This is a genomic window from Polaromonas sp. P1_H6, assembly GCF_056405195.1.
In genome coordinates, this window is record NZ_JBFUCN010000029.1 from 56,866 (window position 1) to 98,454 (window position 41,589).

General features: G+C 58.8%; 36 protein-coding genes (1 of these 36 only partly in view). 19 read left to right on the forward strand and 17 right to left on the reverse strand.

The features are described from left to right. The 3 genes from AC1D1F_RS20935 to AC1D1F_RS20945 form a co-directional block, all read left to right on the forward strand. Positions 1 to 425: the 3' end of an SDR family oxidoreductase gene (locus tag AC1D1F_RS20935; protein WP_477696608.1), read on the forward strand. It extends 622 nt beyond the left edge of the window; only the last 425 of its 1,047 coding nucleotides appear in the window; its start codon lies beyond the left edge, outside the window; the stop codon is at positions 423 to 425. Positions 426 to 553: 128 nt separating this feature from the next. Beyond that, on the forward strand, positions 554 to 793 hold the full coding sequence (locus AC1D1F_RS20940; protein WP_411885120.1) for an acyl carrier protein: 240 nt from the start codon (positions 554 to 556) through the stop codon (positions 791 to 793). A gap of 28 nt (positions 794 to 821) precedes the next feature. Continuing rightward, a complete protein-coding gene (locus tag AC1D1F_RS20945) occupies positions 822 to 2,066 on the forward strand; it encodes a beta-ketoacyl-[acyl-carrier-protein] synthase family protein (protein ID WP_477679049.1) in 1,245 nt (414 codons plus the stop codon). Here the strand turns inward: AC1D1F_RS20945 and rfaE2 are convergent, their stop codons facing one another. Genes rfaE2 through AC1D1F_RS20960 form a run of 3 tightly spaced genes read right to left on the reverse strand, consistent with a single transcriptional unit; the run spans position 2,067 to position 3,802 of the window. Further along, complete coding sequence (rfaE2, locus tag AC1D1F_RS20950; RefSeq protein ID WP_477679050.1) at positions 2,067 to 2,573, reverse strand: D-glycero-beta-D-manno-heptose 1-phosphate adenylyltransferase; 507 nt, start codon at positions 2,571 to 2,573, stop codon at positions 2,067 to 2,069. A gap of 9 nt (positions 2,574 to 2,582) precedes the next feature. Further along, positions 2,583 to 2,888, reverse strand: coding sequence for a Rid family hydrolase (locus AC1D1F_RS20955; RefSeq protein WP_477679051.1), 306 nt, complete (start codon positions 2,886 to 2,888; stop codon positions 2,583 to 2,585). 44 nt (positions 2,889 to 2,932) lie between these two features. Next, positions 2,933 to 3,802 carry a ferritin family protein gene (locus AC1D1F_RS20960; RefSeq protein ID WP_477696609.1) on the reverse strand — a complete coding sequence of 290 codons (870 nt, stop codon included), beginning with the start codon at positions 3,800 to 3,802 and terminating at the stop codon, positions 2,933 to 2,935. 317 nt (positions 3,803 to 4,119) lie between these two features. Between AC1D1F_RS20960 and AC1D1F_RS20965 the strand changes: the two genes are divergently transcribed. After that, positions 4,120 to 4,710 (forward strand): glutathione peroxidase, encoded by a 591-nt coding sequence (locus AC1D1F_RS20965; RefSeq protein WP_477677936.1) that lies wholly within the window; start codon positions 4,120 to 4,122, stop codon positions 4,708 to 4,710. A gap of 435 nt (positions 4,711 to 5,145) precedes the next feature. Here AC1D1F_RS20965 and AC1D1F_RS20970 read toward each other — a convergent pair whose 3' ends face one another. After that, positions 5,146 to 5,763 carry a glutathione S-transferase N-terminal domain-containing protein gene (locus AC1D1F_RS20970; protein ID WP_477677935.1) on the reverse strand — a complete coding sequence of 206 codons (618 nt, stop codon included), beginning with the start codon at positions 5,761 to 5,763 and terminating at the stop codon, positions 5,146 to 5,148. Positions 5,764 to 5,897: 134 nt separating this feature from the next. On the opposite strand from AC1D1F_RS20970, the gene purB reads away from it, so the two are divergent. Beyond that, the gene (gene purB, locus AC1D1F_RS20975; RefSeq protein ID WP_477696610.1) at positions 5,898 to 7,289 is read left to right on the forward strand and encodes an adenylosuccinate lyase; all 1,392 of its coding nucleotides are present in this window, start codon (positions 5,898 to 5,900) and stop codon (positions 7,287 to 7,289) included. Here purB and AC1D1F_RS20980 read toward each other — a convergent pair. Both AC1D1F_RS20980 and AC1D1F_RS20985 read right to left on the reverse strand, forming a co-directional pair. Beyond that, a complete protein-coding gene (locus tag AC1D1F_RS20980; protein WP_477677933.1) occupies positions 7,286 to 7,606 on the reverse strand; it encodes a DUF2007 domain-containing protein in 321 nt (106 codons plus the stop codon). The genes purB and AC1D1F_RS20980 overlap by 4 nt on opposite strands. A 55-nt stretch (positions 7,607 to 7,661) precedes the next feature. Then, complete coding sequence (locus AC1D1F_RS20985) at positions 7,662 to 8,099, reverse strand: DUF3717 domain-containing protein (protein ID WP_477677932.1); 438 nt, start codon at positions 8,097 to 8,099, stop codon at positions 7,662 to 7,664. A gap of 470 nt (positions 8,100 to 8,569) precedes the next feature. On the opposite strand from AC1D1F_RS20985, the gene AC1D1F_RS20990 reads away from it, so the two are divergent. The 3 genes from AC1D1F_RS20990 to AC1D1F_RS21000 all read left to right on the forward strand — a co-directional run bounded on the left by AC1D1F_RS20990 (position 8,570) and on the right by AC1D1F_RS21000 (position 10,238). Next, positions 8,570 to 9,298, forward strand: a complete 729-nt coding sequence (locus AC1D1F_RS20990; RefSeq protein WP_477677931.1) for a TerC family protein — start codon at positions 8,570 to 8,572, stop codon at positions 9,296 to 9,298. Between the two features lie 58 nt (positions 9,299 to 9,356). Continuing rightward, positions 9,357 to 9,806 (forward strand): hypothetical protein, encoded by a 450-nt coding sequence (locus tag AC1D1F_RS20995; RefSeq protein WP_477677930.1) that lies wholly within the window; start codon positions 9,357 to 9,359, stop codon positions 9,804 to 9,806. 75 nt (positions 9,807 to 9,881) lie between these two features. Continuing rightward, complete coding sequence (locus tag AC1D1F_RS21000; RefSeq protein WP_477677929.1) at positions 9,882 to 10,238, forward strand: phage holin family protein; 357 nt, start codon at positions 9,882 to 9,884, stop codon at positions 10,236 to 10,238. Here AC1D1F_RS21000 and AC1D1F_RS21005 read toward each other — a convergent pair. Then, on the reverse strand, positions 10,194 to 11,780 hold the full coding sequence (locus AC1D1F_RS21005; protein WP_477696611.1) for a M48 family metalloprotease: 1,587 nt from the start codon (positions 11,778 to 11,780) through the stop codon (positions 10,194 to 10,196). The two genes, AC1D1F_RS21000 and AC1D1F_RS21005, sit on opposite strands and share 45 nt — an antisense overlap. A gap of 28 nt (positions 11,781 to 11,808) precedes the next feature. After that, the gene (tfpZ, locus tag AC1D1F_RS21010) at positions 11,809 to 12,588 is read right to left on the reverse strand and encodes a TfpX/TfpZ family type IV pilin accessory protein (protein ID WP_477700820.1); all 780 of its coding nucleotides are present in this window, start codon (positions 12,586 to 12,588) and stop codon (positions 11,809 to 11,811) included. A 41-nt stretch (positions 12,589 to 12,629) separates the two neighbouring features. Between tfpZ and moaC the strand changes: the two genes are divergently transcribed. Then, a complete protein-coding gene (gene moaC, locus AC1D1F_RS21015; protein WP_477679038.1) occupies positions 12,630 to 13,115 on the forward strand; it encodes a cyclic pyranopterin monophosphate synthase MoaC in 486 nt (161 codons plus the stop codon). 6 nt (positions 13,116 to 13,121) lie between these two features. Here the strand turns inward: moaC and AC1D1F_RS21020 are convergent, their stop codons facing one another. Further along, the gene (locus AC1D1F_RS21020; RefSeq protein ID WP_477679039.1) at positions 13,122 to 14,639 is read right to left on the reverse strand and encodes a PglL family O-oligosaccharyltransferase; all 1,518 of its coding nucleotides are present in this window, start codon (positions 14,637 to 14,639) and stop codon (positions 13,122 to 13,124) included. Positions 14,640 to 14,905: 266 nt separating this feature from the next. Here AC1D1F_RS21020 and AC1D1F_RS21025 point away from each other — a divergent pair, with 266 nt between their 5' ends. The 7 genes from AC1D1F_RS21025 (at position 14,906) to AC1D1F_RS21055 (ending at position 25,462) form a co-directional block, all read left to right on the forward strand. Next, a complete protein-coding gene (locus tag AC1D1F_RS21025) occupies positions 14,906 to 16,186 on the forward strand; it encodes a nucleotide sugar dehydrogenase (RefSeq protein ID WP_477700821.1) in 1,281 nt (426 codons plus the stop codon). 103 nt (positions 16,187 to 16,289) lie between these two features. After that, entirely contained in the window at positions 16,290 to 17,099 is an 810-nt protein-coding gene (locus tag AC1D1F_RS21030; protein WP_477679238.1) for an ABC transporter permease, read from the forward strand. Next, positions 17,089 to 18,342 carry an ABC transporter ATP-binding protein gene (locus tag AC1D1F_RS21035; RefSeq protein ID WP_477697339.1) on the forward strand — a complete coding sequence of 418 codons (1,254 nt, stop codon included), beginning with the start codon at positions 17,089 to 17,091 and terminating at the stop codon, positions 18,340 to 18,342. Before AC1D1F_RS21030 ends, AC1D1F_RS21035 begins: the two co-directional genes overlap by 11 nt. Positions 18,343 to 18,465: 123 nt before the next feature. Continuing rightward, a complete protein-coding gene (locus tag AC1D1F_RS21040) occupies positions 18,466 to 20,028 on the forward strand; it encodes a hypothetical protein (RefSeq protein ID WP_477700822.1) in 1,563 nt (520 codons plus the stop codon). 33 nt (positions 20,029 to 20,061) lie between these two features. Next, positions 20,062 to 21,876, forward strand: coding sequence for a class I SAM-dependent methyltransferase (locus AC1D1F_RS21045; RefSeq protein WP_477700823.1), 1,815 nt, complete (start codon positions 20,062 to 20,064; stop codon positions 21,874 to 21,876). A 113-nt stretch (positions 21,877 to 21,989) separates the two neighbouring features. Further along, on the forward strand, positions 21,990 to 24,083 hold the full coding sequence (locus AC1D1F_RS21050) for a glycoside hydrolase family 99-like domain-containing protein (protein ID WP_477700824.1): 2,094 nt from the start codon (positions 21,990 to 21,992) through the stop codon (positions 24,081 to 24,083). Positions 24,084 to 24,088: 5 nt separating this feature from the next. Then, positions 24,089 to 25,462 (forward strand): glycosyltransferase, encoded by a 1,374-nt coding sequence (locus tag AC1D1F_RS21055; RefSeq protein ID WP_477697410.1) that lies wholly within the window; start codon positions 24,089 to 24,091, stop codon positions 25,460 to 25,462. 89 nt (positions 25,463 to 25,551) lie between these two features. On the opposite strand, the gene AC1D1F_RS21060 is transcribed toward AC1D1F_RS21055, so the two are convergent. The 8 genes from AC1D1F_RS21060 to AC1D1F_RS21095 form a co-directional block, all read right to left on the reverse strand. Beyond that, on the reverse strand, positions 25,552 to 26,565 hold the full coding sequence (locus tag AC1D1F_RS21060; RefSeq protein WP_477679299.1) for a glycosyltransferase family 2 protein: 1,014 nt from the start codon (positions 26,563 to 26,565) through the stop codon (positions 25,552 to 25,554). A 36-nt stretch (positions 26,566 to 26,601) separates the two neighbouring features. After that, complete coding sequence (locus AC1D1F_RS21065) at positions 26,602 to 27,348, reverse strand: class I SAM-dependent methyltransferase (protein ID WP_477697409.1); 747 nt, start codon at positions 27,346 to 27,348, stop codon at positions 26,602 to 26,604. A 60-nt stretch (positions 27,349 to 27,408) separates the two neighbouring features. Continuing rightward, positions 27,409 to 28,626: a glycosyltransferase gene (locus tag AC1D1F_RS21070; RefSeq protein ID WP_477697408.1), complete on the reverse strand. Its 1,218-nt coding sequence runs from the start codon at positions 28,624 to 28,626 to the stop codon at positions 27,409 to 27,411. A 10-nt stretch (positions 28,627 to 28,636) separates the two neighbouring features. Continuing rightward, complete coding sequence (locus AC1D1F_RS21075) at positions 28,637 to 30,193, reverse strand: hypothetical protein (RefSeq protein WP_477678035.1); 1,557 nt, start codon at positions 30,191 to 30,193, stop codon at positions 28,637 to 28,639. 52 nt (positions 30,194 to 30,245) lie between these two features. Further along, a complete protein-coding gene (locus tag AC1D1F_RS21080; protein ID WP_477678036.1) occupies positions 30,246 to 31,133 on the reverse strand; it encodes a glycosyltransferase family 2 protein in 888 nt (295 codons plus the stop codon). Positions 31,134 to 31,170: 37 nt separating this feature from the next. Further along, on the reverse strand, positions 31,171 to 33,120 hold the full coding sequence (locus AC1D1F_RS21085; RefSeq protein WP_477678037.1) for a tetratricopeptide repeat protein: 1,950 nt from the start codon (positions 33,118 to 33,120) through the stop codon (positions 31,171 to 31,173). A 25-nt stretch (positions 33,121 to 33,145) separates the two neighbouring features. Then, the gene (locus tag AC1D1F_RS21090) at positions 33,146 to 33,607 is read right to left on the reverse strand and encodes a pilin (RefSeq protein ID WP_477678038.1); all 462 of its coding nucleotides are present in this window, start codon (positions 33,605 to 33,607) and stop codon (positions 33,146 to 33,148) included. 202 nt (positions 33,608 to 33,809) lie between these two features. Further along, positions 33,810 to 34,109, reverse strand: coding sequence for a hypothetical protein (locus AC1D1F_RS21095; RefSeq protein ID WP_477678040.1), 300 nt, complete (start codon positions 34,107 to 34,109; stop codon positions 33,810 to 33,812). Positions 34,110 to 34,249: 140 nt separating this feature from the next. On the opposite strand from AC1D1F_RS21095, the gene AC1D1F_RS21100 reads away from it, so the two are divergent. From AC1D1F_RS21100 to AC1D1F_RS21110, 3 genes are all read left to right on the forward strand, one after another. Continuing rightward, on the forward strand, positions 34,250 to 36,982 hold the full coding sequence (locus AC1D1F_RS21100) for a tetratricopeptide repeat protein (protein WP_477700825.1): 2,733 nt from the start codon (positions 34,250 to 34,252) through the stop codon (positions 36,980 to 36,982). An 8-nt stretch (positions 36,983 to 36,990) separates the two neighbouring features. Further along, positions 36,991 to 39,468 carry a tetratricopeptide repeat protein gene (locus tag AC1D1F_RS21105; protein WP_477678478.1) on the forward strand — a complete coding sequence of 826 codons (2,478 nt, stop codon included), beginning with the start codon at positions 36,991 to 36,993 and terminating at the stop codon, positions 39,466 to 39,468. 6 nt (positions 39,469 to 39,474) lie between these two features. Further along, on the forward strand, positions 39,475 to 41,589 hold a 2,115-nt coding region (locus tag AC1D1F_RS21110; RefSeq protein WP_477700826.1), incomplete at its 3' end, for a tetratricopeptide repeat protein.

Below are 41,589 nucleotides of genomic sequence, written 5' to 3' on the forward strand. Positions count from 1 at the left end.
ACGTTCCCCTCGACCCGCTGGCCAGGCTCGATTTTGCGCCCGTGGACTACATTGCCGGCGCTTTCGCCGAGATGCTGCTCAAGGACGAACTGGCGCATGACTGCTATCACGTGTCAACCGGCGAAGACTCCATGACGTTCAAGGCACTGGCCGATGAACTGACGGCCACCATGCCGGGCATAGGCAAGCTGGTGATGCGGGGGCGCGATTATGTGCCGACACCCAAATTCGCCCGCCAACGCTGGATGTTCGATGCACTGCAACCCTACCTGCCTTTTTTGACAGCCGATGCGGTGTTCAGCAACGCCCGTTTGCGCGCCGAAATCGGCGCGGCGGCCATTGCGCCGGCGCCCGTCAGTTATTTAGGGGAGCTCCTGGGAACGTTCAGCCTGTCGGATGCAGTCCGGCAGATGTACACCCCCTGAAGCACAAAAACAACGCCACCGCTTTTGTAAAATAACCGTGGGGCTTGAACATTGGTCCTGAACAATGGTCAGCTGCTGCGGCGATGGTGGGACAATGACGCTTTGCATACATACGTACTGGTTGGGTGATGAATTCTGATTTGATCAATCTTTTTGCCGAGACATTTGGCATCAGCGAAGAAAAATTGCTGCCCGATGCCACGCTGGAAAGCCTCGGACTGGACTCCCTGGCGGTCATCGAATTCCTCTTCCAGATCGAAGACCAGTTCGGCATCCAGATTCCCGACCAGGCCAACCCGCCACGGACCCTGGCCGAAATGGTCCAACTGATCGAGCCTTTGCTGCCATCGGGCAAGCCCGCCGCTTAAGCCCCTGGCGGGCGCCCCCAGGACCACCATGCGTCGCGTTGCCATCACGGGTCTGGGCGTCATCTCCGCCGTGGGGACCGGCACCCAGGCGTTTTTTGATTCATTGCTGTCTGCCCACTCCGGCATCCGGACCGTCGACATTCCCTTTCCCACCGGCACCGAAAGCGTGCTGGCCGGCGCGATCGATTTTGATCCCGACCCCCACTTTCCCCGCGCCCGGCTACTGACCATGGACCGCGTCAGCCAGTTTGCGCTGGTGGCTGGCCGCGAAGCCATGGCCCAGGCCGGCCTGGGTGATTCCGCCTCCGTGCACAACAGCTTTGCCGCAGAGCGCTTTGGCGTGTCGCTGGGTACCGGAAGCGGCGGCGCCAGTTCCACCGATGTGGCCTACACGGCACTGCTGGAACAAAAGGTCGCGCGCCTGCGCCCCATGACCGTCGTGCTGGCGATGAACAACGCCATCGCGGCCCACGTCTCGATGGAGTTCGGTTTGAAGGGGCCGAGCAGCACCATCTCCAATGCCTGCGCCTCGTCGGCCACCTCCATCGGCGAGGCTTTTCGGCAAATACGCCACGGCTATGCCGACGCCATGCTGGCGGGCGGCTCGGAAGCGCTGCTCAATCGCGGCACCATCAAGGCCTGGCAAGCCATGCACACGCTGGCCAGGCCCCATGCCGACGGCCCTGAAACATCCTGCCGCCCATTTTCCGCCGACCGCAGCGGCCTGGTGCTCGCCGAAGGCGCCGCCATGCTGGTGCTGGAAGAGTGGGAAAGCGCCAAACGCCGCGGCGCCACCATCCTGGCCGAGCTCTGCGGCTACGCGTCCACCACCGACGCCCATCACCTGACGCAACCCGACGCCCAGGGCCAGGCGCGCGCCATGACGCTGGCGCTGGCGGATGCGCAGCTGCAGGCCTCCGACATCGGTTACCTCAATGCCCACGGCACCGCTACCGAGGTAGGCGACGTGGTGGAAACCAGCGCCATCAAACTGGCCTTTCAGGACCTGGCGGCTCGCCTGCCCATCAGCTCCAGCAAAGGCGTACATGGCCATGCCATGGGCGCGGCGGGCGCCATGGAATTCATTGCAAGCGTGATGGCCCTGCGCACGGGGCAACTGCCGCCCACGGCCTTCCTGCACCACCCCGATCCGCGCTGCGACCTGGACTATGTCCCGCTCACGCCGCGCGGCGCCAAGGGCCTGCGCGCGGTGATGTCCAACTCCTTTGCATTCGGCGGCTCCAACGCCGTGCTGATCGCCAAATCGGCCTGATCAGGGGCCGCTCGGCGCGGCCCTGATTTTCTTCACCAGCGCTGTGGTCGAATAGCCGTCCACAAACGGAATCGCCCGGGCATCGCCGCCATAGCTCCTGACCACCGCCGTTTCGGCGAGCTTGTCCATGTCATAGTCGCCGCCCTTGACCAGCAGGTCGGGCCGCAGCTCGGTAATCAGTTCCAGCGGCGTGTCCTCGCCGAACCAGGTGACCAGGCTCACGGATTCCAGCGCCGCCATCATGATGGCGCGGTCCTGCTCGTTGTTGAGCGGCCGGTCCGCCCCCTTGCCGAGCCGGCGGGCCGAAGCATCGGTATTCAGGGCCACCACCAGGCTGCCGCCCAGCGCACGCGCATGGGCCAGGTAGGTGGCATGCCCGCGGTGCAGCACGTCAAACACGCCGTTGGTGAAGACGACGGGGCGGGGCAGCGCGGCCAGGCGCTGCGGCGCCTCCTCGCGGGAGACGATTTTCTGTAGAAAGAGGGGGGGCTGGGGATCGCTGGGCATCCCGCGACTTTAACGGAAGGCCTGGGCCACGATCTCAACCAGCAGGCCGCCGTCCAACTGCGCGCCCACTACGGCGCGTTGCGGCCAGACGGTGCTGTCGTCGCCTATCCACTCGCGCCAGATAGGGTCCAACTGTTTTTTATGCAGCATGTCGACCAGAAATATCTGCACGCTGAGCAACGCCGTGCGCGAAGCGCCCACGTGCGCCAGGTGGGCGTCAAGCATCTCCAGAGTTTGCGAAAGCTGCCCGGCGAAATCCAGCGAGGCGTCGCTGGCGTTGGCCACCGCGAACACCTGGGCGCCGCGGGCAAGCACCCGACTTCTGCCGCCCGCTGAACTTGGCCAACGCAGGTCCTGCATCAGGCGCCGGCGGGCGCCGGCTTGGCGGCGATGGAATCGACGATTTCCTTGCCGATCTCTTTGCGATAGCGGTTCAGTTCCTGTACGGTCTTGAAGCTCTGGTTCATCAGCAGGCTCAGGTTGTGCAGGATGCGCTCGACCACCTTGCCCTCCCACACCGCGTCGAACTTGATCTGTGTGTCCAGCCAGTGCTCCAGCCATTCGGGATTGGGCAGGCGGCTCTGGATGGTGTCGCGCGGGAACAGGCTTTTGTTCACGTGCAGGTTGGTCGGGTGCAGCGCCTGCGCCGTGCGGCGGGCGCTGGCCATCAGCACGCCGACCTTGGTGAAGGCAGTCCTCGCCTCATTGCCGAAGTTGTTGATGGCGCGCTTCATATAGCGCAGGTAAGCGCCGCCGTGGCGCGCTTCGTCCTGGCTCAGCTGGGTGTAGATTTGCTTGATGACGGGCTCGGTGTGCCATTCGCTGGCACGGCGGTACCAGTGGTTCAGGCGGATCTCGCCGCAAAAATGCAACATCAGCGTTTCCAGGGCGGGCGCGGGCTCGAACTCGAAGCGCACTTCGTGCAGCTCTTTTTCCGTGGGGGCCAGGTCGGGGCGGAAACGCTTGAGGTATTCCATCAGCACCAGCGAGTGCTTTTGCTCTTCGAAGAACCAGATCGACATGAAGGCCGAGAAGTCGCTGTCGTCCTTGTTGTCGCGCAGGAACATTTCCGTGGCCGGCAGCGCGGACCATTCGGTGATGGCATTCATCTTGATGGTCTGGGCCTGCTCGTCGGTCAGCTTGGCGGGGTCGAAACTGGCCCATGGAATGTCTTTGTCCATGTCCCAACGGACAGACTCAAGCTGTTTGAACAGTTCGGGGTAAAGCATTGAGAACTCCTTCGCAATCGAATTCGCAGATAAATCTGCCTTGGACGCCTGCTGTCGCATCCTGGGTACTAGGGTGATTTTAGGCGGCTAATGTGACAACTTGCGATTTGTCGGCAATTTACCGGCAAATCGGGCAATTTCGTGGCCCATTCCGGCATGTTGGCCTACTCGAGCGCTCTTTCACCGCACGTTTTCATGCTCCGGCAAGCGCCGCAGCGCGTACCTTCAGAAGGCATGCCCCATGCCGGTACTTGTGCCGAAAACCGAACACCGCCAGAATGAAACGCGCCCTCCACCCAAAGCCCGAGAGTTTAACCATGCCAGCCTCCAAGCCCCGAATCCTCCTGCTGGGCGTGTTTTATTGCGGCGCCTTGCTGGCAGCCTCGCCAGCCGCGCAGGCGGCCCCGGCCAGCCCGGCACCTGCGGCCTGCACCGGTCTTTTGCAACAAACCTTTTTGCGCCTGCAGGACGAAAAGCCCCAATCTCTGTGCCAGTACAGCGGAAAAGTGGTGGTCGTGGTCAACACCGCCAGCTTCTGCGGCTTCACGCCGCAGTACCAGGGGCTGGAGGCGCTCCACGCCAAATACAAGGATCAAGGCCTGGTGGTGCTGGGCTTTCCCTCCAACGATTTTTCGCAGGAAACCGGCAGCAACAAGGAGATCGCGGACTTCTGCGAAAACACCTTCGGGGTGAAATTCCCCATGTTCACCAAAACCAGTGTGACCGGTAAAGACGCCAACCCGCTTTTTAAACAGTTGTCGGCCAAAACCGGCACCACGCCGCGCTGGAACTTCTACAAATACGTGATCGCCCGGGACGGCAGCAGCGTCACCAGCTTCAACTCCAGGGACGACCCATCCGGCCAGCCTTTTCTCAAAGAGATCGAAAAGCAGCTTGCAGTTCGCTGACGGGGCAGCAGAGCCGGCAGCCATTCGCAAGCGGCCGCGCCCCTATTCCGTTAACAAAAATTTACCTGGCAAACCTTTTGCCTGGGGAACTACCGGGCCTTCGTGCGCTCATACTTACGTATGCGCAATCTGCTCTCGCAAGAGATCAGCAGCGCAGGCAAAAAACAGTTTCATTGTTGCGAAGCCTTCTGAGCCGTCCAGGTTCAGCTGCAATCCCGGGGCGCTCCTCCTCCTCCCTCCCTCCCTCGTTCGCGCCGGGGCGCTTCGCAGCATTTTTATATTCCAGCCGGCAAGGCGCCGCCCCATGAGCGGCACCCCTTTGCCTTCCGCGGTTACCGGATTCCGGTATTGCCGGTTTACTGCGATACAGAACCTGCCCGGAGCCGGCTATTCGCCTCGGCTCGGGCCTCCGCATTGATCAACCGCCACGGGAACTCAGCCCGGCGGGATCGTTTCCGCGAAGCTGGTGCGCTGCATGAGCTTGTCCTGCAGGCGGGTCAGGTTGGGGTAGAGTTCGCGCCAGTTGACCTGCGTGAAACGCAGATCAAGGTAGCCCAGCGCACAGCCAACCGCCACGTCCGAGAGGCTGAAATGGATGCCGCTGCAGAAGGCCTTGTCGCCCAAGCCGGTGCTCATGGCCTTGAGGGTGGCGTCTATCTTGCCCATTTGCCGGTCAATCCAGGCGTCGCTGCGTTGCTTGGCACCGCGGCCGCTCCAGGTGGCCTCCAGGCGCGCCAGGATGGCGGCGTCGATCAGGCCATCAGCCAGGGCTTCCCAGGTCTTGACTTCGGCGCGCTCGCGGCCCTGGGAGGGAATCAGCTTGCCAACGGGCGACAAGGTGTCCAGGTATTCGACGATCACGCGAGAGTCGAACACGGCTTCGCCGCCTTCCATGACCAGGCAAGGCACCTTGCCCAGGGGATTGGACGCGGTGATGGTGGTGTTCGCCGCCCAGACATCTTCCAGGATGAACTGGAAGTCGAGTTTTTTCTCGGCCATCACTATGCGCACTTTGCGCACATAGGGGCTGGTGGCGGAGCCAATGAGTTTCATGATGGTGTGAGATCGTGGTCCGAGGGAAGTGCATTCTATCGAGTAAGCCCAGCCCCGGGCTGACAGGTTCCCCCAAACGTCGCAAATCTGGACAGTCCCGCGAGCCGGCCCGGGGCCCGCCCTACAATTGGAGGATGAGCTCTTCCACCCCGTTTTCCACCATCAACGCCCTGTCCCCGCTGGACGGCCGCTACGCCGGCAAACTCGCCCAATTACGTCCCCTGATGTCCGAGCAGGGCTATATGCACCGCCGCGTCCAGGTGGAAGTGGCGTGGTTCATCGCGCTGTCCGACGCCAAATTCGCCGAATTCAAGCCGCTGAGCCCAGGCGCCCGCACCTACTTGCTGGGCCTGGTCAAGAATTTCTCGGAAGCCGATGCCGCAGCCATCAAGGACATCGAAAAAACCACCAACCATGATGTGAAAGCCGTCGAATACTGGATCAAGTCCAAATTCGAGGCCAGGCCCGAGCTCAAGGGCGCCAGCGAATTTGTGCACTTCGCCTGCACCAGCGAAGACATCAACAACACCAGCCACGCGCTGCAGCTCAAAAGCGGCCGCGACCTGGTCGTGCTGCCGGCGCTCGACAAGGTGATTGCCCAGTTGCGCGACATGGCCCACCTGTTTGCCGGCGAGCCCATGCTCAGCCGCACGCACGGCCAGACCGCCAGCCCGACCACGGTCGGCAAGGAAATCGCCAACGTCGTGGTGCGCCTGGCCAATGCGCGCGAGAAAATCGCCGCCGTCAAGCTGATGGGCAAGATGAACGGCGCCGTGGGCAACTACAACGCCCACCTCTCGGCCTGGCCCGATTTTGACTGGGAAGCCTTCAGCCGCAGCGTGATCGAAACGCCCGAGCCGCTGGGCCTGGGCCTGACCTTCCAGCCCTACAGCATCCAGATCGAGCCGCACGATTACATGGCCGAACTGTTCGATGCCGTGGCCCGCGCCAACACCATCCTGATCGACCTGGCCCGCGATGTCTGGGGCTACGTCAGCGTGGGCTACTTCAAGCAGCGCTTGAAGGACGGCGAAATCGGTTCGTCCACCATGCCGCACAAAGTCAACCCCATCGACTTTGAAAATGCCGAAGGCAACCTGGGATTGGCCAATGCGCTGCTGCGCCACATGAGCGAGAAGCTGCCGATCTCACGCTGGCAGCGCGACCTGACCGACTCCACCGTGCTGCGCAACATGGGCGTGGCCCTGGGTTACGCCGTGCTGGCCTACAACTCGCTGAGCGTGGGCCTCAACAAGCTCGAACTGAACCGCGAAGCGCTCAGCGACGACCTCAACAGCTCCTGGGAAGTGCTGGCTGAACCGATACAGACCGTGATGCGCCGCTACGGCGTGCAGGGCGCGTATGAAAAACTCAAGGAAGTCACGCGCGGCAAAACCGTGAAAGCCGAAGACCTGCATGCGCTGATCCGCTCGCTGGAGATTCCCGAGGCCGAGAAAACCCGCTTGCTGGCCATGACGCCGGGCAGCTACGTCGGCCTGGCGGCCGAGTTGGCCAAGCGCGTCTAGGCGGACGCCGCAGGCGGCGTCGGCATGTCCGCGCCGCACTGCCAGCACTGCTCGAAACCGCCTTCCACTGTCTCGCCGCAGGCGCACAGCCAGCGCCGCTGCGGCATGTTCTGCAAGCTGTGCAACAGTTCCTTCGCCTGCATCTCTTCGTGGTCGTGCGTGAGCCAGACTTCGGGGAGGCATTGGTCGGGCGGCAGTTCGCCGGCCACGCTGCCCAGGAAGTAACGCTGGACGCTGGCCGAAAAACCGGCCTGCTGCAGGGCGCCCACCCACAGCGCGGCAATGGCGATATTGGGAGCGCGGGCCAGTCTGAGCATAGGGCCAGTGTAGCCCCGCATGCCGCTGATCGCTACCAAATTGATAGCTGAAAGTTCAGGACGTCTCGTCGGAGGAGGCCGGCGCCTTGCCTTCCAGCGCCCGGTCCGCATAGCGGCCAAAACGCCAAGCCGTCGCTTCCTGCGTGATGCGCCGCCAGGTGGTGCGCTTTTCACCGGGCGTCATTTCGGGCCAGCGCTGCACCTCGTCGAAAGTGCGGCCGCAGCCCTTGCACAGGGCGTCGCCCTGGCTGGTCGAACAGATCGCGATGCAGGGCGTGTCGGCTGTCGTGTCGTACCAGGCGCGCCAGGCCGCTAGCGCCTTTGGCGGGAAGGTTTTTTCGTCGGCCTCGTCCTCATGGTAAAAAACCAGGAGCGCATAGACCTCGGCCAGCGCGCGCAGTTCAGGCGCCAGCGTCACGCCGTCCGGCGACGGTTTTTTGTCGCGCCAGTAATTGATGGCGGCTTCGATATCGGTGATGTGGATGCCGGGCATGGGAATAAAGTACCAAATTAGGTGGCTGGCCGCGCCAAAAGAGAAGGATGCGCGAAGCCGCAGGGCCGGGCCGTTCATTATCGGGCAGACGGGAAATAGCTTCCCCCGACGCGGATTTAGCCGCGATCAGGGAAGATGCCGGCGACTTGCAAAAAATCCATTTTTATTGTCAAATATCCAGACGAAGGGGAGTAACTCCCTCGTTTTGCTGCAATATTCGATAACAGACACCACAGCAAAATCGCTAACAACAAGTCGTCATTACGAAGTTCACACTTCCGGCTTGTTGGGCATGCAGCGACACTGCATGTCGAGCCAGACCTTCGATTGAAACCTGAACAGGTTTGATCGAGGCGTTCGCGGCACCAGTTTCCCCTGACCCGAACCACCCACAGGCCTTTTCCGGTTTCACGAATCCGGAAATCCGTTCATTCGGATTTCCAAGTCGAAACTTGACATGGAGTGTGAGCTTGGAACTATTCACCGCCCCCTGGTGGTCCGCCCTTTTGGCGATCATCCTCATTGACCTGGTGCTCGCCGGCGACAACGCCATCGTGATCGCCCTGGCCGCGCGCAACCTGCCGTCCCACTTGCAGAAAAAAGCCATCGTCTGGGGCACCGTGGGCGCCATTGTGGTCCGCTCCGCCATGACCGTCGGCGTGGTGTGGCTGCTGAAAATCCCCGGCCTGATGCTGGTAGGCGGCCTGGGGCTGCTGTGGATCGCCTACAAGCTATTGGCCGACCAGGGCGACAAGGAACACGACGGGCCCGTCGCCAGCACTTTCTGGGGCGCCATGAAAACCATTGTGGTAGCCGACGCCCTGATGGGCATCGACAACGTGCTGGGCGTCGCCGGCGCCGCGCACGGCTCCTTCGACCTGGTCGTCATCGGCCTGCTGGTGAGCATCCCCATCGTTGTCTTCGGTAGCACCATGGTCCTCAAGCTGGTGGAGCGCTTCCCCATCATCATCAACCTGGGCGCCGCCGTGCTGGCCTTCACCGCCGCCAAGATGGTCGTAAGCGAGCAGTTACTGGACTCGATCTATGGAGGCCCGAATACGCTGCCTTCGGCCGAAAACCTGCACACGGCCGCCCAGTGGATTACCTACGCGGTGGCGGTGGCCGGCGTGCTGGGTGCGGGCTGGTGGGCCACCCGGCGCAACCGCTCGACCCGCGACGCGGACCTGATCCCTCATTGAAACCGGCAACCCGTCACCCGCAAGCTTTCTAAAACGACGACAACTCAAGGAGAACTTCATGGACAACATCATCGTGTACGTTGACGACGCCGCATATGCCTTGCAGATGCTGCAACCCATGCTGCCCGCCGGCGGCCCCCGCAACCCGACCCGCTGGATCGTGGTCGGTTGCGCACCCCGCGTGACGCACCGCGTCAGCAAATGGGTGACGCACAGCGCGCGCGAAAGCTGGCGCGGCAAGTGGGCGGAAAAAGTCTTCGCCCAACTGATGCCGGTGCTGGAAAAAGAGGGTGACACAGTGCTGACCCAGCTGGCGCAAACCACCTTGGTGACCCAGACCGAGTTCCTGATCAAGCAGCACGGCGCCGCGCGCGTGCTGGATGCGCGCCGGCCGAAGTTCGGCCAGGACATGCAGCCCGTGACAGCCTCCCAAGCCCAGGAAAGCCAGGGCGTGCTGGGCTATGCCACGGCGCTGGCCAGCGCCGGATTGCTAGTGGCGACGGACTGATTGGGTCCGCCACTCCTTGCCAATGCGCCCTCGGGGCGCATTTTTATTTGGGCGGCCCGATGGTATTCTTCAGCCATGAAACTCCTCCTCAAATGGCTTTTCAGTGCGGCCGCCCTGCTGGCGGTCGCGTACCTGTATTCGGGCGTGATGGTGAGCAGCTTCACGGGCGCGCTGATCGCGGCCGCCGTGCTGGGGGCGCTCAACATGGTGGTGCGCCCCATCCTCGTGCTGCTGACGCTGCCCGTGACGCTGGTGACGCTGGGGCTTTTCCTCTTCGTCGTCAACGCGCTCATGTTCTGGGCCGCGGCCGGCCTGACCAGCAGCCTGATGAACGTCACGGGCTTTGGCGCCGCGCTGATAGGCTCGCTGATCTATTCAGCGCTGCAGCTAGTGATCGACTTTGTCCTGGAGCGCCTGTTCCTTGATAAGTGATTCCGTCTGGCGCGTTCGCGTGTCGAGGATGGAACCTTCCACGTAATCCGCGCTGCCGGGGTTGCTGCGCATCAGGGCCTGCGCTGCCTTGAAGCGGTCCAGCGCCGCCGGATAGTCCAGTTGCGCCGCGCGGCTTTCCGCATCGGCGCGAATTGCCCGCACATTCTGGTTCTGGTTGCCATAAGCCACGGCAAGCAACTGCCAGGCCGTCGCATCCTTGGGATGCGCCGCCACCCAGGTCTGCAACCGGCCGGACACATCCTGGGCCCGCTGCGCCGCCAGCAGCGAACGGGCCTGGGTCAGGACTTCCGCGCGCGACGTGGCTTTTGAAATATCGACGCTTGCGGCCGTCGCCGGGACGACGCCAGCCAACAAGTCGATGTCGACGGCCAGCAAATCCGCCGCACTCGCCGCCTGCGGCACCTCCGCGACGAACGGCCGCAGTTTTGCCAGCAAGGTTCTTGAGGCGGCGAAATCGCGCAGCTGCGCCGCCGCATAAGCGCCTGCGTACACAACACCGACATCGCGCACGTTTTCCACCGAAGCCGGTGCCTGCATGACCAGTGGCGAAGTGCGGCGCTGGGCCTCCGTCACCATGGACCGCAGCGCATCCACGCCCGGCGCCGCCAGGATGCGCGCGCGCGAGGCCATCATGGCGTGCAGCACACGGGCCTTTGCGGCCTCGATCAGTTTTTCACGCGAAGGCTTTTCGGCCTCCATGGAGGCCAGTTGCACGCGTGCCTGCGCCGCGGCGATCCGTTCGGTCGTCAGCGGGTGGGAGCGCAAATAGGGGAAGGAGCCGTTATCGTTCAGGCGTGAGGCCTGCTGCAGCTTTTCGAACATGGCGGTCACGCCGCGGCTTTCAAAACCGGCGTCGGTCATGACGCCGAAACCGATACGGTCCGCCTCCCGTTCCATGTCCCTGGAAAAATTGAGCTGGTTTTGCACCGCGACCGCCTGGCCGCCCACGATGGCGGCGCTGGCGGCATCGCCGTTTTTCCCGGCCGCCAGCGCGCCCAGGACCATGGCGGCGATCATCCACGGCGTCTGGCGCGACTGCTGCGTCAGCATGCGCGAAATATGCCGCTGCGTGACATGGCTGATTTCATGGCCGAGCACGGCGGCCATTTCGTCCGCGCTGCCGACCGCGGCAACAAGGCCCAGGTGCACGCCGAAATAGCCGCCGGGCAGGGCGAAGGCATTGATGCTCCGGTCCCGGATCAGGAACACCTGCCAAGCAAAGCGCTCTTCAAGCTCCACATGCAATTCCCCGCGCGCGCGTGCTGCGGCTATCAGCGGCAGCCAGAGGCTTTGCACGTAGTCGACCAGCACCGGGTCGTCGATGTAGTCCGGGTCCCGGTAAATGCTGGCGGCGATGCGGTCGCCGATGCGGCGCTCCGCCGCGGCGGCCAACTCGGACGTTTCACCCAGCGAAGGCAGGGAGCCTGTCGTGACGCTGGGCGCGCTGGCGGGCGCCTGGGCTAGAGAGAAGTTGGCCAAGGCCACCCATGCGAAAACACCCAGCGCCAACCGGCCCAGCATCCGGCCTTGCCTTGGCGACCGCCCGTGTTCAGAACGAATCAATGGGTACAAAAGCAATGACCTCTGCGGTGTTGGTGTCCAGCAGGACCGTCCAGAATGCTTTCCGCCCCACCATGGGGATATAGCCTATAGGCCCGGCCTTGCCGCTACCGCCGGAGGCCGATTTCAGTGCGGCGTCAATTTCACCCACCTGGCCCGGAAACCGTTTTTTAAGCTCCTCCAGCGGCCGGGCACGTGCCAGAACCTGCGACTTGCCTTGATCGTAACGCTGCCAGAACCCGGGACGCGCGCCCAGCGGCAATCCCGCCAAAGCCGCCAGGGTCATGTCGGAGCGCTCCTTGTCGTCCTTGAATTCGCGCACGGAGAGCAGCGTCGGCCCGCTCAGCGGTAGCGCGCCCAACCCTGCCGGCACCCGTGCCAGCTCGTCCCTGGGCACCTCGATGGCATGAACGACCCTGAACCGGTCTATTTCAAACACCAGGTGCACAGGCCGCACCACAGCAACCGCCCATAAGCCGTAGGCCAGCGCGGCGAGTTGGAATAAACCGATCACCGTCAGGTCGCGGCGCAGTACCGCGGAGCCCTTTTTAACGTTGAACACCGCCAATGTCAGCAGGGGCCCCATGACCACGTCGACGGCCACCACGATCATGAACAATTCGCGGCCGCCCGAGATTTCCCGATAAGGATAGGGGTACCAGACCGCAAAAACCAGGGTGGCGGCAAGAGCCGCAATCGCTACGCTGATACCAAAATGCACACCCGCCGCCAACAGGCGGCTCTTGAGAGGACTCTGATTCGCAAACATGGTCTTATGATGAGGGCCCGTTGTAAAGGTTTCGTAAAAGCATGGCTTCCCCTCCCGTACTCACCCACTTTGACGGCCAAGGCCAGGCCCATATGGTTGACGTGGCGGGCAAGGCGGCTACACACCGTGTCGCCATTGCGCAGGGCCGTATCGTAATGAATCCGGCGACGCTGTCCATCATTCTCCAGGGTAACGCCAAAAAGGGGGACGTGTTGGGTATCGCGCGCGTCGCCGGCATCATGGCCGCCAAGAAAACCAGCGAACTGATCCCCTTGTGCCACCCGCTGGCACTGACCCGCGTGGCCATCGACTTCCTGCCGCAAGAGAGCGATTTCAGCATCGCCTGCCGCGCCACCGTGGAAACCGTCGGCCCGACGGGGGTGGAAATGGAGGCACTCACGGCGGTGCAGGTGGCGCTGTTGACAATTTACGACATGTGCAAGGCGGCCGATCGCGCGATGACTATCACCGACGTAAAGCTGCTCGAAAAGCACGGCGGTAAGTCCGGCAGTTTCACCAACCCCTGAGCCGGCCTAGGGCAAGCGTTCGATGCCCGGGGGCAAGCTGGCCTTGGCCGCGGCCCAGCGCGCGTGCTCCTTCGGGAAAGCCGCCCGGTAGCGCGCCAGGTGCGCCAATGCCTCATCGTCCAGGCCCAGCATGACGGCGCTTTCAATCACTTTTTCAATCACCACCGGCTCGGGCGAATAGTGCAGCAAAGCCGTCGCCGTATCGAAAGTCCAGCGGGCGTTATCCCGTGTCAGGGGAGTCAGCGCCAGTTCGGCAAAACGGACTTGGTTGCGAAACAGCCAGGAGTCCCCGATCTTGGCGAGGGTGCCCTCGCGATAGGCCGCGCTGCGGTCCTGCGGCGCCATGTAGATCTGGCTGACACGGTGGTAATCCCATGCGGCATAGGCGCAACACCCCACCACGACTGCGGCCAGCACCCTCCTCACCGCCGGCACCCTGGTCGCGCCAATCCCTGGCGTTTTATCGCCGGTGCGCCACAACAGGCCCACGCACAGGCCGAAAGCGATCTGAAATGGCCCGTACCACAGCGGATATTCCAGCAGGCTGTGCAGCAGGATCACCGCCAGCACGCCCCAGGCCAGCTGGCGCACGGGATCCGTTTCGCGCCAGGGCCGCTGCCGCGCCGCCCACCACGTCCCAAGGCCGCAAACCAGCAGCGCCACCGGGATGCCCAACTCAACTGCCAGATGCAGGGGCAGGTTATGGGCGTTGTCCAGAATGTCACAAAACCGCGGCCCGGCATACAGGGTGGCGTAGTGCGCATAGTCCAACTGCCCCCAGCCCCAGCCGAGCCATGGTTTCTCCGCGATCAGGTGTAACACGTTGGACCACAACACGATGCGGTTCGCGCATGCCAGTTCGCCGCCACGCAGCCGGGCCAGCATACCGTGCGCCGCCGGCTCGAATCCCAACAACCAGGGCAGCGCCAGTGTCGCCAAGGCATAGGCCAGCACCGCCGTGGCCAGAAGGCGCAGAACGCGAGGCTGGCGCCACGCCCCCCACACCCCAAACAGCACACAGAGCACAAGCAGTTGCAACAGGCCCGTGCGGGAAGAAGACGCGGCGTTGCCGACGGCGAGCAAAGCGGCCGCCGTGAGCACCATCCACTGCCGCCGCCCGGAAGCACCGCGCTGTGCACCCAGCCAGACCAAAGCCGCCAGGGCGATATTGGTGAGGCTGGCGAACTGGTTGCGCTGGCGAAGGTTGGCAAATGCCTCTCCCGGCATGGTTTGGCTCACCCAGCCTCCCAGCGCGGCCGCGGCACCGAAGTATTGGACCAAGCCTATCAGGCTGCTGACCAAGCCAGCCGCCAACCAGGCCCACGCCGCCGGCCCCGCCCAACGCTGGGCAAAAGAGGCATGCAATGGCAGTTCGCCCGGCATGGGGCGCAGCGAGGCATAAAAAACCAGGGCTGCCGTTACGGTGAACGTTACCAGCCAGGGCACGACGCCGGGGGAAGGCCCAAGCGCTAGCGGATTGAGCCAGGGCAGGGCTATGAAAAAGGGAAAAACCATTGATTGCATAAGCGGGGGGGTCGAGGTGCTCGGCATGCGGATGCCGCGTCAGGTGGCAGCGCCGCAAAAGCTGATGGCTGCGAGGTTACCTGATCCGGCGAGGATCCAGGGCGCATTGGCAGCAAACACACGTCCCCGGACCTGGTCGAGCGGCGCAACCAGCTCCAGGCACAACACAATCCGTCCCCCCTCTTCCTACATGCGTTAGCATCGTCCCGTTCCGCCCCGAAACCGCCGGCGGACGGGGCCCAATGTATGAACGGGAAACAAGAATCATGGAAGTAGTCGCAGTAATCGGCCTCGGATACGTCGGTCTTCCGTTGGCCGTTGCGTTCGGCCGGTTGATGCCGACCATCGGCTACGATCTTTCTGCGCAAAAAATCGAAAGCTATAACAAGCACCTGGACCCCAGCGGCACGGTCGCCGGGCCGGACATGCGTACCGCCACCCAGCTGACCTTCACCATCGACTCCGCCAAGCTGGCAGGCGCCGACGTCTTCATCATCGCGGTTCCAACACCGATCGACGCCGCCCGCAAGCCCGATTTCACGCCCCTTATACGCGCCAGTGAAACCGTCGGCGCGCAACTCAAACCGGGCGCAACGGTCATCTACGAATCCACCGTCTACCCAGGCGCCACCGAAGAAATCTGCATTCCTGTGCTCGAGCGGATATCGGGCCTCAAATGGCGGCAAGACTTCCACGTCGGTTACTCCCCGGAACGTATCAACCCCGGCGACAGGCAGCACACGCTCGCGAACACGGTCAAGGTGGTGGCCGGAGACGGCCCCGCTACCCTGGAGCGTGTTGCGGCGCTGTATGAAAAAGTCGTTAGCGCCGGCGTGCATAAAGTCTCGTCACTCAAGGTGGCGGAGGCCGCAAAGGTCATCGAGAACACGCAGCGGGATCTGAATATCGCCCTGATGAACGAACTCGCCGTCATCTTCAACATGCTGGGCCTGGACACGCTGGAGGTGCTGGAAGCGGCAGGGACAAAGTGGAACTTTCTGCCTTTCCGCCCAGGCCTGGTCGGCGGGCACTGCATCGGCGTCGACCCCTACTACCTGACGTACAAAGCCGAGATGCTGGGCTACCACCCCGAAGTGATCCTCGCGGGGCGTCGCATCAACGACAACATGGGCAAGTTCATTGCGGAGCAGACCGTCAAGCAGCTGATCCAGGCGGACAGGCACATCAAAGGCGCCAAGGTCAATGTGCTGGGGATCACCTTCAAGGAAGACGTGCCGGACCTGCGCAATTCCAAGGTATGGGACCTGATCACCGAACTGCGCGCCTACGGCGTAGAGGTGTTCGTGCATGACCCGGTCGCCGATGCGGCCGAGGCGCGGCTGGAGTATGGCGTCGAGTTGATTGCCTGGGATTCATTGCCGCAAGCGGACGCGGTGGTGGTTGCGGTGGCTCACGAACCATTTCTGTCCAAACCGCACGCGTCCTATGCCGACAAGCTGAAACATGGCGGATGTTTTATCGATGTCAAGGCGCGGTTTGATGGTGGCAGGCTCAATGCGGCGGGGTTCGCGGTCTGGCGCCTCTAAGCCACCGTCCAGTAAAAACAATGAAAACTCTGCCTCAGCACCCGCCACCAGGCACTGGCCCTGCCGGCCTTTCACTGCGGACATGCGCATCCGCTTTCCCGTCATGAGCACGGTCGTCGTGAACCCGGTGCGGATCGTTGCCGATATCTGGCGCCACCGCTACCTGCTCGGCCAGCTCATCAAGAGGGACGTGCTGCTGCGCTACAGGGGCGCGATGTTCGGCGTGTTGTGGATTTTCCTCAGCCCGCTGCTGATGCTGGCGATTTTCGCCTTCATCTTCGGCCAGGTCTTTCAGACGCGCTGGCCCCAGCAGGACAGCGGCCTGCCATTCTGGCTGCTGCTTTACAGCGGCCTGATTACTTTTAATGTCTTTGCCGAGACTGTGTCCCGCGCGCCGGCATCCGTACGCGGTTATCCCAGTTTTGTGAAGAAGATTATCTTTCCCGTGCATATCCTGCCCGTGGTTCCCTTAGGGGCCGCCTTGGTCCATGGCGCGTTCAACTTTCTCATACTGGTGGCGGCCCTGGCTTGGGCAGGCGGCCTGCACGGCCAGGTTGTGCTGTTCCCGATTTTGTTGCTTCCCGTCCTCCTGCTAGCCTTGGGCCTCTCGTGGTTTGTGGCGGCGTGGGGCGTGTTCATCAAGGACATGACCCAGATCCTGCCGGTGTTTGTGCAAATGCTGATGTTTCTGTCGCCCGTGTTTTATCCGATGAGCGCGGTACCGGCTGTTCTACGCCCGGCCTATCACTACAACCCACTGGGAATCGTCATCGAGGCCTCTCGCGCCGTCGTCACCGGACAAGCAATTGATTGGGGCACGTGGGGCTTGGCCCTGGTTTTCTGCCTGGTGGTGGCTGTGCTCGGTTATGCCTTCTTCCAGCACAGCCGGGAGGAGTTTGCCGATGCACTCTGACGTCGCCATTTCCGTCAGGAATCTGACCAAGACTTACCGCATCTTCGGCCACCCCGGCGACCGGATCAAACAGGCATTCACGCTCGGGCGAATGCGCTTCCATCGTGAATTCACCGCATTGAGCGATGTTTCTTTCGAGATCAAAAAAGGCGAGACTGTTGGCATCATCGGCCGCAATGGATCCGGCAAGAGCACGCTACTCCAGTTGATCTGCGGGATCCTTAAGCCGACCTCGGGTTCGGTACAGATCAATGGGCGGATTTCGGCATTGCTGGAACTGGGCGCTGGCTTCAATCCGGAGTTCACGGGCAGGGAGAACGTTTACTTCCAGGGGGCAGTGATGGGCATCTCGAAGGCAGAGATGGCGCGTCGCTTCGATGACATCGCTGCCTTCGCAGGTATTGGCGAATTCATCGACCAGCCAGTACGAACGTATTCAAGCGGGATGTTTGTAAGGTTGGCGTTTTCGGTGGCGGTCCACGTGGAGCCGCAAATCCTGGTCGTTGATGAAGCGCTGGCCGTTGGGGATGCCCAATTTCAGGCAAAGTGCTTTCAACGCATCAAGTCGATTCAGAAAAATGGCGGCTCAATTCTCTTGGTAAGTCATGCTCTCGAACAAGTCGGTCATTTCTGCGATCGCGTTCTACTTTTGAATGACGGCAATCTGCTTGCCGATGGCAAGACCGCCGAGACACTGACTCGATATACGAAAAATGCGTTAGAGGTCGAGAGGCCGTCTGAAGACAGGCGTCCTTCAGACGATCCGTTCGCGTCACATTCGTCGTACAACGCCAATGAGACCCGCTGGGGCGACCGGGCTGCAACGATCAAAGATGTCTGCTTGGTCCAAGATGGAGCCACCAATCCAAAAGCTTTTTCGCCAGGCCTGGAAATAGAGCTGAAGTTCGAGGTTGAATTTCACGCCATTGTCAATAAACCTGTTTACGGCCTGACGATCAAAGCCGACTCTGGGGCCGAGCTCTTCAGCATCAATTCGCTTCAGTCATGCGCCGAATGTTTCGTCTCAGCGCAGAAGGCCGGCGACAGTATCAAGGCCTGTTTCCGCCTCCGCCCGTTTCTGGATGCTGGTGACTATTCGATATCCGTCGGAGTAGCCGGGGAAACAGAGAGCGGCATCATCCCCCATGACAGGCGCTATAACTCAATCATTCTGCGAATCGCTCATCCAATTACGTCGTCAGGCAGCATTGCGATGCGGCCCTCTTTTTACATTTTGGATTGACTCTCCGACGGCATAACCAAATTAGCGAAGGAAGGGGGCCGATGTTGATTTTCGGCAGAAGCACTATGTGATCGTGTACGACTTAGATGGAAAATATTCCCCGACCATTTCACGGGCTACTCAATGCACCCAGTTTCCGCCGGCAATAGAAGCACCCTCCGAGTATCAGTTCTGGCCATCTCTGTCGTTCTTTCCCTTTTCTTTTGGCAAGGCAGGGCGGGGTTCAGCTTGTGGGATGAAGGTTATCTCTGGTACGGAGTGCAAAGAGTCATGCAGGGTGAAGTGCCTATCCGTGATTTCTCAGCTTACGATCCAGGCCGGTATTACTGGTCTGCGGCACTCATGCGGACCTGGGGTGACAATGGCATTATGGCCTTGCGGGGTGCGACGGCCATCTTCCAGGCGATAGGATTATTTGTCGGCTTGTTTTTGATATCTCGAACCGCCAAAGCAGCAGGCAAGCAGGCAGGCCTCTACTTGCTGCTATCAGCTGCCGTGTTGGTGGTATGGATGTTTCCTCGCCACAAACTTTTCGATATTTCGCTGTCAATCTCATTGATTGGCGCATTGGCTTTTCTTGTCCAGAATCCAAGCCGCAAACGCTATTTTTTCACCGGCATCTGCATTGGCCTTGCCGCCGTTTTTGGCCGCAATCACGGAATGTACGGGGTTGTGGGCAGCATTGGGATTCTTGCCTGGGTGAGCATCAAGCGCACCGATTATCCAGAAATACTCAAGGACTTTGCGTATTGGCTGGCAGGCGTCGTGGCTGGTTTTACACCCGTACTTTTGATGACATTGCTGGTGCCTGGCTTCGCCCTCGCTTTTTGGAAAAGCATTCTCTTTTTATTTGAAGTTAATGCCACTAACCTTCCCCTTCCGATACCGTGGCCATGGCGAGTGGACCTTGCATCGGCAACTGTTGGTGATGCAACCCGTGGGGTGTTGATCGGCCTGTTTTTCCTCGGAACAATTGTTTTCGGCCTGCTATCCATTCTGTGGGTGGTCCGACAAAAACTTCAGAACAGACCCGTACCTGCCGTGTTGGTTGCGGCGTCGATGTTAGCGCTCCCCTATGCGCACTATGCGTATTCCCGAGCTGACGTTGGACACCTGGCCCTAGGCATTTTTCCCCTGTTGATCGGTTGCCTTGCAATCCTGGCCGGGCAAACTGCAATCGTCAAGTGGCCGGCCGCACTCGTGCTCTGTGCCGCAAGCTTTTGGGTGATGCACATATTTCACCCTGGATGGCAATGTCACGCTGGCAAGCGATGTGTGAGTATGGAAATTTCGGGTAGCGATCTGCTGATGGACTCCGGCACGGCAAGCGATGTTGCGTTGTTGCGCAGTCTAGCCGACCGATATGCCAAGAATGGAGGAAACTTCATTGCCACTCCCGTCTGGCCGGGCGCGTATTCTCTGCTCGAGCGCAAGTCTCCGGTGTGGGAAATTTATGCGCTTTTTCCTCGATCTCAAGAATTTGAGCGCGCAGAGATCGAGCGAATAAAGTCAGCAATGCCTGGATTTGTGCTTGTTTTTGATCTGCCGCTAGATGGTCGTGATGAATTGCGCTTCCGGAATACGCACCCGCTAATTCATCGGTATATTTTGGACACCTTTGAGCCTCTTCCCGATTCGCCCAACCCAGCCTACCGAATCTTCAAAGAAAAAAAGGCGGCGCAATGACAAATCTACCTAGAAACCAAACATCCAAGTGATATGACAAAGCAATATCGGTTCGATCCAACACAAGGAATCTGGTCAGATCAGGCATCGGTCGCGATTCCTTACTCAGACGGTGATGAGATTGAAAATTACCTTTTTTCCGTCGTCAAACTTGCGAGGGACGTGAGCGTAATCTCCTCTGAAATTGCATCCGCAATCAAGGACTGGCCCTCCGAGTACCATTTTTCCCCCGTACGCCACAATCTTTTGCGCCCTTTTGCCATCGGTCTGGGACAACGGGTGCTTGAGCTTGGTTGTGGTTGCGGCAGCATGACCCGTTATCTGGGGGAGACGGGCGCAACAGTCCTTGCCGTGGAAGGCAGCCAACGCCGAGCGGCTATCGCGGCAGAACGGTGCCGGGATTTACCTGATGTATCAATTTACCGTGACAACATCACAGATTTCGAGTCGGCCGACAAATTCGACTATGTCACGCTCATTGGCGTGCTTGAATACGCCACAAAATTCATCAACTCGGACGATCCGGTCGAGGCCTGCCTGAAGCATGCTCAGTCCTTCCTGAAGGAAGATGGTGCTCTCATTCTGGCGATCGAGAATCAGCTTGGCCTCAAATACTTCAACGGCTGCAGCGAGGACCACCTAGGTACGCCTTATTTCGGCATCAACGGCCTTTACGGAAAGGGCGACCCAGTGACATTTGGTCGTCATGCGCTGGCTAAAAAGTTGAGGCAATCTGGTTTGCCGGCCCAGGAATTTTTCTACCCATTTCCCGACTACAAGCTCCCGGGTTTGATCCTGAGCGATGCGGGCAATGTGGATGCGCGACTACGTCTTGCCGATCTTCTTCTCCCCCATTCCGGATGGGGTTACCAGGAAACGCATCAACGCGCCTTCGATGAGGGGTTGGCTTGGCAGAGTATTGCCGCCAACGGTCTTACGGGAGAGCTCGCTAATTCATTTCTGATCTGCGCCCGGAAATCCGCTCCGTCACCTGTGAATTGGCTGGCAAAGGCATATGGTCGCTCTCAGCGACATCCCGCCTTTTTGACGGAAACCACCATTGCGCCGAACGACGAAGAGCGCCTCGTAGTAACAAAACGCCCCATTCATCCCAAAGCTGCAGCCCCTGCCGGTTATTTTTTCCAAAGTCGCGTCGACAGTACCTATCTACAGGGTCACCTTCTCGAAGGTGACATAAGGCGCGTCTTTGCCCGAGAACCAGCCAATCTGGACGATTTGATTGCGCCCTTCCTGCCCTGGATTGCTTTTCTCCGGCGTCATCAAATCGAGGATACAGCGAAGGATGCTCGCTTGCCCGCTCACTTCGTGGACTGCATACCCGCCAATTTGATCATTGAAGAGAATGGGGAGTTGCACTTCATTGATAGGGAATGGATCTGCATTGAGCCCGTGCCACTCGCATGGGTGCTAGTCCGCGGAACAATGATTGCCATCCAGAGTTGCCTCGAAAACTCCGTTTTATCCGGCATGAGTTATCGACTCTTCATTGAAGCTATCGCCTCCCGTGCCGGAGTGATTTTTACTGATGCCGACTACATCGCGGCATCGGCGATGGAGGTTAAATTTCATGAATACTGCAATGGGGCACAAAAAAATGCTCACAGCTTGATCCAGATGCTGGACCAAGAAATGCAGCTTTTCCGCCGTTTGTCACAGGCACCCACACTACTGCGCCAGGAGCTCATACGGGAGCGCCAGGAACTTGCACGCGTAAAGGCCACTCGTTCTTGGCGTTTCACCGGCCCGTTTCGAGCGGCATGGAACCTAAGTCGATGGATTGTCAAAGATCGAGGGAAAAAATCTCGCTATAAACAACCTCCCAATTGACCGCAGATAGGTATCCACTCTTACTCTAGAAGCCAACTAACCCTTTCACCGCCTCATGAATGTCAGGATGGTAGGTGACGCCAAATAGACAAAAGCGACCACAAGAGAATTTCATGCTTAAAAAACTTTTGCGGTTGATTCTTAAGGCTCCATCTCACGCTGCCGTTTCGGGTGGATGGGTTCCCTTGCTTCAAACTGCACTATCGGTTATCAGACAAGAGGGGCTTGGCGGGTTTCTTGTGAAGCTCAATCGGCTGCTTGGTTTTCCCTCGCAGGCCGGACGCAGCACCGAGCGTGCCAGGAGCGTGGACGTCCAGAGATTTAGTGCTGCGGAGGCAGCAAGCCTGGCGTCGGCACTGGTTTTTCAAAACCACGCCAACCCTCGCGTCTCCATCGTCGTCCCGGTCTTCAACCAATTCATACTGACGATCGAATGCCTGGCGGCAATCAACCGCCACCCTCAGGGGACATCGTTTGAGTTGTTGCTGGTCGATGATGCGTCCACGGATGAAACACCGGCCGTGCTTTCCTCCATTGCTGGATTGCAGTATTTGCGAAATCCGTCAAATCTCGGCTATCTGCATTCCTGCAACTCCGCGCTTCGGCTCGCCCGCGGGGAGTATGTTTATTTTCTAAACAACGATACCCAGGTTCAGAAGGAGTGGCTTGACCCTCTGGTGGCAAGGCTGGATGCGATGCCCAATATCGGCGTTGTCGGCTCCATGTTGCTTTTCCCCGATGGCCGACTGCAGGAGGCTGGTGCCAGACTCATCAAACCAGTTGATAACGACCAGGGCGAATTGATTGGGGAGTTAATTGGCCTGGGATGTGCCACCTCCGACCCCAGCTACCAGTTTGCACGCGAGGTTGAGTACTGCTCTGGTGCCAGCTTGATGGCCAGGCGGGACCTGCTGACCGCGGTGGGTGGACTGGATACCCGATATGCTCCGGCATATTTTGAAGATGCAGACTTGGCCTATTCGGCCAGGCGGGCGGGATACCGTGTTTATTACGAGCCGCAATCGGAGGTGGTGCATCATTTGAGTGCCTCGGTGAACAGTAATTCAGATCTCAAGAAAACCCTTGTCGCACGAAACGCCAAGACATTTCTGAACAAGTGGGATCACGAAATTACCTTGAGCCGACGTATTCGCTCGATCGCCTTCTACCTACCCCAATACCATCCCACACCGGAAAATGACGAATGGTGGGGCAAAGGCTTCACTGAGTGGACGAATGTGACAAAGGCACAACCCAATTTCGCCGGCCACTACCAGCCTCATATACCCAGTGAACTTGGGTTCTATGATTTACGCATCCCGGAGGTAAGAGAGCAGCAGGCCAGCCTGGCCGGGGAATATGGCGTCTCCGGATTCTGTTATTACTACTATTGGTTCAATGGAAAACGTTTATTAAGTCGTCCATTGGACGAAATTCTGGCTACAGGTCAACCGGATTTTCCGTTCTGTCTTTGCTGGGCCAACGAAAACTGGACGCGCACTTGGGATGGACAAGACAGTCATGTTTTGATCGCCCAAAATCACAGCCTGGAAGATGACATTGCCTTTATTCAGAGTTTATTCCCGGCGCTGAGGGACAGTCGTTATATCCGGATCGATGGAAAACCCTTAATCCTGGTGTACAAAGTCGCCTTACTTCCCGACGCCGCCCGGACCGTGCTCGCATGGCGAGATCAATGCCGGGTAGCCGGGATCGGTGAAATCTATTTGGCATGCGTCCATAACAGCGCAAACCCGGCCCTTAACGCGGACCCAGGAATGATAGGTTTCGATGCTGCAATTGAGTTTCCACCGTCGGGCAGGGGAGTGATTAACTCGCCTCCCCGTCAACTTCTGAACGTGAAGTTCCGTGGACTATGTTACGACTACATTGCCACAATGAAGAAGTTCATGCATGCGAAATGCCCTCCATACATGTTCTTCAGAGGGGTGATGCCTTCCTGGGACAACACCGCCAGACGACAGGACTCTGGACACATTTTTCTGGGAAGCAGCCCGCAAGCATATGCTCAGTGGCTTGAAACCGCCGCCGAGTGGACTGCACGCATGCATGTAGGCGATGAACGCCTCTTATTCATCAATGCATGGAATGAATGGGCCGAGGGAAATCACCTTGAGCCGGATAGAAAAAATGGACGTGCCTATTTAGAAGCCACGCGTACGGTCATGCAAAGACATAACCGATGAGGCCGATGAAGACCTTCACGTTATGGCTGCGATCACTGTCAATACGACTGTCCTCCGAATGGCAGCGATTTGGTGGTTTACGCGCTCTTGCCCTCAGGTTAGCGGCAATACAGCGCGCGGAGGGCTGGGCTGGAATTCAAAAAAGGCTGCTCCGTTTGACGGCACGGGGCCCCAGATCTGCAACCGACGAAAATACGCATCCCGGAAAGACTGGAGAAAAGCGAGCGGACACCGCACCTGAGGAAATCACAGCCCCGGGCGTGCTGCTGATCGGGCATCCCCATGCTATTCTGGGCGTTGGCGAGAATCTTCGCGCTATTTCGCTGGCTCTTGGCTCGTCGGATATTCCATTCAAGATATGCAATGCGTTCGGGCCTCACTCAAAGACCAATGCCTTGCTACAAGATTTTTCATATCACGAGCAAGCTGCCGCCCTAAATAAAAAACACGGCACGAATCTGTTTTGCCTCAATGCCAATGAGATGGACATGGCGCTCAGCTATCTCGGTTCTGAGGTATTCGACAAGTCCTACAACATAGCATGTTGGATGTGGGAACTCTCAGAGTTTCCCGATAGGTGGGTCGGTAATTTCCGCTATGTACAAGAAATCTGGGCTCAATCCCGCTTCGTACAGGAGGCAATTGCAAGAAAATCCCCGGTACCCGTCATCTGGATGCCACAGGTGGTAGAGCCGGGAGCTGCCGACCCTGCGGTTGCACAAGCACTGGGGGTTCCGAAGGATGCGTTTACTTTTCTATTTTTTTTCGACTTTACATCGCATGTAGCACGAAAGAACCCGAGGGCGGTCATTGATGCTTTCAACCTCGCCTTCAAAAACAGCGCCGATCGTTCTGTAGCCTTGGTTGTGAAAATGAACGGCATGGACAAATGCCCCCATGAATACCGAACCTTCATAGACAGCGTACGCAACCAGGATACGCGCATCATTTTTATTGACAAGGTACTTAGCGACCGTGAAATCAAGGGACTGATTTGTGGCTGTGATGTCTTTGTTTCACTACATCGATCCGAGGGTTTTGGCCGCGGAATTGCGGAGGCAATGTATTACGGCAAGCCGACGATAGCGACGGGATACTCTGGCAACATGGATTTCACGAACTACTTTAATAGTTGTTTGGTTGATTACCACTTTGTGCCAGTCCGGAAAGGTGAGTACCCTTTTTGGAAGGGTCAATTTTGGGCCGAACCGGATATTCAACATGCAGCCCAATGGATGCACCGTCTCCATCAGGATCGGCAACTATGCCAATCTATTGGGGGACGCGCGGCGGAAAGCATTCGCGCGACGCACAGTGCGCATGCGGCAGGTATGCGTATGCGGGACAGACTTAATAAAATCAGCGCGGAAAAAATCTGAGCCGAATTCAAGAGAGTGTGATCTGAGAAATTTTCTCACTCTTGCCGGGAAGCTTTGAACGGCGATTTAAAAGTCAAAGGCTATTGCTCTTATCTGATAGCAGGCAATCCATGTTTGAACAGCATTTTTAACTTCCAGGGCAGCCAGTGGAATGGACGGAGAAAAGACGCAGTGCTACTGTTCCTCTTTTCCTGAATTTCATACCTTAAAGTCAGCAGCTTTTTTCGCACTCGCCACAACGCAGCTGGTATCGGGGCATATATTTCCCGCCACGGTCTGGGACTGCGTTTCAGCGCGGTCAGCACAACGCCTTCAATGCAAAGACTGCTTAGGTGCAAAGGCAATACGACAACTAACAGCCAAAAAGGGTAGCAAAGAATCATCACGAACGTCTTGTTCCGTTCTGATAACGCCCGTCGTCGGTAGTTTGTGACCAAGCGTCCCGCCATGGCCTTGCCCCCACCAAAACTCGCTCCGACTCGGTGTCCATAGCCCGACTGTCCGAGCGCGCGGACAGGATAGCCCGCCAGTCGCGCCCGGCAACAAAGATATAGGTCTTCACCAATACTGCCGAACCACTCCGGAAATCCGCCGAGTTCCTGCCATAGGGCCCTCGGAATCCACAGGCAGGCGCCCATCACCATCCCAACCTCACTTCGATCCGGGTTTCGGTTTGGAATCGGATTGAGAAAAGGGTCCAGGAAACTACCGATGTCCAGCAGTTCTCCGCTGTCAAGTTCATACTGGGCCAGACTGAGAATTGCGGGTCGATCAAGGCGAGTCGCCTCCGCGAGCAAGGTCAGCAAGGCATCCGGATAAAGCACGGCGTCGTTGTTGAGCAATAGCAGGTACTCGCCGCTGGCCTCGGCTGCCATGCGATTGTTGGCGACGCAAAAGCCAACGTTTCTCTCGCTGACAATCAGCCTCGCCTCCGGGTAGTGGTCTCTGATATAGGCTACTGAGCCGTCGGTGGATGCATCGTCATGAATCAGAATTTCGACCACGAACCGGCCTTTCTGCTCCATCACTGAACGCAGGCAGCCATCAATCATTTCCATGCCGTTGTAGTTGGCGATGCAGATCGAACAGATGGGCGTATCCATTTTCGGCCTCAATCCATTTTTTCAGTGGCCATTGCCCTAGCCTGCACTCGGAAGTTGTCTGGGCGGTTTTCTTGCTATCAAAAGGTTGTCATCTCGAAACGATTTTGGCTCACCGAACAGGCACGCCGAAAGCCGTCTCTTGATATCTTCAATCGTCCAGAATCTCACATAAAAGAGGGAGTGCCGACCCTGAGCGGCAACCGGGGCCACCATGAACTTGCCGTTAGCGGCAAGGCAACGCTGCACGTTGCTCATGGCGAAATCAAGCTTTTCCTCGCTCACGATGTGTTCAATCACGTCTATCATCAAAATCAGGTCGAACTCACCATCCAGGACGTCGGCCGTGATGTCTCGGCGAATGAACTGAAACCCGGGGAAGCGCGCCGTCAGTACGGGAAATAATGCGTCGGTAATATCAAGACCCAAATAACGAGTGGCGCCCTGCTCCTTGAGCAGCCCGGTGTAGAAACCGTTTCCGCAACCGATCTCCAGCACACGAGCACTTGCAATATCGATTCCCTCCATTCGGCACAGGTCAAGAAAATCCGCAGAGGCCTTTTCATACATCACCTGGTTATTCTGCTCTGACAATCCCTCGTCTCCCACGCCTTTCAAGGAAGTGCCGTACCGCGTGAACCTGTCACTCCAGTACCGTGCGGCGTCATAACCGTCCTTGGTGCGGTATTTCATCGGAGCCACAAGTGTTTTGTAGAAGGCCCGGCGAAGGAAACCAAAGGGGTCCTGTCTAAATTTGCCGATAGCTGTTTGCAGGGTTGTCTTCATAATGCATGGCGTGTAGAACAAAATACTTGGCGGTGAAGGCTTTTCATGGATGTATCGAAATCATTGTCGTCCGGTCTCGTCTAACTCGTCAAACAAGCGGCCATAGCGGGCGGCAACACCATCCCAATCGAAATGCTGCATGACGTGCGCCCTGCCGCTGCGCGCCTGCTGCCGCCGTAGACGAGGCTCCATCAATAGCTTGACTACAGCGTCGGCGATGGCGGCGGGGTTTTTCTGCGGCACCAGCAAACCGGTATCGCCGTCGATGATGACATCGCGTATCGCCGGCAAATCAGAAGCCACTACGGGGCATTCACACGCCAATGCCTCGACAAGCACCAAGCCCAGCCCTTCCTGGTCACCTTGGGCTGTGACGATGGATGGGGCCACAAAAACTGTTGCTCGCCTATAAAGCTCGGGAAGATCTGAATTCGGAAGGGCTGCCCTGAACGTGACGGCATACCCGATACCAAGGCGATCAACCTGCTGCTTGAGTGCATCTCCAATGGGCCCATCGCCGACAATACTCAGTCGCGTTCCGGGCTGCCGACGAATAATTTCGGGCATGGCGGCCAGTAGAAATGGGATGCCCTTCTTTTCAACCAATCGCCCGACAAACAACAGCTCCTTGTCGGCGCGTTCCGTGGAGGAATTGGGAGTAAACAAGGTTTGCGCATCGACTCCCATGGAGATCGTGTTCAGTTGATCAGGTCTTGCTCCCAGCGAGCGTGCGCACGCTACCATGGCGCTGCTAACCACCGTGATCCGTGAAGAACGGCGGATGATCCATTTTTTTATCCGTGTCAGCAGCCAGCCATTCAAACCCAGCAGGTCACCCCCATGCGAAGTGCAGAGCAGAGGCGGCATTTTTCTCACCAGCAGACCGGCAATGACCACGCTTAGCCCTTGCGGAACCAGCCAATGGGCGTGAATGAAATCAATCTGTTGCCGGCTCAGGAGCCGGCACAGCGCAGCAACTTGCGCTGCAAAAAAGAGGGGCAACAGGCAGAAGCGCCAACGGTTTTGCTTCAGGTTTGCGAGAATTCCCCCCTGATAGGCGAGCTTTTCCCAGCGCGGAAAGGCGTAGGAAAAGCGGACGACCTCAATACCAGCCATCATCTCGAACCGTTCTGCGCCATCGGCATGGGGAGCCAGGACAAGAATTTCGAACTTATCCCCAAGCCTGCGGGCCAACTCGAAAACAAACGGAGGCTCGCTGTCACCTTGCCAGCGCGGAAAAGTGGAGGTCAGAACCAGCACCCGTTTTTTTGTCCCCATTTTTCAGGTCCTAATCGGCATACACCGACGGCGCGGCCCGCCCGGTGGGACGCTGCAAGCGCCAATGGGAGGGTGCTTTTAGGCAGTCGACTGCCCAGGCGGGTAGTTCAGTGGCACCAATGAACAGCACGCTTTCGGCCGGTGCGCCCCTCCAGCCCGAACAATTACTGGCGTGGGGTGAATAGATTTTCCCTCCCGTGAGATAGCGGAGATGAACCGCCCGGTAGTCCGTCAGTATCAACGTGGACGGATCGATGTTCGCGAGGTTGTCGGTCAGCGCTCGACTCGAAACAGAGGTGTTCCTCATGTCCCGGTATCCAAGGCCGAAGGTAGCGCGCCAACGAGGCACACCATCCGACGAATAGTTCTCGTGAGTTCTGTTAGCCTGCTGCAGACCGGTATTAATTAACCAACCAAGCAACATAACTATCACTATTTTTTTCAGATCCCAGAAGCGATCGGCAAACGCAGCATCGACTGCCGGAATCAGGGCGAAAAGAAGAAAGGGCCCAGCCACGGCCAACATGCGCAGATCCAGGTCCACGTCTGCTTGAGCTTTTCTTGCGTACAGCAGAAATAGCAGGTAGCCCGTGGCCCAGACGATTGGCAGCCATATTTTCGGCGGGCGAAGCCACTGAAAACCACGGCGCCGAAAAGCTTTCACGCCCAGGATGGCAACCGCGACAAGAATTGGAATTTCAAGATTTGCCCTGAGCACCATGCTGAAGGCAAAGAATGAATGTTCAGCCAGATCGATGATGGCAGCCGCATCCTCAAAGCCCCGCTCCATCCTCGACACGCCACCACGGGTCGATCCGGAGATGTTGCCGGCCAGCTGCCAATTGCGAAGCCACAAGGGCAAAATCAATATGACGCCCAGCAGCATCGCACCTGCGGCATGCAAAACCCGCCGCCAGAACGCCGCGCCCGATGCCAGCAACACCGAGACACCAAGTATCGGCAAGAACGCCACGCCTGCGTACCGGACCCAATTGGCAATTCCCACACAAACAGCTGCAACGGCCAGCCAGATAAGTTCCTGTCTGGATGTCCGGTATTTCCAGAATGCCGCATAAGCCATCAGCAGCAGGGGAATAAACAGTGTCTCGCTCCATGCATGGCCGTAAACGACCATGTTGCCAGGCGTGAAGGCATTCACCAACGCAATGACCGCGGCAATGGAAGACCGCCCAGTGACCATCATGCCTACCCAGAATATCGTCAGCGTGGTCAGAATCAGTAACACCGGATTCAACAAGGAAGGCACGTCGTCAATATCAGCATGCCCCACGCTCATGATCAATGCCCACAGCGCCGGATAAGCGGGTGGCCAGTTAAGCAAAGGCACGGACTCGGGTACCGGCGTCGCGACATTGCTTGACTGCATCGGACGGCCGGCCACGAAGTTCACCGCCACGTCCGGGTAAGTCAACGAATCCATCGTGTACGCAACCCGGCCACCTGCCGCATACTGCATGAGCCCCAATACCATCGCGACAACGGCCAGAGCCAGCGCAATCGCAGTCAAGCCGCGTGAAGGAGCGAGACGAAGGAGGTGAGCAATCATAGGGGAGGAGTTCCGAGGAAATTCCTCAAAATTTCATTGCCTCGAGGCTTCACTATTTTCCTTCTTGGTCGCTGCTATCAATATCCTTGTAATGCAGCGCGGAAATCTGCTCGGAAACGATGCCGATAAGAAAAGTGAAAATTGCGGAGAGAAACAACAGCGCGCTCATATTCGTGAAACGGCCGGCAGTCAGGTAGGTATACAGATAGTAAGCAAGCCCCGTCAGGAAGAAACCTCCGCTGATCGGAAGGAAAAGTTTCTGCGGCGAAAAAAGCGTTCCTATCTTGATGATGATCAACAGGAACCGCAAGCCGTCGCGCAAGGGATGAATATGGCTGGCGCCATTCGCCCTGCGGGGTGAGTGGATGGGGACATAGGCCACACCGTAACCGGCGCGGAAAAAACTCATGGTGATGGTTGTGGGATACGAAAACCCATTCGGCAACAGATACAGGAACTGGCGAAACCGGGCTGCTCGAACCACCCTGAATCCCGAAGTCAGGTCGGCAATCGGCTGCATCACCATCCAGCTGGCGAACCGGCTAAAAATGTCGTTGGCGGCCGCACGGTGCAGGCCGGCCTGCGAGCCCGCCTGCCGCGCGCCCACCACCATGTCGTAGCCCTTGTTGAACTCCTCGAGCAGGCTCGGAATGTCTTCGGGCTTGTGCTGGCCGTCGCCGTCCATGAACACAATCACCTCGCCCCGCGCCGCGCGAGCACCGGTTTTGATCGCCGCGCCATTGCCTTTGGGGTAGGGATGCCTCAGGTGCGTGACACGGGACTCGAGGCATACGGCAGCCGTGCCGTCAGTCGACCCGTCGTCGACAACAAGTATTTCGGCATCCGGCAGGAGCGCAACAAGCTGGGGCAAGATAGCGCGCAAATTTGCCGCTTCATTTCTGGCGGGGATGACAACAGAGATTTTGATTGTGTGGGTCATTGAAAGCCTGGGCGGTTCGCGTAACTGTCGTGTCACCTTATTTTGCTGCCAGCAGTTCGTTGATTGTTTGCCGTTCTTCTGCCGAAAAGCTCTCGCCTTGCAACTCGAGCAGCAAGCGCCGCGCCTGCTCTCGCTCCCCTGAAATGAGCAGCAGCTGTGCCCATTTGAGGCGGTTGCTCGGATTGCCAGGGTTCAGCGCCAATGATCTTCCAAGGGCCATGCGGGCTGCCGGACCATCGCGCTCGCGCAACCACAAATAGTCTGCATGCCAGGAATGCAGGATGGACTGTACCGCAGGCGAGACATCGGGATTGGCAAGAGCGGCCGCGAACAAGCCGTCAACTTCGGCCCTGCCCAGGCATGCCGTACCCGCAATGGCCATTGCCTTGAGGCTGTAGAGCGCGCCGCTGTCGCCCGGTGCAAAGCGTGTTTTACGCAAGCGGCGGGACAGCTCGTCAATCTCGGTCCGTTCCACCGCATTTTTGGCCTTGCAGTCCAGCTGGATCAAGCCAAGCAAGCTCATCTTGAAATTCGGATCGACTTCGGTGGCTGCCGTATAGTGCCCACGGGCGAGAACGTAGGTTCGTGAGTCCGGCAAAGTGGCGTCCGGCAAGTCGGACAGCACGAGCCCCGCTTCATGCCGGGAGCGGGCCGAGGCCGGGTGGTGCAGGGCTTCGATCTGGGTACGCCGCAGCTCATCGCCGAACTGGTTCGCGCGAAGCCCCGTGACAAAGGAAGAATAGACCAGAGCTAAGCCCGCAAGCAAGAGGCCCGCCGTTCTGTGCTGCCGCGGGCCCTCCAGCGCGCGAACCAGTGCCCATGCGGCGACCAGCAAGACGCCCAGCAGAGGAAGGTAGTTGCGATGCTCATGGGCAAGTTCCAGCGGCAGCACGGTGGATTCCAGGCTGTGCCCAATCAAGAACCATGTAATCCCGAAGGCTGCGAGTGGCGCGCTTTTGCGGACCCGCCAAGCCAGCCAAGCCAGGCCGGCCAGCCCGAGCAGCGCCGGCAAAGTCGTCCATGGTGAGAACAGGCCCGTGGAAACGGCGATATCGTCGTGGTACAGGCCAAACGGCCCTATCCGCGGTGCAACCATCAGGCCGAGATAGAACCACAGTATCCGCCCCTCTGACAGCAGCCGCTCAATAAGCGAGAACGGGCGAAGATCGTAGCCGGCCCACAGCCATTGCGCACGCCCCAGGAGTACATACACTGCCCCTCCCGCCAGCAAAAAACCTGTCACAGTAATAAAGCCACGACTAAAACGGTCCAGCTTGCCGGATGAGGCTCTGCGCAGAATCACCTCCCAGGCAAGTACAAACAGAGGCAAAAGCACGCCTGTTTCTTTGCTGAGAAAGGACAGCGGCCAGAAAATCGCCCACGCCAGCAGGATCCAGGCGGCACCAGTCTGGCCACCTCGTTCCCGTCCGCCTATATGAAGCAGCAGGGCGGCGAGAAGAAAAAAAGCGGACAAGCTCGTCATGCGCTGCACCACGAGCAGAACAGGAAGAAGCTGGATAGGCTGCAGCAGCCACAAGGCAGTCACAGCGCCGGATGCGATCAGCGTGTTGCTTTGTTTCGCCGCGGACGTGGCGGTGGTCAGGATGCGGTGCGCCAGGCAAAACACCAGGAAACCACAAGCCAGGTGGATCGCAAGATTGGTCGCCTTGAACACAAACGGATTGAAACCGCTGAAATAATAATTGAGCGCAAAACTCAGTTGGGCTACCGGACGCCCGGAAGGGCCCGCGCCGCCGCTCAGGAGCGCTTGATGAATCGACTCCAACGAAAGGTTTTCCAGGCGCACGCCTTGCGCAAAGAGGATGCTGGGTCCGTCATCGAAAAAGAAGCCTCCCTGCAAACCTGGCCCATAAACGGCCACAAGAACTGAACCGACGACGAGTGCAGCCAGCGCAATAATGTGCGAAGTTCGCATGGAAATGGAGAGCGTAGAGGCAAAGAAAAAAGCCCCTTGGCGAAAGGCCAAGGGGCTTTTTTGATACTTCAATCGATCAGAAATCTTTGCAAGAGCTTGGCAGGTACTTGGCTTCGACGGGGCTGGTGCCGCCGCCGCAGCTCCACTTCACCTGGCCGGTAGTCGTGTCATTAACTTGGCCACGCAATACCACCGTCTTGCCGGAAGCACCGGTAGGCAGGCCAGCGGCGGATTGGGTAATCACGATGATGTCACCCTGGGTGGAAGATGTGCCGCTATAGGTCACGGAAGCCACATACTTCGAAGTTTGATTTTGCACACCCATGGACAGTGCCGACAGCGTCATGGTGTTCTTCTGTGCGTAGGTTTCCGCGACGGCCGTACGGCCAGAGGAACCGGCCAGGATCACTTCAGACATTTTGGCGCGAACCATGTAGTCCTGGTAAGCAGGCAAAGCCACGGCGGCCAGAATACCGATGATCGCGACAACGATCATCAATTCGATCAGGGTAAAACCCTGCTGGAGGGAACGTTTCATAAAAAACTCCTTAGATGAAAAGCAATAAAAACCAAAAAGGCCTTAGAACTCAGCAGTTTTCATGCCAGTACCTGCCCCCTCTTGAACACCATGTTCCTGCCATGGAGATCGCTGGGAAAACAGGGTTTCTGGCGCAGTTTTTGTCACCTTGAATTTTTGACGTGACACTTTTGTCACGTCAGAATTGGCGGGCTCCGACCGTTTATCTAACCCGCTGAATCACCCAACGCGTCATCTCGTCCGCGTAGTCTGCTGGAATACCGGCATCGAGAAGCGTCCATTTGAAAACGTTCCCAAGCTGGGCTTTCTTGTAGGTGTTCAATTTATGCTGTGCCTTGAATTGAACAATCTGCACCGCCATTTTCTCCAAGGTGTAATCGACTTTTTTGGCAAATTCCTTGTCCTTCTTTTCCGCTACCTTGGGAATTTTTTCCAGGAAAAACCGCGCAAGAGACGCGCCGAATTTTTTTGCCTCGCCGGCGTCAAACCAAGCCAATGCCATATCGATCCCTGATAGTGTTGCTCGTGCGCTGATTATAGAATCAGCAACGTTTCGCACCAAAGACCAAGCGCTGACGCTTTAGCCGGCGCTTGATTCACGCAATCCCGGCCAGCGCCAGCAGCCTACAAAGTCAGCGAACCATGGGCCTTTTTGATCGATTCGCGTCACGCATAAGCATCCCCCCAAAATCTACCAGCGACGCGGCTTCAGGTTCCGGCCTGGAAGCCGGGCAGTGGCTGGACAAGGGCCTGTTGCTCGAGCAACAGGGCCAAATTAACGAGGCTTTAAGCTGCTACGAATCGGCTGTCAGGCTGGCGCCGACGCTCGCGCGGGCCCATTTCAACCGCGGCAACATTCTGCTGGACCGCGGCGACGCTCAGAATGCATTGGACGCCTATCTGGAGGCCATCAAGCACAAACCGGATTCGGCCGCTGCGCATTTCAACATCGGCAACGCCCATCTACGCCTTGGAGCACCAGAAGCCGCCGTCGCGGCCTACCGGCAGGCCCTGGCGATCAAGCCTGATTTTGCGGATGCCCACGCCGCGCTTGAGTTGGCGCTTGGGCTTGAGTCCGATCAAGTCGAGGCCTATTTCCATCAAGGCCTCGCCGAGCAGAATCTCGAGCGGCTCGATCATGCAAAAGCGCTCTATCGCCAGGCCCTGGCCATCAAGCCGGATCACATAGCTGCTTGCAACAACCTCGGCAGCATCTTGCTTCGCGAAGGGAAGGCCGATATGGCCGCTCCCTACTTCCGGCGTGCGTCCGAGGCGGATCCCACGAACGCGGCAACGCAGATGAACCTCGGTGATGCCCTGAAAGCCCTTGGGCAGATTGAGGAAGCGCTTGACAGCTACCGCCGGTCGGTGGAAGCCGGACCCGACGACGCAGCGGCACTGGTTCGGCTCGGTAATACACAAGGAGACCAAGGCCAGCTGAGGGAGGCCATCACCAGCTACCGCCGCGCATTGGAAATTGAGCCCGACAACGCCGAGGCCAACCTGAACCAGGGTGTCGCCTTGCTGGAGCTCGGACACCTTGATTCCGCGGAAAAGTGCATCCGTCGCACCCTTGAGATCGAATCTGGCTCGGCGGAAGCACATAACAACCTGGGCCTCGTCATGCGGAGACGGCAGAACATGGACGCCGCCTTGGTTTGTTTTCAAAAAGCATTGTCCCTTCGACCCAAGTTCGCGGAAGCGCATGTGAATATTGGCAGCGTGTTGCAGGCACTCGGGCAAATTGATGCCGCGGCACAAAGCTATCGTCAGGCGCTGGACATCGCCCCCGATTCCGCCATCGCGCACTCCAACTACGGTAGCGTATTGGAGCAACTCGACAAACTCGAGTTGGCCGAGGCAAGTTTTTTTCGGGCACTGGAAATCAACCCGGAGCTTGCTCAAGCCCACAACAACCTCGGCATGCTTTTTAGCCGCACCAACAGACTCGCCGAATCTATCGCGAGCATTAAGCGCGCCATCAAAATCAAGCCCGATTACACTGATGCCTACGCGAATCTCGGCGGTATCCTGAAAGATATGGGCCGCCTTGCCGAGGCAGTGAAAACCCTGCACCGGGCACTTGAGATTGATCCGGATAACGTCCTGACGCACAACAACCTGCTGTTCATTTACAACTACGTGGCCGACCTGCCGGCCGAACAGTTGTTGGCGGACGCGAAACGTTTTGGCGAAGTCGCCGCGCGCTTGGCCCAGCCGCGCACGCATTGGCAAAACCCACCCGATCCCCAGCGGGTGTTGCGGGTGGGCTTTGTATCCGGTGACCTTCGCGACCATCCAGTGGGGTGTTTCCTCGAAGGTGTGCTGGCGGCGCTGATATCCCGCACTGGAGGCAGGCTGGAGCTGTTCGCCTACCCCACCTTTACCTGCGACGATGAGACAAGCACGCGGTTGCGCGCCTACTGCAAAGGCTGGCATTCGGCGGTCGGCCTTTCAGACGAAGCCTTGGCGCAGCGCATCACGGAACACGGCATCGACATCCTGGTTGACCTGTCCGGGCATACGGCGCACAACCGGCTGACAATGTTCGCATGGAAGCCGGCGCCCGTGCAACTTACCTGGCTTGGTTATCTGGCAACCACGGGCCTGACGGCTATCGATTACGTCCTCGCGGACGCATGGACCCTGCCAAAAGAAGAAGAGGCTTATTTCACCGAAAAGATTTGGCGTTTGCTTGATAGCTATATCTGCTTCACGCCCCCAGTCCATGGTGCCTTGCCCGGGCCGCTTCCGGCTGTCGACAACGGCTACGTCACCTTCGGAAGCTGCAACAATTTGACCAAGATGAACGACGATGTCGTGGCTCTTTGGTCGCGCATATTGCAGTCCGTTCCCAACAGCCGCCTGCTCCTCAAGTCGACGCAACTTCACGAGGATGCTGTGCGGGAAGAGGTCATTGGACGGTTTGGCGCTCATGGCGTTGAAGCGGAGCGATTGATATTAAAGACGCCTGTCCCCCGCGGCGAGCATTTGACGACGTATCAGGAAATGGACATCGCACTCGACCCGTTTCCCTATCCCGGCATCACCACCAGTGTCGAGGCCCTGTGGATGGGTGTGCCGGTGTTAACGCTGGCCGGTGAGCACTTTTTATCGCGCCAGGGCGTCGGCCTTTTAATGAACGCCGGTTTGCCCGAATGGGTCGCCGCTGATCCACAGGACTATGTTGCTCGCGCGGCAGCGCATGCGAATGATCTGCAGGCCCTGGTCGCGCTGCGAAGCGATCTGCGCCGGCGGGTATTGGCCTCTCCCATCTTTGACGCCCCCCGCTTTGCAGAGCATTTCGAGGCCGCGCTGCGTGAGATGTGGCACATCTGGTGTGCCCAATATCCCGACACTACACTGCAAGGTTAAAAAGGCAAATGGCGCTGTTTGATCGTTTCTTGAAAGCGCCATCCGGGCCTGCCAACGCCATCGAAGATGCGACCGCCTCAAGTCGAAGCGAAGCGGAACGCCTTCTAGAGGAGGGTATGACGCTTGAAGGCCGGGGACAATCAGAAGAAGCCTTGAAGCGTTACGAAGCGGCAATTGGGCTGAAACCCGGGCTGGCGCGCGCCCACTTCAATCGCGGCAACATATTGCTGGACAAGGGCGATGCGACAAGCGCGCTGGCCGCCTATGAGCGCGCCATAACATACAAACCAGACTCGGCAGCAGCCCACTACAACATGGGTAATGCCCACCTGCGCCTGGGAAACACTGGCGAAGCGATCGCCGCCTGCCGCCAGGCCATTGCCTTGAACCCCGATTTCGCTGACGCCCATGTTGGCCTCGGAATAGCGCTTGGAAAGCTTGGAGAGCATCGCGATGCGATAGCAAGCTACAGGCAAGCCGTGCAGATCAAGCCAGGCTCCGCAGAGCTGTATCACGCCTTGGGCCGCGCCATGATGGAATCCGGGGAGGCCGAAGAGGCGATCGCCAGTTTGGATGCCGCTCTGGCACTCGATCCTGATGATGCACAGGCCCATCACAGCCGCGGGATTACCCTTCAGGACCTTGGGCGGTTTAGTGAAGCCATTTCCAGTTATCGACGCGCGGTGGAAATCCATCCCGGCCTGATGGAGGCACACGGCAATCTCGGAAGTGCGCTTAAAGAGCTCGGCAAGCTTGACGAGGCCATCGCCTGTTATGGCCATGCGCTCAAAATTAACCCCGCTTCGGCCGAAACGCATTACAACCTCGGCCTGGTCTTTCAGGAACAGGGGAAACTCGAACAGGCAGCCGCGTGTTATCAGCGTGCCCTGAGAATACGGCCCGACTATGCCCCGGCGCATAACAGCATGGGGACCGTGTCAGGTCGTCTAGCACAGCACGAGAAGGCGCTGGAACATTTCCGGCGAGCAATAAAAAGCGAACCCGACAACGCGGATGGGCATCTCAACCTCGGCATTGCATTGGCAACGATCGGCCAATCCAAAGCTGCCATCGCGAGCTTTCAGCGCGCACTCGACATACGACCCGACAGCGCGGACACCCACGTTGGCCTGGCCAACGCCCTGAAAGACCTGGGTCAGTTTGAACCGGCGCTGAGCAGCGTATGCCGCGCGCTAGAGCTGGATCCGGATTGTGCCTTGGCACACAACAACCTGCTGTTCATTCATAACTATTTGGCGGATCAGCCTGCCGCGCTGTTGCTGGCATACACACGCCGCTTTGGGGAGATGGCCGCGCGGCTGGCGCCAGCCTATACGAAGTGGCCGAATCCGCCCCACGCCGGGCGGAGCCTGCGCGTGGGTTTTGTATCCGGCGATCTGCGTGACCACCCGGTGGGCTATTTTCTGGAAGGCGTACTGGCGGCTCTCGCCTCGCAGGCCTCCGGGCGGCTGGAAGTGTTCGTCTATTCCAACAACAGTGGTAGCGACGAAACCAGCCAGCGCCTGCAGGCGCACTGCACGGGCTGGCATATCGTCCAGCACCTTTCCGATGACGCCTTCACCCGGCGAGTCCGGGACGATGCCATCGATATCCTGATCGACCTGTCCGGCCACACGGCGCACAATCGCTTGCTCGTGTTTGCCCGGAAGCCAGCCCCTGTACAGGTCAGTTGGCTGGGTTATTTCGCTACAACCGGCCTGGCCGCCATCGACTACTTCATCGCCGACCCCTGGACGCTTCCGCCGGAGCAGGAAATCAATTTCAGCGAACAGATATGGCGCCTGCCGGAGACCCGCCTTTGTTTCACGGCACCGGCCGAGGATGTGGCGGTCGGTCCTCTGCCGGCGCTGGCAAATGGTTACGTGACGTTCGGGAGCTTCAACAACCTGAGCAAAATGAACGATGCCGTGGTGGCGCTGTGGGCGCAGGTCTTAAATGCGGTGCCGGACAGCCGCCTGTTTCTTAAATACCAGCAACTCGGAGAAGCGTCGGTGCGGCAAAGCACGCATGAACGCTTCGCCGCGCACGGCATCAAGCCCGAGAGATTGATTCTTGAAGGGTACGTTCCCAGGTCAAACTATCTGGCGACTTATCAGCGGGTGGATATCGGCCTTGATCCTTTCCCATTTCCCGGAGGCACCACCACAGCGGAAGCCTTGTGGATGGGCATCCCTGTGTTGACGCTGGCAGGCGAGAGGTTTTTGTCCCGCCAGGGCGTCGGCATGCTGATGAATGCCGGCCTGCCCGACTGGATCGCCACCAATACCGGCGATTACCTGGCGCGCGCGGTATCGCATGCCGGCGATGTGCAACGCCTGGCCGTTTTACGGAATAGCTTGCGAAAGCAGGTCCTGGATTCACCTGTCTTTGACGCGCCCCGTTTTGCGCAGCACTTTGAGGCTGCGTTGCTCGGTATGTGGCACAAATGGTGCAGCGAGAATGCCGGCACACCGCCGCCCGCTTAAGGCGAAATGGGACTATTTGACCGCTTCCTGAAAGTGCCCGCCGAATCTGCCGGTGGCACTGAAGACTCGACTTTGATTGCCCATAAGGAAGCGGAACGCCTTCTTGAGGAGGGCATTGCACTTGAAGACCAAGGGAAACTGGAAGAGGCCTTGGCGCGCTACGACGCGGCGATTCGCCTGAAACCCGAACTCGCACGCGCCCACTTCAACCGCGGCAACATATTGCTGGACAAGGGCAACGCGGCAAGCGCGCTGGCCGCCTATGAGCAGGCCGTAACATACAAACCAGACTCGGCAACAGCCCACTACAACATAGGCAGTGCTCACCTGCGCCTGGGAAACACCGGCGAAGCGATCGCCGCCTGCCGCCAGGCCATTGCCTTGAAACCCGATTTCGCCGACGCTCACGTCAGCCTCGGGATGGCGCTTGGCAAGCTGGGAGAGCATCGCGAGGCGATAAGCAGCTACAAACGAGCCGCACAGATCAGGCCGGACTCAGCGGAACTGCATCAAACGCTGGGCCGCATGATGATGGAATCCGGGCAAGCCGAGGAGGCGATCGCCAGCTTCGAGACCGCTCTGGCACTCAACCCCGCTTCGGTTGAAACGCATCGCGACCTCGGTTTGGTTTTTCAGGAGCAGGGAAAACTGGAGCAGGCAGCCGCGTGTTATCGGAGGGCCCTGGAAATCCGGCCCGACTATGCGCCGGCGCATAACAGCATGGGAGCCGCGTTAGGTCACCTTGGACAGTATGAGAAGGCGATGGAACATTTCCGGCGAGCGATCGAGATCGAGCCGGGCGGTGCAGATGGACACCTCAACCTGGCCATTACGTTGGCGGGCCTTGGCCAACTCGATACCGCTATCGCGAGTTTTCAACGAGCGCTGGAGATAGATCCCCACAATCGGGATACGCACCTTGGTCTTGGCAATGTGTTCAAAGACCTGGGGGAATATGGGCCCGCGTTGCAAAGTGTTCGCCGAGCTCTGGAACTCGATCCCAAGTGTTTCCTGGCTCACAACAACCTGCTGTTCATCCATAACTACATTGCCGGCCAGCCGCCTTCACTTTCGTTTTCGGACGCACAGCGTTTCGGCGAGATGGCGGCGCGGTTGGACCAGCCCTATACCGACTGGTATAACCCCCCCAACCCTGATCGGTGCCTGCGTATAGGCCTGGTGTCCGGCGATCTGGGCGACCATCCGGTTGGTTATTTTCTCGAAAGCGTTCTGGCCGCGCTATCCTTACAGGCATCCGGCCGGCTGGAGCTGTTCGCGTATTCGAATCGCGAAGATGAGGATGCGACGAGCAAACGCCTTGGAGCTCATTGCAAAGACTGGCATTCGGTCGCGCGGCTCTCCGATGACGCGTTGGCCCAGCGCATCCGCGAAGATGGCATTGACATGTTGATTGACCTCTCCGGACACACAGCGCGCAACCGGCTGGCCATTTTTGCCCGGAAGCCGGCGCCTGTACAACTTACCTGGCTCGGCTATCTGGCAACCACAGGCCTGAGCACCATCGATTACCTTATCGCGGACGCATGGACTCTGCCCGAGGAGCAAGAGGCTTATTTCACCGAAAAGGTTTGGCGCTTGCCTGACAGCTATATCTGTTTCACGCCACCAGGCCATGATGCCTTTGTCGGGCCGCTTCCCGCGATCAGCAACGGCTACGTCACCTTTGGAAGCTGCAACAATTTGACCAAGATGAACGACGAGGTCGTGGCTCTCTGGTCGCGCGTACTACACGCCGTCCCTAACAGCCGCCTGCTCCTCAAGTCGACGCAGCTTCACGCGGCTTTTGTGCGGCAAAAGGTGATTGACCGGTTTGGCGTGCACGGCATTGACGCGGAGCGGCTGATACTAAAAGCCCTGGTTCCGCGCGGCGAACACTTGATGACGTATTGCGAGATGGATATCGCTCTCGACCCGTTTCCCTATCCCGGCATCACCACCAGTGTCGAGAGCCTGTGGATGGGCGTTCCCGTACTGACGCTGGCTGGTGAGCGGTTTTTGTCACGCCAAGGCGTCGGCCTGCTGATGAACGCCGGACTGCCCGAGTGGGTAGCGAAAGACCCCAACGACTATGTCGCCCGTGCGGTCTCGCATGCCGGTGAC

What these genes read in the sequence shown, in the direction of transcription:
- AC1D1F_RS21080 (WP_477678036.1), bottom strand. Translation starts at nt 31,133, where the DNA reads ATGACCCACACAATCAAAATCTCTGTTGTCATCCCCGCCAGAAATGAA.
- AC1D1F_RS21040 (WP_477700822.1), top strand. Translation starts at nt 18,466, where the DNA reads ATGCACCCAGTTTCCGCCGGCAATAGAAGCACCCTCCGAGTATCAGTT.
- moaC (WP_477679038.1), top strand. Translation starts at nt 12,630, where the DNA reads ATGGCTTCCCCTCCCGTACTCACCCACTTTGACGGCCAAGGCCAGGCC.
- AC1D1F_RS20995 (WP_477677930.1), top strand. Translation starts at nt 9,357, where the DNA reads ATGGACAACATCATCGTGTACGTTGACGACGCCGCATATGCCTTGCAG.
- AC1D1F_RS21030 (WP_477679238.1), top strand. Translation starts at nt 16,290, where the DNA reads ATGAGCACGGTCGTCGTGAACCCGGTGCGGATCGTTGCCGATATCTGG.
- AC1D1F_RS21070 (WP_477697408.1), bottom strand. Translation starts at nt 28,626, where the DNA reads ATGGGGACAAAAAAACGGGTGCTGGTTCTGACCTCCACTTTTCCGCGC.
- AC1D1F_RS21105 (WP_477678478.1), top strand. Translation starts at nt 36,991, where the DNA reads ATGGCGCTGTTTGATCGTTTCTTGAAAGCGCCATCCGGGCCTGCCAAC.
- AC1D1F_RS21020 (WP_477679039.1), bottom strand. Translation starts at nt 14,639, where the DNA reads ATGCAATCAATGGTTTTTCCCTTTTTCATAGCCCTGCCCTGGCTCAAT.
- AC1D1F_RS20965 (WP_477677936.1), top strand. Translation starts at nt 4,120, where the DNA reads ATGCCAGCCTCCAAGCCCCGAATCCTCCTGCTGGGCGTGTTTTATTGC.
- AC1D1F_RS20980 (WP_477677933.1), bottom strand. Translation starts at nt 7,606, where the DNA reads ATGCTCAGACTGGCCCGCGCTCCCAATATCGCCATTGCCGCGCTGTGG.
- AC1D1F_RS21005 (WP_477696611.1), bottom strand. Translation starts at nt 11,780, where the DNA reads ATGCTGGGCCGGTTGGCGCTGGGTGTTTTCGCATGGGTGGCCTTGGCC.
- AC1D1F_RS21025 (WP_477700821.1), top strand. Translation starts at nt 14,906, where the DNA reads ATGGAAGTAGTCGCAGTAATCGGCCTCGGATACGTCGGTCTTCCGTTG.
- AC1D1F_RS21095 (WP_477678040.1), bottom strand. Translation starts at nt 34,109, where the DNA reads ATGGCATTGGCTTGGTTTGACGCCGGCGAGGCAAAAAAATTCGGCGCG.
- AC1D1F_RS20985 (WP_477677932.1), bottom strand. Translation starts at nt 8,099, where the DNA reads ATGCCCGGCATCCACATCACCGATATCGAAGCCGCCATCAATTACTGG.
- AC1D1F_RS21090 (WP_477678038.1), bottom strand. Translation starts at nt 33,607, where the DNA reads ATGAAACGTTCCCTCCAGCAGGGTTTTACCCTGATCGAATTGATGATC.
- rfaE2 (WP_477679050.1), bottom strand. Translation starts at nt 2,573, where the DNA reads ATGCCCAGCGATCCCCAGCCCCCCCTCTTTCTACAGAAAATCGTCTCC.
- purB (WP_477696610.1), top strand. Translation starts at nt 5,898, where the DNA reads ATGAGCTCTTCCACCCCGTTTTCCACCATCAACGCCCTGTCCCCGCTG.
- AC1D1F_RS21055 (WP_477697410.1), top strand. Translation starts at nt 24,089, where the DNA reads ATGAAGACCTTCACGTTATGGCTGCGATCACTGTCAATACGACTGTCC.
- AC1D1F_RS21065 (WP_477697409.1), bottom strand. Translation starts at nt 27,348, where the DNA reads ATGAAGACAACCCTGCAAACAGCTATCGGCAAATTTAGACAGGACCCC.
- AC1D1F_RS20945 (WP_477679049.1), top strand. Translation starts at nt 822, where the DNA reads ATGCGTCGCGTTGCCATCACGGGTCTGGGCGTCATCTCCGCCGTGGGG.
- AC1D1F_RS21050 (WP_477700824.1), top strand. Translation starts at nt 21,990, where the DNA reads ATGCTTAAAAAACTTTTGCGGTTGATTCTTAAGGCTCCATCTCACGCT.
- AC1D1F_RS21000 (WP_477677929.1), top strand. Translation starts at nt 9,882, where the DNA reads ATGAAACTCCTCCTCAAATGGCTTTTCAGTGCGGCCGCCCTGCTGGCG.
- tfpZ (WP_477700820.1), bottom strand. Translation starts at nt 12,588, where the DNA reads ATGTTTGCGAATCAGAGTCCTCTCAAGAGCCGCCTGTTGGCGGCGGGT.
- AC1D1F_RS20940 (WP_411885120.1), top strand. Translation starts at nt 554, where the DNA reads ATGAATTCTGATTTGATCAATCTTTTTGCCGAGACATTTGGCATCAGC.
- AC1D1F_RS20970 (WP_477677935.1), bottom strand. Translation starts at nt 5,763, where the DNA reads ATGAAACTCATTGGCTCCGCCACCAGCCCCTATGTGCGCAAAGTGCGC.
- AC1D1F_RS21100 (WP_477700825.1), top strand. Translation starts at nt 34,250, where the DNA reads ATGGGCCTTTTTGATCGATTCGCGTCACGCATAAGCATCCCCCCAAAA.
- AC1D1F_RS21035 (WP_477697339.1), top strand. Translation starts at nt 17,089, where the DNA reads ATGCACTCTGACGTCGCCATTTCCGTCAGGAATCTGACCAAGACTTAC.
- AC1D1F_RS20960 (WP_477696609.1), bottom strand. Translation starts at nt 3,802, where the DNA reads ATGCTTTACCCCGAACTGTTCAAACAGCTTGAGTCTGTCCGTTGGGAC.
- AC1D1F_RS21060 (WP_477679299.1), bottom strand. Translation starts at nt 26,565, where the DNA reads ATGGATACGCCCATCTGTTCGATCTGCATCGCCAACTACAACGGCATG.
- AC1D1F_RS21045 (WP_477700823.1), top strand. Translation starts at nt 20,062, where the DNA reads ATGACAAAGCAATATCGGTTCGATCCAACACAAGGAATCTGGTCAGAT.
- AC1D1F_RS21075 (WP_477678035.1), bottom strand. Translation starts at nt 30,193, where the DNA reads ATGATTGCTCACCTCCTTCGTCTCGCTCCTTCACGCGGCTTGACTGCG.